At 69.0% G+C, this 53,966-nt stretch carries 58 protein-coding genes, 1 other RNA gene and 1 riboswitch (1 of these 60 running past the window's edge); of the genes, 26 read left to right on the forward strand and 33 right to left on the reverse strand.

What is annotated here, in order from left to right:
* The 4 genes from B043_RS13500 to B043_RS0110965 form a co-directional block, all read left to right on the forward strand.
* Positions 1 to 245 (forward strand): transposase (locus B043_RS13500; protein ID WP_018462020.1); only part of this gene is annotated, 245 nt, incomplete at its 5' end.
* Positions 246 to 270: 25 nt separating this feature from the next.
* A complete protein-coding gene (locus tag B043_RS0110955) occupies positions 271 to 987 on the forward strand; it encodes an ABC transporter substrate-binding protein (protein WP_245538913.1) in 717 nt (238 codons plus the stop codon).
* 110 nt (positions 988 to 1,097) lie between these two features.
* Positions 1,098 to 1,883: an amino acid ABC transporter permease gene (locus B043_RS0110960; RefSeq protein ID WP_026234248.1), complete on the forward strand. Its 786-nt coding sequence runs from the start codon at positions 1,098 to 1,100 to the stop codon at positions 1,881 to 1,883.
* A 27-nt stretch (positions 1,884 to 1,910) separates the two neighbouring features.
* Complete coding sequence (locus B043_RS0110965; protein WP_018462023.1) at positions 1,911 to 4,499, forward strand: valine--tRNA ligase; 2,589 nt, start codon at positions 1,911 to 1,913, stop codon at positions 4,497 to 4,499.
* On the opposite strand, the gene B043_RS0110970 is transcribed toward B043_RS0110965, so the two are convergent.
* From B043_RS0110970 to trpC, 5 genes are read right to left on the reverse strand one after another with little or no spacing between them, the layout of a single operon-like run.
* A complete protein-coding gene (locus tag B043_RS0110970; protein WP_018462024.1) occupies positions 4,483 to 5,046 on the reverse strand; it encodes a DUF6812 domain-containing protein in 564 nt (187 codons plus the stop codon). The two genes, B043_RS0110965 and B043_RS0110970, sit on opposite strands and share 17 nt — an antisense overlap.
* A complete protein-coding gene (locus tag B043_RS0110975) occupies positions 5,030 to 6,997 on the reverse strand; it encodes a single-stranded-DNA-specific exonuclease RecJ (protein WP_018462025.1) in 1,968 nt (655 codons plus the stop codon). Before B043_RS0110975 ends, B043_RS0110970 begins: the two co-directional genes overlap by 17 nt.
* Positions 6,994 to 7,308 carry a LapA family protein gene (locus tag B043_RS0110980; protein ID WP_018462026.1) on the reverse strand — a complete coding sequence of 105 codons (315 nt, stop codon included), beginning with the start codon at positions 7,306 to 7,308 and terminating at the stop codon, positions 6,994 to 6,996. The genes B043_RS0110975 and B043_RS0110980 overlap by 4 nt, the downstream gene beginning before the upstream one ends.
* On the reverse strand, positions 7,305 to 8,003 hold the full coding sequence (hisA, locus tag B043_RS0110985; RefSeq protein ID WP_018462027.1) for a 1-(5-phosphoribosyl)-5-[(5-phosphoribosylamino)methylideneamino]imidazole-4-carboxamide isomerase: 699 nt from the start codon (positions 8,001 to 8,003) through the stop codon (positions 7,305 to 7,307). The genes B043_RS0110980 and hisA overlap by 4 nt, the downstream gene beginning before the upstream one ends.
* A 9-nt stretch (positions 8,004 to 8,012) precedes the next feature.
* Positions 8,013 to 8,780: an indole-3-glycerol phosphate synthase TrpC gene (gene trpC, locus B043_RS0110990; RefSeq protein WP_018462028.1), complete on the reverse strand. Its 768-nt coding sequence runs from the start codon at positions 8,778 to 8,780 to the stop codon at positions 8,013 to 8,015.
* A 17-nt stretch (positions 8,781 to 8,797) separates the two neighbouring features.
* Here trpC and B043_RS0110995 point away from each other — a divergent pair, with 17 nt between their 5' ends.
* Genes B043_RS0110995 through B043_RS0111005 form a run of 3 tightly spaced genes read left to right on the forward strand, consistent with a single transcriptional unit; the run spans position 8,798 to position 10,744 of the window.
* Complete coding sequence (locus B043_RS0110995; RefSeq protein ID WP_018462029.1) at positions 8,798 to 9,403, forward strand: PIN domain-containing protein; 606 nt, start codon at positions 8,798 to 8,800, stop codon at positions 9,401 to 9,403.
* 45 nt (positions 9,404 to 9,448) lie between these two features.
* Entirely contained in the window at positions 9,449 to 9,859 is a 411-nt protein-coding gene (locus tag B043_RS0111000) for a helix-turn-helix domain-containing protein (RefSeq protein WP_016329411.1), read from the forward strand.
* Positions 9,860 to 9,895: 36 nt separating this feature from the next.
* Positions 9,896 to 10,744, forward strand: a complete 849-nt coding sequence (locus B043_RS0111005; RefSeq protein WP_016329410.1) for a patatin-like phospholipase family protein — start codon at positions 9,896 to 9,898, stop codon at positions 10,742 to 10,744.
* Here B043_RS0111005 and B043_RS0111010 read toward each other — a convergent pair.
* Positions 10,665 to 11,108, reverse strand: coding sequence for a hypothetical protein (locus tag B043_RS0111010; protein WP_018462032.1), 444 nt, complete (start codon positions 11,106 to 11,108; stop codon positions 10,665 to 10,667). The genes B043_RS0111005 and B043_RS0111010 overlap by 80 nt on opposite strands.
* Before the next feature lie 52 nt (positions 11,109 to 11,160).
* Between B043_RS0111010 and B043_RS0111015 the strand changes: the two genes are divergently transcribed.
* From B043_RS0111015 to B043_RS0111030, 4 genes are read left to right on the forward strand one after another with little or no spacing between them, the layout of a single operon-like run.
* Positions 11,161 to 12,261 carry an acyl-CoA dehydrogenase family protein gene (locus tag B043_RS0111015; protein ID WP_018462033.1) on the forward strand — a complete coding sequence of 367 codons (1,101 nt, stop codon included), beginning with the start codon at positions 11,161 to 11,163 and terminating at the stop codon, positions 12,259 to 12,261.
* Complete coding sequence (locus B043_RS0111020; protein WP_018462034.1) at positions 12,246 to 13,400, forward strand: thiolase family protein; 1,155 nt, start codon at positions 12,246 to 12,248, stop codon at positions 13,398 to 13,400. Before B043_RS0111015 ends, B043_RS0111020 begins: the two co-directional genes overlap by 16 nt.
* 11 nt (positions 13,401 to 13,411) lie before the next feature.
* Entirely contained in the window at positions 13,412 to 14,140 is a 729-nt protein-coding gene (locus tag B043_RS0111025; protein WP_018462035.1) for an SDR family NAD(P)-dependent oxidoreductase, read from the forward strand.
* Positions 14,112 to 14,957 carry a CoA transferase gene (locus B043_RS0111030; RefSeq protein ID WP_018462036.1) on the forward strand — a complete coding sequence of 282 codons (846 nt, stop codon included), beginning with the start codon at positions 14,112 to 14,114 and terminating at the stop codon, positions 14,955 to 14,957. The genes B043_RS0111025 and B043_RS0111030 overlap by 29 nt, the downstream gene beginning before the upstream one ends.
* 26 nt (positions 14,958 to 14,983) lie before the next feature.
* Here B043_RS0111030 and secD read toward each other — a convergent pair whose 3' ends face one another.
* From secD to rimP, 6 genes are all read right to left on the reverse strand, one after another.
* Positions 14,984 to 17,191, reverse strand: coding sequence for a protein translocase subunit SecD (gene secD / locus B043_RS0111035; protein WP_018462037.1), 2,208 nt, complete (start codon positions 17,189 to 17,191; stop codon positions 14,984 to 14,986).
* A 65-nt stretch (positions 17,192 to 17,256) separates the two neighbouring features.
* Entirely contained in the window at positions 17,257 to 17,523 is a 267-nt protein-coding gene (locus B043_RS0111040; RefSeq protein WP_016329403.1) for a hypothetical protein, read from the reverse strand.
* A 20-nt stretch (positions 17,524 to 17,543) separates the two neighbouring features.
* Positions 17,544 to 19,259 carry a translation initiation factor IF-2 gene (infB, locus tag B043_RS0111045; RefSeq protein ID WP_018462038.1) on the reverse strand — a complete coding sequence of 572 codons (1,716 nt, stop codon included), beginning with the start codon at positions 19,257 to 19,259 and terminating at the stop codon, positions 17,544 to 17,546.
* Positions 19,165 to 19,503, reverse strand: a complete 339-nt coding sequence (locus B043_RS12720; protein ID WP_081593783.1) for a YlxR family protein — start codon at positions 19,501 to 19,503, stop codon at positions 19,165 to 19,167. Before B043_RS12720 ends, infB begins: the two co-directional genes overlap by 95 nt.
* Positions 19,500 to 20,663 carry a transcription termination factor NusA gene (gene nusA, locus B043_RS0111050; RefSeq protein WP_016329401.1) on the reverse strand — a complete coding sequence of 388 codons (1,164 nt, stop codon included), beginning with the start codon at positions 20,661 to 20,663 and terminating at the stop codon, positions 19,500 to 19,502. The genes B043_RS12720 and nusA overlap by 4 nt, the downstream gene beginning before the upstream one ends.
* A 10-nt stretch (positions 20,664 to 20,673) precedes the next feature.
* On the reverse strand, positions 20,674 to 21,099 hold the full coding sequence (gene rimP / locus B043_RS0111055; RefSeq protein ID WP_026234249.1) for a ribosome maturation factor RimP: 426 nt from the start codon (positions 21,097 to 21,099) through the stop codon (positions 20,674 to 20,676).
* Positions 21,100 to 21,256: 157 nt separating this feature from the next.
* On the opposite strand from rimP, the gene ssrA reads away from it, so the two are divergent.
* The 9 genes from ssrA (at position 21,257) to B043_RS0111095 (ending at position 28,964) form a co-directional block, all read left to right on the forward strand.
* Positions 21,257 to 21,605: a transfer-messenger RNA gene (gene ssrA, locus B043_RS12725) on the forward strand.
* Positions 21,606 to 21,666: 61 nt separating this feature from the next.
* Positions 21,667 to 21,903, forward strand: coding sequence for a ribbon-helix-helix domain-containing protein (locus B043_RS0111060; RefSeq protein WP_038037140.1), 237 nt, complete (start codon positions 21,667 to 21,669; stop codon positions 21,901 to 21,903).
* Positions 21,890 to 22,321 (forward strand): type II toxin-antitoxin system VapC family toxin, encoded by a 432-nt coding sequence (locus B043_RS0111065; RefSeq protein ID WP_018462041.1) that lies wholly within the window; start codon positions 21,890 to 21,892, stop codon positions 22,319 to 22,321. Before B043_RS0111060 ends, B043_RS0111065 begins: the two co-directional genes overlap by 14 nt.
* Before the next feature lie 30 nt (positions 22,322 to 22,351).
* Positions 22,352 to 22,473, forward strand: a riboswitch (FMN riboswitch).
* A 3-nt stretch (positions 22,474 to 22,476) separates the two neighbouring features.
* Entirely contained in the window at positions 22,477 to 23,607 is a 1,131-nt protein-coding gene (ribD, locus tag B043_RS0111070; RefSeq protein WP_018462042.1) for a bifunctional diaminohydroxyphosphoribosylaminopyrimidine deaminase/5-amino-6-(5-phosphoribosylamino)uracil reductase RibD, read from the forward strand.
* Complete coding sequence (locus tag B043_RS0111075; protein WP_018462043.1) at positions 23,608 to 24,195, forward strand: riboflavin synthase; 588 nt, start codon at positions 23,608 to 23,610, stop codon at positions 24,193 to 24,195. It abuts the gene before it with no gap.
* Positions 24,192 to 25,391, forward strand: coding sequence for a bifunctional 3,4-dihydroxy-2-butanone-4-phosphate synthase/GTP cyclohydrolase II (locus B043_RS0111080; protein ID WP_018462044.1), 1,200 nt, complete (start codon positions 24,192 to 24,194; stop codon positions 25,389 to 25,391). Before B043_RS0111075 ends, B043_RS0111080 begins: the two co-directional genes overlap by 4 nt.
* Before the next feature lie 72 nt (positions 25,392 to 25,463).
* Entirely contained in the window at positions 25,464 to 27,593 is a 2,130-nt protein-coding gene (locus tag B043_RS0111085) for a vWA domain-containing protein (protein WP_018462045.1), read from the forward strand.
* A 24-nt stretch (positions 27,594 to 27,617) separates the two neighbouring features.
* Positions 27,618 to 28,529, forward strand: a complete 912-nt coding sequence (locus tag B043_RS0111090; RefSeq protein WP_018462046.1) for an MBL fold metallo-hydrolase — start codon at positions 27,618 to 27,620, stop codon at positions 28,527 to 28,529.
* A 57-nt stretch (positions 28,530 to 28,586) separates the two neighbouring features.
* Complete coding sequence (locus B043_RS0111095) at positions 28,587 to 28,964, forward strand: hypothetical protein (protein ID WP_018462047.1); 378 nt, start codon at positions 28,587 to 28,589, stop codon at positions 28,962 to 28,964.
* On the opposite strand, the gene B043_RS0111100 is transcribed toward B043_RS0111095, so the two are convergent.
* From B043_RS0111100 to B043_RS0111170, 15 genes are all read right to left on the reverse strand, one after another.
* Entirely contained in the window at positions 28,885 to 29,373 is a 489-nt protein-coding gene (locus tag B043_RS0111100; protein WP_018462048.1) for a PaaI family thioesterase, read from the reverse strand. The genes B043_RS0111095 and B043_RS0111100 overlap by 80 nt on opposite strands.
* Complete coding sequence (locus tag B043_RS0111105; RefSeq protein ID WP_016329392.1) at positions 29,370 to 29,789, reverse strand: cobalamin B12-binding domain-containing protein; 420 nt, start codon at positions 29,787 to 29,789, stop codon at positions 29,370 to 29,372. The genes B043_RS0111100 and B043_RS0111105 overlap by 4 nt, the downstream gene beginning before the upstream one ends.
* A gap of 95 nt (positions 29,790 to 29,884) precedes the next feature.
* Positions 29,885 to 31,540 carry an acyl-CoA mutase large subunit family protein gene (locus B043_RS0111110; protein ID WP_016329391.1) on the reverse strand — a complete coding sequence of 552 codons (1,656 nt, stop codon included), beginning with the start codon at positions 31,538 to 31,540 and terminating at the stop codon, positions 29,885 to 29,887.
* Between the two features lie 54 nt (positions 31,541 to 31,594).
* Positions 31,595 to 32,461, reverse strand: coding sequence for a cation diffusion facilitator family transporter (locus tag B043_RS0111115; RefSeq protein ID WP_018462049.1), 867 nt, complete (start codon positions 32,459 to 32,461; stop codon positions 31,595 to 31,597).
* 7 nt (positions 32,462 to 32,468) lie between these two features.
* A complete protein-coding gene (gene lysS / locus B043_RS0111120; RefSeq protein WP_018462050.1) occupies positions 32,469 to 33,944 on the reverse strand; it encodes a lysine--tRNA ligase in 1,476 nt (491 codons plus the stop codon).
* Positions 33,941 to 34,411, reverse strand: coding sequence for a GreA/GreB family elongation factor (locus B043_RS0111125; protein ID WP_016329388.1), 471 nt, complete (start codon positions 34,409 to 34,411; stop codon positions 33,941 to 33,943). The genes lysS and B043_RS0111125 overlap by 4 nt, the downstream gene beginning before the upstream one ends.
* Positions 34,412 to 34,474: 63 nt before the next feature.
* Positions 34,475 to 34,834 (reverse strand): hypothetical protein, encoded by a 360-nt coding sequence (locus B043_RS0111130; protein WP_016329387.1) that lies wholly within the window; start codon positions 34,832 to 34,834, stop codon positions 34,475 to 34,477.
* 4 nt (positions 34,835 to 34,838) lie between these two features.
* A complete protein-coding gene (locus tag B043_RS0111135) occupies positions 34,839 to 35,237 on the reverse strand; it encodes a diacylglycerol kinase (RefSeq protein WP_026234250.1) in 399 nt (132 codons plus the stop codon).
* Positions 35,192 to 35,611: an rRNA maturation RNase YbeY gene (gene ybeY, locus B043_RS0111140; protein ID WP_016329385.1), complete on the reverse strand. Its 420-nt coding sequence runs from the start codon at positions 35,609 to 35,611 to the stop codon at positions 35,192 to 35,194. The genes B043_RS0111135 and ybeY overlap by 46 nt, the downstream gene beginning before the upstream one ends.
* A gap of 12 nt (positions 35,612 to 35,623) precedes the next feature.
* The gene (locus tag B043_RS0111145; RefSeq protein ID WP_018462052.1) at positions 35,624 to 36,652 is read right to left on the reverse strand and encodes a glycosyltransferase family 2 protein; all 1,029 of its coding nucleotides are present in this window, start codon (positions 36,650 to 36,652) and stop codon (positions 35,624 to 35,626) included.
* Positions 36,649 to 37,296 carry a lysophospholipid acyltransferase family protein gene (locus tag B043_RS0111150; protein WP_018462053.1) on the reverse strand — a complete coding sequence of 216 codons (648 nt, stop codon included), beginning with the start codon at positions 37,294 to 37,296 and terminating at the stop codon, positions 36,649 to 36,651. Before B043_RS0111150 ends, B043_RS0111145 begins: the two co-directional genes overlap by 4 nt.
* Entirely contained in the window at positions 37,293 to 37,994 is a 702-nt protein-coding gene (locus B043_RS0111155) for a lycopene cyclase domain-containing protein (protein ID WP_018462054.1), read from the reverse strand. The genes B043_RS0111150 and B043_RS0111155 overlap by 4 nt, the downstream gene beginning before the upstream one ends.
* Positions 37,991 to 39,154: a cytochrome P450 gene (locus B043_RS0111160; RefSeq protein WP_018462055.1), complete on the reverse strand. Its 1,164-nt coding sequence runs from the start codon at positions 39,152 to 39,154 to the stop codon at positions 37,991 to 37,993. Before B043_RS0111160 ends, B043_RS0111155 begins: the two co-directional genes overlap by 4 nt.
* Before the next feature lie 15 nt (positions 39,155 to 39,169).
* Positions 39,170 to 40,420 (reverse strand): deoxyribodipyrimidine photo-lyase, encoded by a 1,251-nt coding sequence (gene phr, locus B043_RS0111165; protein ID WP_018462056.1) that lies wholly within the window; start codon positions 40,418 to 40,420, stop codon positions 39,170 to 39,172.
* Positions 40,421 to 40,460: 40 nt separating this feature from the next.
* Positions 40,461 to 41,294: a phytoene/squalene synthase family protein gene (locus B043_RS0111170; protein WP_018462057.1), complete on the reverse strand. Its 834-nt coding sequence runs from the start codon at positions 41,292 to 41,294 to the stop codon at positions 40,461 to 40,463.
* A gap of 107 nt (positions 41,295 to 41,401) precedes the next feature.
* Between B043_RS0111170 and carH the strand changes: the two genes are divergently transcribed.
* Genes carH through B043_RS0111190 form a run of 4 tightly spaced genes read left to right on the forward strand, consistent with a single transcriptional unit; the run spans position 41,402 to position 44,607 of the window.
* Positions 41,402 to 42,238 (forward strand): HTH-type transcriptional repressor CarH, encoded by an 837-nt coding sequence (carH, locus tag B043_RS0111175; protein WP_018462058.1) that lies wholly within the window; start codon positions 41,402 to 41,404, stop codon positions 42,236 to 42,238.
* The gene (ldrP, locus tag B043_RS0111180) at positions 42,235 to 42,822 is read left to right on the forward strand and encodes a transcriptional regulator LdrP (RefSeq protein ID WP_018462059.1); all 588 of its coding nucleotides are present in this window, start codon (positions 42,235 to 42,237) and stop codon (positions 42,820 to 42,822) included. The genes carH and ldrP overlap by 4 nt, the downstream gene beginning before the upstream one ends.
* Positions 42,819 to 43,739, forward strand: coding sequence for a YbgA family protein (locus tag B043_RS0111185; RefSeq protein ID WP_018462060.1), 921 nt, complete (start codon positions 42,819 to 42,821; stop codon positions 43,737 to 43,739). Before ldrP ends, B043_RS0111185 begins: the two co-directional genes overlap by 4 nt.
* 4 nt (positions 43,740 to 43,743) lie before the next feature.
* The gene (locus B043_RS0111190; RefSeq protein WP_018462061.1) at positions 43,744 to 44,607 is read left to right on the forward strand and encodes an NAD-dependent epimerase/dehydratase family protein; all 864 of its coding nucleotides are present in this window, start codon (positions 43,744 to 43,746) and stop codon (positions 44,605 to 44,607) included.
* Here the strand turns inward: B043_RS0111190 and B043_RS0111195 are convergent.
* The 6 genes from B043_RS0111195 to B043_RS0111220 all read right to left on the reverse strand — a co-directional run bounded on the left by B043_RS0111195 (position 44,542) and on the right by B043_RS0111220 (position 51,425).
* A complete protein-coding gene (locus B043_RS0111195) occupies positions 44,542 to 45,753 on the reverse strand; it encodes a YeeE/YedE family protein (RefSeq protein ID WP_038037134.1) in 1,212 nt (403 codons plus the stop codon). The genes B043_RS0111190 and B043_RS0111195 overlap by 66 nt on opposite strands.
* Positions 45,754 to 45,850: 97 nt before the next feature.
* A complete protein-coding gene (locus B043_RS0111200; RefSeq protein ID WP_018462063.1) occupies positions 45,851 to 46,411 on the reverse strand; it encodes a DOMON domain-containing protein in 561 nt (186 codons plus the stop codon).
* Positions 46,412 to 46,413: 2 nt separating this feature from the next.
* Positions 46,414 to 46,863: a hypothetical protein gene (locus tag B043_RS0111205; RefSeq protein WP_018462064.1), complete on the reverse strand. Its 450-nt coding sequence runs from the start codon at positions 46,861 to 46,863 to the stop codon at positions 46,414 to 46,416.
* 12 nt (positions 46,864 to 46,875) lie between these two features.
* Positions 46,876 to 47,313, reverse strand: coding sequence for a hypothetical protein (locus B043_RS0111210; RefSeq protein WP_016329370.1), 438 nt, complete (start codon positions 47,311 to 47,313; stop codon positions 46,876 to 46,878).
* 86 nt (positions 47,314 to 47,399) lie between these two features.
* Positions 47,400 to 50,585: a molybdopterin-dependent oxidoreductase gene (locus B043_RS0111215; protein WP_018462066.1), complete on the reverse strand. Its 3,186-nt coding sequence runs from the start codon at positions 50,583 to 50,585 to the stop codon at positions 47,400 to 47,402.
* A 9-nt stretch (positions 50,586 to 50,594) separates the two neighbouring features.
* Positions 50,595 to 51,425, reverse strand: coding sequence for a 4Fe-4S dicluster domain-containing protein (locus B043_RS0111220; protein ID WP_018462067.1), 831 nt, complete (start codon positions 51,423 to 51,425; stop codon positions 50,595 to 50,597).
* 138 nt (positions 51,426 to 51,563) lie between these two features.
* On the opposite strand from B043_RS0111220, the gene B043_RS0111225 reads away from it, so the two are divergent.
* Positions 51,564 to 52,400: a PhnD/SsuA/transferrin family substrate-binding protein gene (locus tag B043_RS0111225; protein WP_018462068.1), complete on the forward strand. Its 837-nt coding sequence runs from the start codon at positions 51,564 to 51,566 to the stop codon at positions 52,398 to 52,400.
* Positions 52,397 to 53,966, forward strand: partial view of a HAMP domain-containing sensor histidine kinase gene (locus tag B043_RS13405; RefSeq protein WP_018462069.1) — the 5' portion only. It continues 119 nt past the right edge of the window; 1,570 of the gene's 1,689 nt are visible here — the first part of the coding sequence; the start codon lies at positions 52,397 to 52,399; the stop codon falls past the right edge of the window. Before B043_RS0111225 ends, B043_RS13405 begins: the two co-directional genes overlap by 4 nt.

Below are 53,966 nucleotides of genomic sequence, written 5' to 3' on the forward strand. Positions count from 1 at the left end.
CTGGGCGGTTGGAGGTACCGGAGGGGATCCGCTTGGTCTTTCTGCCACCTTACAGTCCTGAGCTGCAACCGGCGGAGCGGGTGTGGCCGTTGGTGAACGAGGCGGTGGCCAACCGGTACTTTGCGACCCTGGAGGAGATGATGGGGGTGGTGGCCGAGCGGTGCCGGACCCTTGAGGAGGACCCAGCCACGGTGCGCAGGCATACCCTCTTTCACTGGTGGCCTAGGGTGAAGGAATCTACGTAAAGGGGTATTAGCCCTCGGCCTGGCCCTGGGCCAGGTGCGCACCCTGGACCAGATCAAGCGTTCCGGGGAGATCCGCATCGGCACGGAAGGGGCTTTCCCCCCCTTCAACTACTTTGACGAGAAGAACCAGCTCACGGGCTTTGAAATAGACCTGGGGAACGCCATCGCCCAAAAGCTCGGCCTCAAGCCCCGCTGGATCGCCCAGTCCTTTGACACCCTCCTCATCCAGCTCAACCAGGGGCGGTTTGACTTCGTCATCGCCTCCCACGGCATCACCGAGGAGCGGGCCAAGGCCGTGGACTTCACCAACCCCCACTACTGCACGGGCGGGATCATCGTGAGCAAGAAGGGCGGCCCCAAGACGGCCAAGGACCTCCAGGGCAAGGTGGTGGGGGTCCAGGTGGGCACCACCTACATGGAGGCCGCCCAGAAGATCCCCGGGGTGAAGGAGGTCCGCACCTACCAGAAGGACCCCGACGCCCTCCAGGACCTCCTGGCGGGCCGTCTGGACGCCTGGATCACCGACCGCTTCGTGGCCAAGGAGGCCATCAAGGAGAGGAAGCTGGAGGGCACCTTGCAGCTTGGGGAGCTGGTCTTCCAGGAGAAGGTGGCCATGGCGGTGGCCAAGGGGAACAAGACCGTCCTGGAGGCCCTCAACAAGGCCCTTTCCGACCTCATGAAAGACGGCACCTACGCCAGGATCAGCGGGAAGTGGTTCGGGGAGGACGTGCGGTGCCGGTAAAGGCCCCTTAGGCCGTTGGGGGTGCCCACCGAGGGCACCCCTCCTTTGAGCACCCCGAAGGCGCCTTCGGCCTCGTTTGGTAGATCTCAATGGGAAAGCACCTCGCTGGCATGCGCCCCTTGCGCTGGCTTCTCTTCCTTGGGCTCCTGGTTCTGGGGTACCTGGGGCTTTTCGCCCTGTTGGGCCTTCTCCTGGAACGCTACTTCCTCCTCACGGGTTTCGGCCCCGAGCGGGCGGCCTCCGCCGCGGGGGCCATGGCTTTAGGGGCGGAGATCACCCTGAAGCTCACCCTCATCTCGGGGCTCGCCGGGCTCATCATCGGGGTCTTCGCGGGGATGTTCCGCCTGTCCTCGAGGCCCTGGGTGCGCCTCCCCGCCACCTTCTACATCTGGGTGACCCGGGGCACCCCCCTGCTCGTCCAGATCCTCTTCGCCTACAACGCCCTCCCCCTCCTCCTGAGGCCCCTCTGGCCCGAGGCCCAGGCCGTCCTCACCCCCTACTGGGCGGCCTTCATCGCCCTTTCCTTCAACGTGGGGGCCTACAACGCGGAGGTGGTGCGGGCCGGCATCCAGGCCATCCCCCGGGGGCAGTGGGAGGCCGCCTGGTCCTTGGGGCTCTCCCCGGTGGACACCCTGCGCTTCGTCATCCTCCCCCAGGCCCTGAGGATCGTGGTCCCCCCCCTGGTGAACAACGTGGTGGCCCTCCTCAAGGACTCCTCCCTGGCCAGCGTCATCACCCTGGCGGAGCTTTCCCTTTCGGGGCAACGGGTCATCTCCGCCACCTTCCGCCCGGTGGAGGTCTACCTGGCCGTGGCCGCCATCTACCTCCTCCTCACCACCGTCCTCACCTTCTTCACCAACGCCTTGGAAAGGCGGCTCAAGGTGGCGGGCCGCTAGGGCCTTTGGGTAAAGTAGGAGACCAGGATGGACCTACCCAAGGCCTACGATCCCCAAACCGTGGAGCCCAAATGGGCCCGGCGCTGGGCGGAGCGCCCCTTCGTGGCGGACCCCAAAAGCGGCAAGACCCCCTTCGTCATCTTCATGCCCCCGCCCAACGTCACCGGCTCCCTGCACATGGGCCACGCCCTGGACAACACCCTCCAGGATGCCCTCATCCGCTACAAGCGCATGCGGGGCTATGAGGCGGTCTGGCTCCCCGGCACGGACCACGCCGGGATCGCCACCCAGGTGGTGGTGGAAAGGCTCCTCCTCAAGGAGGGCAAGACCCGCCACGACCTGGGCCGGGAGGAGTTTTTAAAACGGGTCTGGCGGTGGAAGGAGGAGTCCGGGGGGCGGATCCTGGAGCAGCTCAAGCGGCTTGGGGCCAGCGCCGACTGGAGCCGGGAGGCCTTCACCATGGACGAAAAGCGCTCCCGGGCGGTGCGCTACGCCTTCAGCCGCTACTACCACGAGGGCCTGGCCTACCGGGCCCCCCGCCTGGTGAACTGGTGCCCCCGGTGCGAGACCACCCTCTCGGACCTGGAGGTGGAGACCGAGCCCACCCCGGGCCGGCTCTACACCCTCCGCTACGAGGTGGAGGGGGGCGAGGCCATCGCCATCGCCACCGTGCGCCCGGAGACGGTCTTCGCCGACCAGGCCATCGCCGTCCACCCGGAGGACGAGCGCTACCGTCACCTCATCGGGAAGAAGGCGCGCATCCCCCTCACGGGGATCTGGATCCCCATCCTGGCCGACGCTGCGGTGGAAAAGGAGTTCGGCACCGGGGCCCTCAAGGTCACCCCCGCCCACGACCCCCTGGACTACGAGATCGGCGAGCGGCACGGCCTGGAGCCGGTTTCGGTCATCGACCTTTCGGGGCGCATGGTGGGGGAGAGGGTGCCTGAGCCCTTGAGGGGCCTGGACCGCTTTGAGGCCCGGAAGAAGGCGGTGGAGCTCTTCCGGGAGGCGGGCCACCTCCTCAAGGAGGAGGAGTACACCATCGGCATGGCCGCCTGCTCCCGCTGCGGCACCCCCATTGAGTACGCCATCTTCCCCCAGTGGTGGCTTTCCATGCGCCCCCTGGCGGAGAAGGTGATCGGGGGCCTCGAGCGGGGGGAGATCGCCTTCGTGCCCGAGCGCTGGAAGAAGGTCAACCTGGACTGGCTCAAAAACGTCCGGGACTGGAACATCTCCCGCCAGCTCTGGTGGGGGCACCAGATCCCCGCCTGGTACTGCGGGGACTGCGGGGGGGTGACCGTGCCCCTCCCCGAGCGCTACCTGGAAGACCCCACCCACTGCGCCCACTGCGGAAGCGCAAACCTCAAGCGGGATGAGGACGTCTTTGACACCTGGTTCTCCTCTGCCCTCTGGCCCCTTTCCACCCTGGGCTGGCCCGAGGAGACGGAGGACCTGAAGGCCTTCTACCCCGGGGATGTCTTGGTCTCGGGGTACGACATCCTCTTCCTCTGGGTTTCCCGCATGGAGGTCTCGGGCTACCACTTCCGGGGGGAGAGGCCCTTCAAGACCGTCCTCCTCCACGGCCTGGTCCTGGACGAGAAGGGGCAGAAGATGTCCAAGTCCAAGGGGAACGTCATTGACCCCTTGGAGATGGTGGAGCGCTACGGGGCCGACGCCCTCCGCTTCGCCCTGGCCTACCTGGCCACGGGGGGGCAGGACATCCGGCTGGACCCCCGCTGGCTGGAGATGGCCCGGAACTTCGCCAACAAGCTCTACAACGCCGCCCGCTTCGTCCTCCTGGCCCGGGAGGGCTTCCGGGCTGAAGGGGACGAGCCCACCCTGGCCGACCGCTGGATGACGAGCCGCCTGGCCCGGGGGGTGCGGGAGGTCACCGCCCTCTACGAGGCCTTGGACCTGGCCCAGGCGGCCCGGGCGGTGTACGAGCTGGTTTGGAGCGAGTTCTGTGACTGGTACCTGGAGGCCAGCAAACCGGCCCTTAGGGCAGGGAACGCCCACACCCTAAGGACCCTGGAAGGGGCCCTGGAGACCCTCCTCAAGCTCCTCCACCCCTTCATGCCCTTCCTCACCAGCGAGCTCCACCAGGCCCTCACCGGGCGGGAGGAGCTCGCCCTGGAGCCCTGGCCCGAGGCGGGGGGGGAGGACCTTGAGGCCGAGGCCCGCTTCGAGGCCTTGAGGCAGGCCGTCACGGGGGTGCGGGCCCTCCGCGCGGAGGCCGGGCTTGCGCCGGGCCAGGAGGTGCGGGTCCACCTGGAGGGGGAGGTGGGGCCGGTGCTGGAGAACCTGGAGGTCTTCCGCTTCCTGGCCCGGGCGGAGCTTATTTCGGAAAAGCCCGAAAGGGCCCTGGTGCGGGCCGAGCCCAAGATCACGGTGCGCATGCCCCTGGAGGGGCTTTTGGACGTGGCGGTCTGGAAGGCCCGCCAGGAGAAGCGCCTGAAGGAGCTCCTCGCCTTGGCGGAGCGGAGCGAAAAGAAGCTTTCCGCCCCCGGCTTCCGGGAAAAGGCCCCGAAAGAGGTGGTGGAGGCGGAGGAGGCGAGGCTTAGGGAGAACCTGGACCAGATCCGCCGCATCCGGGAGGCCCTCAGCCAAATAGGGTGAGCCGGGGGTCGTGCCCCTCCCCGGGGGCCTCGGCGATGGCCTCGGCCTCCCGCAGGTTCACGGTCACGAAGGGGAAGCGCTCCAGGGGGGCGAGGTCCACGATGGGCCGGTCCGGCAGTAGGAGGTAAAGCCCCGCCTCCAAGAGGGTCTGGAAGGGCTTGGTCTGGGAAAGGTAGTCCGAAAGCCTCACCCCCTTGGGCACCTGGAGCCGCCCGGAGAGGAGGTAGTCCCCGAAGAGAAAGGCGAGGCGTCGCTCTTCCAAGAGGGCGGGGCTGGTGCGGGGTTGGGCGGGTTTGCCCCCCGCCACCCACTGGATCCTTTCCTTGCGTAGGGCGAGGAAGCCCGTGCTCCCCTTGAGCTCCCCCGCCTCCGGGGGGTGGCGGAAGCCCGGGGTGTAGATGAGGGCCCCGGTTACGGGCAGGTAGAGCTTTTCCCCGTTCAGGAGGTCCGCGGTGCCGGTGCCTGGCACCAGGTGGATCAGGCCGTAGATCCGGTAGGCCTGGGTGTAGATGCGGGCCTCGAGGGCCTCCCTAGGTTGCCTGTACACGCTTCACCTCCCAGTACCGCGCCAAGGCCTCGCTGAAAAGCCCTGCGTGGGGCAGGTCGTAGGCCAAAAGGAGCCTTCGGATGAGGGCCTGGGCCAAGGGGTCTTTTTCCCCTAAGAGCCGGGCCCGGCTCTCCCGCCCCAGGGCCACCCGCACCCCCTCCCGCCTTGCGGGGTAGGGGGGAAGGCCGAGCCAGAGCCCTGCGCGCTCGGGAGGCTCCAGGCGGAAGCCCTGGGCCCGGGCGTAGGCCAGGCCCTCGGGGTTCTCCTCGGGGACGTAGACCCCTTCCCCCAGCCGGGCCCGCCCTAGGGCCTCGGGGAGGGGGATGGGGTGGGCCCAGGCCTCCCCCTCCGCCCAAAGGGCCTCTTCCTCGAGGAAGGCCGCCACCTGGGCCTCATAGCTCACGGTGCCGTTCCAGCGGTTTTCCGTGAGGAGGACCGCGGCCCCCACCCTGCCCTTAAGGGCCCGTTCCCCCTGCCGCCAGGCCACCGCCCGCACCCCCTCTACCCGGAAGGCCAGGTGCCGGCCCTCCCCCAGGGTGCGCACCTCCTCCGCCTCTCCCGAGAGGAGGAAGAGGGGCTCGGGGTTCCCCGGCCCGAAGGGCTCCAGGGCCTCCAGGGCCCGGTGGAGGGCGGGGAGTTCGGAAAGGGGAGGGAGGGGCCCCAGGACCTCCACCTCCTTAAGGGGCGCGGGGTGGCGGGCGGCGTAGGCCTGGATCCTCCGCTTGAACTCGGGGAAGAGGGCCTCGTCCAGGGCAAAGCCTGCGGCCTCCCGGTGCCCGCCGAAGCGCTTTAAGAGGTCCGCCGCCTCCCTCAGGGCCCCCACCGCGCTCACCGGGGGCAGGCTCCGCACGCTCCCCTTCCCCCCCGCCACCAGGAAGACCGGGCGGAGGGTGGCCTCGAGGATCCGGCTCGCCACGATGCCCATGACCCCGGGGTGGCCTTCCTCGTCCAGGAGGACGATGGCTGGCTCCTCGGGGTCCGCCTGGGGGAGGAGGCGGGCCAGCATCTCCTCCTCTATGCGCTGGCGCTGGCTGTTGAGGCGGTGGAGTTCGGCCACCAGGGCCTCCGCCTCCCTCTCGTCCTCGGTAAGGAGGAGCCTTAAGGCTACCTCCGCCTGGCCCAGGCGGCTTGCCGCGTTGATGCGGGGGGCGATGCGGAAGGCCACCTCCACCGCCTTCCCCGTGAACCCCACCGCCTCCGCCAGGGCCCTTAGGCCCACGTGGGCCGAGGCCTTAAGGCGAAGGAGGCCTTCCCTCACCAGGGCCCGGTTCCAGCCCGTAAGGGGGGCCACGTCGGCCACCGTGCCCACCGCGGCCAGGTCGGCCATGGGGAGGGGCGGGGGAAGGCCCAGGCGCTCGTGGAGGGCCCAGAGGAGGAGGAAGGCCACCCCGGCCCCCGTGGGGTGCTCCCCGAGCCCAGGGGAGAGGGCGGGGTGGACCAGGACGCCTGGGGGGAGGGTGGGGCCTGGGGTGTGGTGGTCCGTGACCAGGACCTCCACCCCGTTTTCCACAAGCTCGGCGAGTTCCGCCACGTTGGCGATGCCGCAATCCACGGTGACGAAGACCTCCGCGGCCTCCAGGTGCTCGGGCACCCGTTCGGGCAGGACCCCATACCCCTCCTCCAGCCGGTGGGGGATGAAGGGGTGGACCTCGGCCCCTAAGGCCCTTAGGCCCTTGAGGAGGATGGCCGTGCCCGTGAGCCCGTCCGCGTCGTAGTCCCCGTGGATGCGGATGCGCTTTCCTTCCCGGATGGCCCGCTCCAGGAGGGCCGCTCCTTCCTCCAGGCCCTTCAGGGGGAGGCGGTATAGGGGAGGGGTAAGGTCCTCAGGGGCCCTAAAGCCCCGGAGGAGGTAGGCGAGGGCGGCCTCCGGCCCCACCCCGAAGCGGACCATGGCCTCCCGCCAGGCCTCCACGGGGGGGAGGGGGGTAAAGCGCCAGCGAAGGCGGCTCATGCCTCGTCCCGGTCGGGGATGCGGGGGATCTCCTCAATCCGCGCCCGCTTCAGGGCGTTCACCTCCTCCTGCAGGCGGCGGATCTCCCGGAGGAGCCCCCGCTTTTCCCCGTAGGCCTTGAGGGAAAAGGCCAGGGCGTAAAGCCCCGAGAGGAGAAGGCCCAGGGCGTAGGCCGCAGGGAGGGCCAGGCTCAGGGGCCAGGGGCCGAAGGGGGTGGGGAGGTCCAGAAAGGGCAGGGCCAGGTGGAGGTAGAGGGCAAACCCCCCCACCAGGAGGCTTGTGAGGAGAAGGAGCCAGTGGAGGAGGTTCACCCCGCCCTCCTTAAGCTGACCCGTCCCTCGTAGAGGGCTTTGCCCAAAAGGGCCCCCTCCACCCCCAAGGCCTTTAGGCCCTCCAGGTCCTCGGGGCTTCCAATCCCGCCCCCTACGATGAGCTCGTGGGGCCAGGCCGCCCGCACCTGGGCCACCACCTCCAGGTCCAGCCCTTTCAGGGTTCCGTCCCGGCGCACGTCGGTGTAGATCACCGTCCTCACCCCCATCCCTGCCCAGCGCCCCAGGAGGTCCAAGGCGGAAAGGGGGACCTCCTCCTGCCAGCCCGAGACCACCACCCTAAGCCCCCGGGCGTCCAGGGCCAGGGCCAGCCGCTTGGGGCCAGCCAGGGCCAGCATCCTTTCCAGGAGGCCAGGGTCCTTCACCGCCACCGTGCCCACCACGGCCCGGTGGGCCCCAAGGTCCAGAACTTCTTGTAGAGTTTCCAGAGAGCGGATCCCGCCCCCCACCTGGAAGGGGATCCGGAGGTGCCGGGCGATGGTGCGGAGGGCTTCCCGGTTGTCCCCCCGGCCCAGGGCCCGGTCCAGGTCCACCAGGTGGAGGAGGTCCGCCCCTTCCTCCTGCCAGCGCAAGGCGGCCTCCAGGGGGTCCCCGTAGACCGTGGCCGCCTCGGGGCGCCCCTCGTAGAGGCGCACGGCCTTTCCCCCCAGGAGGTCCACCGCGGGGATCAGCTTCATGGGCCTATCCTAAACCCCGCTGAGAAGCCCCTTCAAGGCGCCTTCTAGGTCCTTTGCTTCCATGAGGCTTGTACCGATGAGGACCGCGTCAAAAAGCCCCTCCAGCGCCCTTAGCTCCTCCCCCGTGCGGTAGCCCGACTCGGCCACCAGGATGCCGGAAAACCCCCGCTTCCGGGCCAGGCGACCCAGGCGGGGGGCGGTGGTGAGGTCTATGGCGAGGGTGTGGAGGTCGCGGTTGTTCACCCCTAGGATCTCCGCCCCGGCCTCGAGGGCCACCTCCAGCTCCCGTTCCGTGTGCACCTCCACCAGGGCGTCCAGGCCCACCCTCCGCGCCTCTTCCAGGTAGGCCCCCGTCTCTTCCCCCAGGAGGGCCACGATGAGGAGGGCGGCGCTGGCCCCGAAGGCCCGGGCCTCCTCCAGCATGAAGGGGTCCACCGCGAAGTCCTTGCGCAGGAGGGGAAGGCCCGCCCCCCGGGCCCGCACCAGGTCTTCCAGGCTCCCTCCGAACCAGTGGGGCTCGGTGAGGACGCTTAGGGCCCTGGCCCCGCCCCGGGCGTAGGCCAAGGCGGCCTCCAGGGGGTCCACCTCGCGGATGGGCCCTTGGGAGGGGCTTTTCTTCTTGATCTCCGCGATGACGGAAAGGCCGGGGCCCAAAAGGGCTTCCCGGAAGGAGGGTACGGGGGGCGGAGGGGGCAGAGGGTAGGGGCGCACCTCGGCGAGCCTTTTCCGGGCGATCTCCCCTAGGACCCCGGGCACCTTCTTAAGGTCGGGCCGCATGGGGCTATTGTAAGTCCATGGGGCTTCCCAGAGTCCTGTTCCTGGATGCCTGTGTCCTTTACCCCGCCCAGATCCGGGACATCTTTGTGGAACTGGCCTTGGAGGGGGTGGTGCGCCTCAAGTGGAGCGTTGAGGTGCAGGAGGAGTGGCTCAGGCGCCTTTTGGAGGATAGGCCACATCTTTCCGAGGAACAGAGGGCACGCTTGCGGCAAACGCCAGGGAAGATGGCGGAGGCGTTGGCGGCCCAGGAACCCCTAGTGGAGGGGTACGAGTTCCTCATAGGGCAGGTTTCCTTGCCCGATCCCCACGACGCTCATGTGGTGGCTGCCGCTTTTCACGGTGGGGCGGAGGCCATACTCACTTTCAACCTGGCCGATTTCCCTGAGGAAACCCTAGGGCGTTTTGATCTTTCCGCATGGCACCCCGATGAGTATCTGGTGGAGCTAGCCGAAGGCCTAATCCGGCATAACGCCTTACCGGAACCCTTGCTTTCCGCCCTTAAGCGGATCCGGGAACGCCTTAAGAATCCGCCTCTGGATCCCGAAGGCTATATTCGCGCCTTGGAGCGAGCCGGCCTGGGAAGGTTTGCCGCCCTACTCCGTTCCTTCAGGCCCCACCTCTAACCGGTCTTGCGTTTATTTCGTTTGTCTGCTACCCTACAGGCAGGTATGCGGCCTGTTCAGCTGACCCCCGAACTTCAGGAAGAAGCCCGGGCGCTTCTTGGAGGGTTGCGCCCAGGGGCCTTTCTGCGGGTGGATCAAACCATCATCCCCTTAACCCCCGGGTTGGCGGGGCTATTGCGGGAGCTCCTGGAGCCTCTCTTGGCGGGCCAGCCGGTGGTCCTGGTGCCCCTCGAGGCCGAGCTCACCACCCAAGAGGCCGCGGACCTTCTCGGGGTGTCCCGTCCCTACCTCATCCAGCTCTTGGAAAGGGGAGAGATCCCCTACCGCAAGGTGGGGACCCACCGTCGGATCAAGGCCGCCGACCTTCTGGCCTACCAGGAGCGGAGCAAGGCGCGGGGGCGCCGCATCCTGGACGAGCTGGTGGAGGAGGCCCAGGAGCTCGGCCTCGGGTACTGAGGGCTTGGAGCCTGCCCTTCGGGGTAGGCTTTCGCTATGCGGGGTGTTGCTCTGGCCCTGGGCGGGGGCGGCGTGCGCGGCTACGCCCACCTGGGGGTTCTTAAGGTCCTGGAGGAGGCCGGGATTCCCATCCGCGCCCTTTCGGGAAGCTCCGCGGGGGCCCTGGCCGCCGCGGCCTGGGCCTTCGGCCACAAGGACCCCTTCCGCATCCAGGAGGCCATCTTTGACCAGGAGGTGGCCGCCCTGAAGAAGGCGGGAAGCCTCAGGGCCCTGGCCCGCCTTTTCACCGCCCTGCGAAGGCCCCACCTGGTGGGCTGGGAGCGGGTGGAGGCGGGGCTTAGGGCGCTTTTCGGAGAGGCCCGTCTGGAGGAAAGCCCCATCCCCTTGGCCCTCCAGGCCGCGGACCTCCTCACGGGGGAGGGGGTGGTCTTGAGGGAAGGCCCGGTGTGGCGGGCGGTGCTGGCCAGCATGGCCATCCCCGGCCTCTTCCCCCCGGTGGAGTGGGAAGGCCGCCTCCTGGTGGACGGGGACGTGGCGGAGAAGGTGCCCGTGCGGGCTGCCAAGGCCCTCTTCCCCAGGGTGGTGGCGGTGGACGTGTCCAACCCGCCCCCCAAGGAGGGGCCAAGGACGGCCCTCGAGGCCGCCCTCCTGGCGGGGGAGGCAAGCCGGAGAAGGCTTAAGGAGGAGGCCCTAAAGGAGGCGGACCTGGTCCTCCGCCTGGACCCCCCTGCCCCCATAGACACCTTTGACCACGAGAAGCTCCCTTTGGTCTACCGGCTGGGCCAGGAGCGGGCCCGGGCCCGGCTTAAGGAGATCCAGGCCCTGGCCCGCCCCCGCTTCCGGGACTTCCTTGGGGCCTGGCGAGGGCGGCCTCCGCGGACCTGAGCACCCGGAGGAAAAAGCCGCCCCCGAGGAGGAGGAGAAAAAGCCCCTCGGGCCTCAGGAGAAGGCCCATCACCCCCAGGAAGAAGAACCCCGCCCCCCCAAGCCCCACGGCCACCAAGGGGGCGGAGGGGCCCTCCTCCCTCAGGCCCCCCTGGACCCAAAGCGCCACCCCCCCTAGGCCCAGGAGGGCGAGGCCCCAAAGGAAGGGGTGGCCCCGGGCCGGGAGGAGGGGCAGGAGGAGCAGGAGGACCAGGCCGTGGAGGGAAAGGAGCCCTAAGGCGTAGGCCCGAAGCCCCCTTCGCCTCTCCTCTAGGGGGGCTTTGGGGTCCGGCAGGGCCTTTAGGGCAGGGAAGAGGCGCCTCACCAGGGCCCAGTTTAGCCCAGGATGGGGGTATACTCCCTTCGTGGAAGCCCAAGTGCGGGCGCTCGCCCGGCGGTTCGCCCGGGAGCGGATCCTGCCCCAAGCGGCCCACTGGGACCGGGAGGCCCGCTTCCCCTGGCCCCTGTTCCGGGAGGCGGCGGGGCTGGGGTTTCCCGTCCTGGTGGTCCCCGAGGCCCTGGGGGGGGTGGGGCTCGGCCCGGTGGCCCTGGTGGGGGTGGCGGAGGAGCTGGGCTACGCCTGCACGGGCATCGCCGCGGCGCTCCTCCTCAACAACCTGGTGGCCGATGCCCTCATCCTTTCGGGAAGCCCCTACGCGACAGGGTTCCTCCCCCGCCTTAGGGCGGAGGTGGCCAGCTACGCCCTCACCGAGCCCCAGGCGGGCTCGGATGTGGCCGCCTTAAGAACCCGGGCCGAGCCCGTGCCGGGGGGGTACCGGCTTTGGGGGCGGAAGACCTGGATCAGCCACGCCCCTGAGGCCGCGTTCTTCCTGGTCTTTGCCCGGCTGGGGGAGGGGCGGGAGGGCATCGCCCTCTTCCTGGTGGAGCGGGAACGGGGGGTGGAGGTGGGCGCCCCCCTGCCTAAGCTGGGCCAGAAGGCCTCTTCCGCGGCGGAGGTCCACCTGGAAGGGGTTTTCGTACCCGAGGAGGCCCTCCTCACCCGGGAGGGCTTCCGGCTGGCCATGCGGGTCTTTAACCGCTCCCGGCCCATGGTGGCGGGGCTGGCCCTGGGCCTTTTGGGTCGCGCCCTGGACGAGGCCTTGGCCTACGCCAACCTGCGGGAGGCCTTCGGCAAGCCCCTTTGGGAGCACCAGGGGGTGGGGTTCAAGCTGGCGGAGATGGCCATGGACCTCGAGGCCCTCCGCCTTTTGGCCCTGAGGGCCGCGGAGCTGGCGGAAAAAGGGGAGCCCAACGCCCTGGAGGCCGCGGCGGCCAAGGCCCTGGCCGCGGACGCCGCCCTAAGGGGCGCGGTGGAGGCGGTCCAGATCTTCGGGGCCAACGGCTACAGCGAGGAGTACCCCGTGGCCAAGCTCTACCGGGACGCCAAGGTGCTCCAGATCTACGAGGGCACGGGGGAGATCCAGAGGCTCATCGTGCTGAGGGAGCTTTTGAGGAGGCGGGGATGGGAGAAGCGGTGATCCTCGAGGCGGTGCGCACCCCCATCGGCAAGCGGAACGGGGCCCTTAGGGCCTGGCGGCCCGACGCCCTCTACGCCCAGGTGCTGGACGCCCTCTTGGAGCGGACGGGGATAGACCCGGGCCTGGTGGAGGACGTGGTCACGGGCTGCGTGACCCAGGTGGGGGAGCAGGGGGCCAACGTGGGGCGGCTTGGGGTCCTCCTCTCCCGCCTTCCCAAGGAGGTCCCCGCGGTCTCCTTAAACCGCATGTGCGGCTCCAGCCAGCAGGCGGTGCACTTCGCCGCCCAGGCCATCGCCGCCGGGGATATGGCCTTCGCCGTCGCGGGGGGCGTGGAGAGCATGACCCGGGTGCCCATGTTCTCGGACATCGGGGGCGGCTTCGGGACCCTAAACCCCGAGCTCTTCCGCCGGTATGAGCTCGTCCACCAGGGGGAGAGCGCGGAGAGGATCGCCAGGAAGTACGGCTTTTCCCGGGAAGAGCTGGACCGGTGGGGCCTCCTCTCCCACCGGCGGGCCGCCTTAGCCACGGAGCGGGGCTACTTCCGCCCCCAGATGGTGCCCCTAGAGGGCCTGGACGGGGAGGGCCGGCCCTTCCTCCTCACCTGGGACGAGGGGATCCGCCCGGACGCGAGCCTGGACCGGATGCTCGCCCTCAAGCCCGCCTTCCGGGAGGACGGGGTGGTGACCGCAGGGAATAGCAGCCAGATCTCCGACGGGGCCGCGGCCCTCCTCCTGGGGGAGCGGGAAAAGGCCGAGGCCTTGGGGCTTAAGCCCAGGGCCCGCTTCCTGGCCCGGGTGGTGGTGGCGGGGGACCCCACCCTCCAGCTCCTCGAGGTCATCCCCGCGGCCCGGAAGGCCCTGGAAAGGGCCGGGCTTTCCTTCAAAGACCTAGACGTCATCGAGGTCAACGAGGCCTTCGCCAGCGTGGTCCTGGCCTTTTTGGCGGAGACGGGGGCTGACCCCGAGCGGGTGAACCCCTTGGGAGGCGCCATTGCCCACGGCCACCCCTTAGGGGCCACGGGGGCGGTGCTCATGACCAAGCTCCTCTACGAGCTGGAAAGGCGGGGCGGGGAGTTCGGCCTCCAGGTGATGTGCATCGGCCACGGCCAGGCCACGGCCACGGTGATCCAAAGGATCTAGGGGGGACGGGTATGGAGCGGAGCGCCTTGGTCACGGGTGGGGCCTCGGGGCTTGGGCGGGCGGCCGCCTTGGCCCTGAAGGCCAGGGGCTTCCGGGTGGTGGTGCTGGACCTCAAGCGGGGCCCGGACGACCTCCTCTACGTGGAGGGGAGCGTTGCCGAGGAGGAGGACGTGAGGCGGGCGGTGGAAAGGGCGGTGGGGGAGGCCCCCCTCTTCGCCTTGGTGAACGCCGCGGGGGTGGCCCACGCGGAGAGGGTCCTCACCCGGGAGGGCCCCCATGGCCTCGCCGCCTTCCGGAGGGTCCTCGAGGTCAACCTCCTCGGCACCTTCAACGCCCTGCGCCTGGCCGCCTGGGCCATGCGGGAAAACCCGCCGGACGCCGAGGGCCAGCGGGGGGTCATCGTCAACACCGCCAGCGTGGCCGCCTACGAGGGCCAGGTCGGCCAGGCGGCCTACGCCGCCAGCAAGGCGGGGGTGGTGGGCCTCACCCTGCCCGTGGCCCGGGAGCTCGCCGAGTGGGGCATCCGGGTGGTGACCGTGGCCCCCGGGGTCTTCGCCACCCCCATGCTCCAGGGGCTTCCCGAGAAGGTCCAGGAGGCCCTGGCCGCCCAGGTGCCCTTTCCCAAGCGCCTGGGCCGACCGGAGGAGTACGCCGCTCTGGTCCTCCACATTCTGGAAAACCCCATGCTGAACGGGGAGGTGATCCGGCTGGATGGGGCCCTCCGCCTTCCCCCCCGGTAGGGTCCTGGACCTCACCCGCCTTCTCCCGGGGCCCTTGGCGGGGCGGTTCCTCCTCAGGCTTGGCTTTCCCGTGCTCAAGCTGGAGCCCCCAGGGGGCGACCCCCTCGCCTCCCTCGCCCCCGAGGCCTACCGCTTCCTGAACGAGGGCAAGCGGGTGGAGGTCCTGGACCTCAAGGGGGAGGCGGGCCGGCGCCGCCTCCTCGCCCTGGTGCGGGAAAGCGCCCTCCTCTTGGAGGCCAACCGCCCCGGGGTTATGGAGCGGCTGGGGGTGGGGCCGGAGGTCCTCCTCCGGGAGAACCCCCGGCTGGTCTACGTGCGCCTTAGGGGGTACCCGGATGGCCCCGACCCCGGCCACGACCTCACCTACCTGGCGGAGGCGGGCCTCCTCGAGCGCTTCCCCTGGCGGGCCTTCCAGTTCGCCGACCTGGCGGGGGCCTTGGCCCTGGCCCTCACCGCCTTGAAGGGCCTCCTCTTGGGCGGGGGGTTCTACGAGGTGGCCCTTTCCGAGGCGGTGAAGGCGCTCGCCTACCCGCCCATCCCCTTCCTGGACGGCTCCGTCCTCTGCTACGGGGTCTACCCCGCCCAGGAGGGCAGGGTGGCCCTGGCGGCCCTCGAGCCCCACCTCTGGGCCCGCTTCTGCGAAAGGGCGGGCCTGCCTGAGCTCCTGGACGCGGCCTTTTCCCCCGCCCAGGAGGGAAACCCTGCTTACCGGAGGCTATGCGCCTTCTTCGGGGAGAGGGAGGCGGAGGCCCTGGAGGCCTGGGCCAGGCGGGAGGGGCTCCCCTTAAGGCGGGTCAAAACCCCCAAGGACCCCTAAAGGGTCCTGGGGGGCGGAAAAGGCCTTTAGGCGGGTTTTTTCACCCGGGCCTCCCGGAAGCTCCGCCAGAAGACCACCAGGGCCGAGACCACGTAGATGGAGCTGTAGGTCCCCACGAAGATGCCCACCAGGATGGCCAGAGAGAAGTCCCTCAGGACGCTTCCCCCGAGGAAGAGGAGGGCGATGATGGGGAGCAGGGTGGTGAGGCTCGTCATCACCGTGCGGGAGAGGGTCTGGTTGATGGAGCGGTTCACCACCTCCCTAAAGGGCACCCCCCTCAGGAGCTTCTGGTTCTCCCGGATCCGGTCCGAAACCACGATGGTGTCGTTGATGGAGTAGCCCACGATGGTGAGGAGGGCGGCGATGGTGGGGATGGAGAACTCCAGGCCGAGGAGGCTGTACATCCCCGCCACGATGGCCACGTCGTGGGCCACCGCTAGGACGCTCGCCACCCCGAAGGTCCAGTCAAAGCGGAAGGCCACGTAGATGAGGATGAGGCCAAGCCCCACCAGCACCGCCTTGACCGCGTTTTGCCGAAGCTCGGCCCCGATGGCCGGCCCCACGGTCTCCGAGGTGAGGACCTGGGCCTTAAGCCCCTCGGCCAGGAGGCGCTCAAGCTCCAGCCGCTTTTCGTCGGAGAGGGGCGGGAGCTTTAGGGCGTACTCCCGGTAGTCCGCCGCCGGGGCCTGGACCTGGGTGATCACCGCCTCTTTGGCGGGGAAGCCCCTCTCCTCCAGGAAGCGCCTTAGGGTGTCCACCCCCACCTCGGGGCCCGTCCTCAGGGTGAAGGCGGTGCCCCCGGTGAAGTCAATGCTGTAGTTGAAGCCCTTGGTGAAGACCACCCCTGCGGCCAGGAGGGCCAGGAGGAGGGAGGCCAGGGTGATGAAGCGGGCCGGGCCCATGAAGTTGAAGCGGGGGTTCACCAGCCACATGGGCGGGCGGATCTCCCCCCGCTCGGCCATCCTCTCCAGGAGGTAGCGGCTGAAGACCAGGTTGGAGAAGACGCTGGCCACCACCCCGATGGCCAGGATCACCGCAAAGCCCCGCACCGGGCCGGTGGCGTACTGGTAGAGGGCGGCCGCGGCCAGTAGGTGGGCCGCGTTCACGTCCAGGATGGTGAGGGTGGAGTGCTTGAACCCCTCGGGGATGGCCTGGCGGAACTTTTTCCCCGCCCGGAGCTCCTCCTTGATGCGCTCAAAGGAGAGCACGTTCCCGTCCACCGCCGCGCCCAGGGTGAGGACCAGGCCCGCGATGCCGGGGAGGGTCAGGGTGGCCCCAAGCCCCGAGAGGAGGCCCAGGATGAGCACCGAGGTGTAGATGAGGCCCAAGGAGGCCACCAGGCCGAGGCTTGGGCCGTAGTAGGCGAGGATGAGGAGGAAGATGGCCAGGGTGCCGATGAGGGCGGAGCGGATGCCCGCCTGGATGGCGTCCTGGCCCAGGGTGGGGCCGATAGCCCGGATCTCGGCCACCTTCAGGGGCACCGGCAGGGAGCCGGAGCGGAGGACCAAGGCGATCTCGCTGGCCTCCTCCAGGCCGGAAAGCCCCTCGATCACCGCCTGGCCCCCGGTGATGGCCTGGCGGATCACGGGGGCGGTGTAGACCTTACCGTCCAGGACGATGGCCAGCTGCTTGCCCACGTTGGCCCGGGTGACCTCCTCAAACTTCTTGGCCCCTTCCGGGGTGAAGGTGAGGGAGACCTGGGGGCGGCCGAACTGGTCAAAGACCGCCCGGGCGTCCGCCAGGTCGGCCCCCGTGAGGAGGGGCGGCCCTAGGTCTTCGGGCTTGATGAGGTCCTTTTCCAGCTCCTCCCGCTTGAGCCTGGGGTTTTCCCGAAGGGCCTGGTTGATCTGGGCCACGGTGGTGCCCGTGGCCCCCTCCTTGAGGATGCGGAACTCCAAGACGGCCCGCTGCCCGATGAGCTTCAGGGCGCGGTCCTGGTCTGCCTGAGAGAGGCCCGGGAGCTCCACCACGATGCGCTTCTGCCCCTGGATCTGGATGAGGGGCTCGGCCACCCCCAGGGCGTTGATGCGGTTTTCCAGGACGGTCCGGGCCTTTTCCAGGTCGTCCAGGGTGGGGTTTTCCACGTCGGCCTCGAGGAGGATCCTTAAGCCCCCCTTGAGGTCCAGCCCCAGGCGGATTTTGGGCTCCTGAGGAGCCCAAGGTTTCCAGAAAAACAGCAGGGAAAGGAGGAAAAGTCCTAGGAGAAAGAGTCCACTCCAAACCTTTGGTTTCATGCACCACCTCGCTCTTCTTTGCCAAAACCCTTAACGCCGATGGCCTGTTGGGGTGGGGGAGGGCCCTACCCCCCGTCCATCTGCAGCCGGGCGTAGAGGAGGTGGAGCCGTCTTCCCGGGGGCGGGCTTGGGGGTGGGCGTAGGGGCGAGGGGAGGGGTGTGGAGAAGAGGAGGGCCAGGGGGCGCTGGGGGGGAAGGGAAGGGGAAAGGAGGGGATGGCCCCGGTCCTCCTTGAGGACCAGGTAGGGCCCCCCCAGGAGGAGCCCCACCTCCCCCTGGGCCTGGGGCTGGGGCCAGTCCACCCCCTGGCCCAATAGGGCCAGAAGGGCCAAGAGCTTTAAGGCACCTAGCCTCAGGCGGGCACCTCCACCATCTGGAAGGCCTCGATGATGTCCCCTTCCTGGAAGTCGTCAAAGCCCTCGAGGCCGATCCCGCACTCGTACCCCTGGGCCACCTCGCGCACGTCCTCCTTGAAGCGCTTGAGGCTGGCCATCTTCCCCTTCCAGATCTCCTGGCCCTTGCGCAGGACCCGGACCTCCGCGTTCCTTAGGATGCGGCCTTGGGTCACCATGCACCCCGCCACCTGCTTCCCTCCGGGCAGGCGGAAGATGGCCCGCACCTCGGCCCGGCCCAGGACCTCCTCCTTGTACTGGGGCTCCTTCTGCCCCTTCACCATGGCCCGCACCTCGTCGATGAGGTCGTAGATGATGCGGAAGGTCTTGAGGAGGACCCCCTTTTGCTCGGCGATCTTCTTCACCGAGCCCGGGGGGGTGACCCCAAAGGCCAGGATGGCCGCGTGGGCGGTCTGGGCCAGGAGGATGTCGGACTCCGTGGGGGCCCCCACCTGGGCCAGGAGGACGTTGATCTTCACCTCCTCCGTGCTCTCCTTGGCCAGGATGTGCTGGATGGCCTCCAAAGAGCCCTGGGTGTCCGCCCGCAGGATGAGGTTCACCTCCTTCTTCCCCTCCTCCTGCATGGCCTTCAGGAGGTCGGCCATGGTCCTGGGGCGGCGGGCCTGGGCCTCCTCCTCCTGGGCGCGGCGGGCTTCTTTTCGCTCCTCGGCGATCTCCTTGGCCGCCTCCAGGTCCGGCACCCACTCCACCACCTCCCCCGCCTGGGGGAGCTCCTGGAAGCCCAGGACCTGGACCGCGCTCCCAGGCCCCGCCTCCTTCCTCTGGTTGCTGTCCGCGTCGGTCATGGCCCGGATGCGCCCGTACGCCTCCCCGGCCACCACGTAGTCCCCCACGCGGAAGGTGCCCTCCTGGACCAGCATGTTCACCAGGATGCCCGCCTGCTTGTCCAGCCGGGACTCCAGGATGACCCCCCTGGGCTCGGCCTCGGGGTCGGCCCGGAGGTCCTCCAGCTCCGCCAGGAGGAGGATCATCTCCAGGAGGTCGTCCACGCCCTTGCCGGTCTTGGCGCTGATGGGCACCACGATGGCCTCCCCCCCGTACTCCTCGGGGACGAACCCCCGCTCCATGAGCTGCCGCTTCACCCGCTCGGGGTCGGCCTGGGGCAGGTCCATCTTGTTGATGGCGAAGATCATCTTGGCCCCGGCGGCCTTGGCGTGGGCGATGGCCTCGTCCGTCTGGGGCATGATGCCGTCGTCCGCGGCGATGACGATCACCGCGATGTCCGCCACCCTGGCCCCCCGCTGGCGGATGCTGGTGAAGGCCTCGTGGCCGGGGGTGTCGATGAAGACCACCGTGCCCCCGGGGGTTTTCACCTCAAAGGCGCCCACGTGCTGGGTGATGCCCCCCGCCTCCTTCTCGGCGATGCGGCTTTTGCGCAGGTAGTCCAGGAGGGTGGTCTTCCCGTGGTCCACGTGGCCCATGATGACCACCACGGGGGGGCGCTTGGGGAGGTTTTTCCTCCGTTCCTCCTCCGCCAGCTTTTCCTGTAGGCCCCGCTGTTCCCTAACGAGCTCCCGCACCGCCTCCGCGTCCTTCTCCTCGAGGGTGGAGGCGTGGGACTTATAGCTCACCCCCATCTGGGAAAGGAGCTCCAGGAGCTCCTGGTTTTCCATGCCCAGCTCCTTGGCCAGCTGGTAAATCCGTACTTTCGCCATCCTTACCTCCTAACAGGGCGTTTAGGGCCTCGCTTAAGGCCTTGGCCCTGGCCCCAGCGAAGCGCCTGAGCTTTTTTTCCGACCAGCACTCCGGGGTGTCGGGGCAGACGTAGGCCCCCCGGCCCGGTGCTTTTCCGCTTGGGTCCAGGAAGAACCCTTCGGGCGTGAGAAGGATGCGCAGAAGCTCCCCCTTGGGCCGCCTTCGCCGGCAGGCTACGCACATCCTTACGGGGACGTGCTTCATGTGAGGTCACGGAAGAGCTTCTCAAAGGCCTCCCGGCCCTTCTTCTCCCGGGCTTCCTCCTCCTCCTCGGCCGCGCGGCGCAGGGCCTCGTCCAGGTCGGAGATCTCCGCTTCCTCAAACTGGATCTCGTAGCCGGTGAGCTTGGAGGCCAGGCGTACGTTCTGCCCCTGGGCCCCGATGGCCAGGGAGTGCTGGTCCTTGCTCACCTTGACCCGGGCCACTTTCTTCTCGGGATCCAGCTCAATGGAGCCCACCTGGGCGGGGGAGAGGGCGTTCCTTATGAACTCCTTGGGGTCTTTGGACCAGAGGATGATGTCCACCTTTTCCCGGCCAAGCTCCGCGGACACCGCCTGGATCCTTTGCCCCTTGTGGCCGATGCAGGCCCCGATGGGGTCCACGTTGGGGTTGTGGCTGGTCACCGCCACCTTGCTCCGGCGGCCGGGCTCGCGGGCGATGGCCTTGACCTCCACGATGCCCTCGGCGATCTCCGGCACTTCCTGCTTGAGGAGGTGCTCCAAAAGCTTCTCGTGGGCCCGGCTCACCAGAAGGGAAGGCCCCTTGGCGGAGCGGTCCACCTTCTTGAGGTAGACCTTGATGCGCTGCCCCGGATGGTACTTCTCCGTGGGGATCTGCTCTGCCTTGGGCAGGTAGGCCTCCCCCCGGCCCAGCTCCACGAAGACGTTGCCCCGGTTGTCCACCCGGGTGACCACCCCGGTGAGGACCTGGCCCTCCTTGTCCTTGTACTCGTTGTAGATGCGGTTGCGCTCGGACTCCTTGAGGCGCTGGGTGAGCATCTGCCTCAGTTCCTGGATGGCCATCCGGGAAAGGCCCTCGGGGTCTATGGGGAACTCCATCTCGTCCCCCACCTGGACCTCGGGGTCGTACTGCAGGGCGTCCGCGAGGGCGATCTCCTTGTCGGGGTCCTCCACCTTCTCCACCACGGTGCGGACCTCCACCATCTCAATGCGGCCCGTCTGGGGGTCAATGTAGACGTCCACCACGGGCCCCTTGCCCTCGTCTATGTCCTCTTTTCTAAGCCCCTTTTGCCGCTTGAGGTAGGCCTTGCGCAGGGCCTCCTTAAACGCTTCCAGGACCTCTTCCGTGCTGACCCCCCGTTCCAGGGCCAGCTGCTGCATGGCTTCCATGAACTCCCGGTTCATCCTTCCCCCTTTATCTTGGCTCCTCAGGCCATTCGGCGAGGTGGGCGCGGAAGGTGCCGATCTTGAGCGCCTTTTCCTCCCCACCGACCCCAAAGACCACCACGTCCTCTTCCACCCTCAGGATGCGCCCCGTGAAGGTTTCCTCTCCCTGGACCTTGGCCTTAAGGCCCTGGAAGCGCTCAAAGTGGCGGCGGGTAAGGAGGGGGCGCTTGGGCCCGGGGGATTCCACCAAGAGCCGGTAGCTTCCGGGGATGGGGTCCTCCCGGTCCAGGAGGACCTCTATGGCCCGGCTGGCCTGCTCCAGGTCGGCCACGGTGATGGGCCGCTCGTCCTTGCGCTCCAGCCGCACCAGAAACTCCCCCCGGCCCAGATGGACCTCGAGGACCTCCAGGCCCAAGGGCTCCACCGCTTCCTTCACCAGCTGCCAAAGGTCCACCGGCACCTCCCCACCTCCCTTCACAAAGGAAGGGTGGGCTGAGCCCACCCCCCTCCCTTGGGAGCACTGCCCCTAGTTTACACCGCCCTGCCCCTTGACTACAACCCCTTTAGTCCCCTATACTCAAGCTTGGTCGGTCCAAGCCCGGCCCACACATGGGGGTGAACGGTCTCGACGGGGGTCGCCGAGGGCGAGCCTGCGCGCCGAGGTGCGGGTGGCCTCGTTAAAACCCGCAAACCCACAAAGGCCAACAAGCCTGCTTACGCGCTCGCGGCCTAATCGCCGCGCCCTCGCCTGGAAGCCCCGCCGGTGGCTCGCCAGCGCGGGGACACAAAACCGGCTAGCCTGGGGCCACGCCCTCTAACCCTGGGCGAAACCTAAGGGGGCTTGCCCCTGGCCGCCCGTCCGCGGGCCAAGCCAGGGGGACACCTGAAACGCGGACTACGCGCGTAGACGGCCGCTGTAGGGACCTTCGGACGGGGGTTCAACTCCCCCCACCTCCACCAAAAAGGCGCCCAAGGCCCTGGGCGCCTCGCCTTTTTCCACCACGGCATGTACCATGACCTTATGGAGAGGGCCACGTTTTACCTTCCTAAGGAGCTGAAGCGCCTTCTCGCCCTTCGCGCCAGAAGGGAAGGCCGCTCCCAGGGGGAAATCATCAGGGAGGCTCTGGCCCGCTATCTGGCCCGCCCGGAGTCCAAGTCTCTGGGGGCGGGTGAGGACGTTGAGGTTTCGGGGAGAACCGCGGAGGCCTGGTTGGAAGCCGCATGGCAGGGGGAGCAGGACGGCCGTGCCCGTAAATAGCTGGGTTCTGGTCTTGGATACCTCTGCCCTTTTTGCCTGGATCAACAAAAAGGATCCCGATCATCCTTGGGTTAGGCACCATCTGGAAAACTTCCCTGGAGACCTACTTTTTCCCATTCCCTTGCTTTCGGAGGTTGGGTATCTTGTGGAAAGGCGCATGGGGGTAGGCGTCCTGGCCCGCTTTTTGGAAGACCTCGAGGCGGGTTTTTTCGTGGGCTATTGGGACCCGGCGATCCTCCCCCAGGTTCGTCGTCTGGTTTTGCGGTACCAGGACCTTCCCCTGGGGTTTGCTGATGCCTACGTGGCCGTTACGGCTCTCGTTCAGGAAGCGCCCGTGGTGACCCTAGACCACCACTTTCTCGTTTTGGCCCGGGGAGAGGGGCTAACCGTGCTCCACCCGGACATTCCTCCCCCTTAAACCTGCTAAAGTGGGCTTGGTGCCTTTAGGCACCTCCTTCGGGGCGGGGTGGAAGTCCCCACCGGCGGTGAAAGCCCGCGAAGCCCCCCTAGGGGCCCGACCCGGTGGAACTCCGGGGCCGACGGTGAAAGTCCGGATGGGAGAAGGAGGGCCGCTTGGATCTGGACGAGCGTTTCCTTAGGCGCGCGCTGCAGCTTGCGGAACGTGGCCGGGGCCACACCCACCCCAACCCCCTGGTGGGGGCGGTGGTGGTGAAGGGGGGCCGGGTGGTGGGGGAGGGGTTCCACCCCAGGGCGGGCCTCCCCCACGCGGAGGTCTACGCCCTGGAGGAGGCGGGGCCGGAGGCCAGGGGGGCCACGGTCTACGTCACCCTCGAGCCCTGCAACCACTTGGGCCGCACCCCCCCTTGCAGCCTGGCCCTCCTCCAGGCGGGGGTGGCCCGGGTGGTGGTGGCCGCCCGGGACCCGAACCCTGTGGCGGCGGGGGGCCTGGAGCGCCTCAAGGGGGCGGGGGTACAGGTGGAGGCCGGGCTTCTAGAGGAGGAGGCCAGGCTCCAGAACGAGGTCTTCTTCACCGTGCAGAGGAAAGGCCTCCCCTTCGTCCTCCTCAAGATGGCCCTCACCCTGGACGGGCGGGCGGCCGCCCCTGGGGGGGATGCCCGCTGGATCTCCTCCCCGGAAAGCCGCCGGGTGGCCCACGCCTACCGCCAGTGGCTCCCCGCCCTTCTCGTGGGGGTGGGGACGGTCCTCCAGGACGACCCCCACCTCACCGTGCGCGACCCCGACTTCCGCCCCTTCCCCCACATGCTGGAGCCTCCGCCCCTCAGGGACCCCTGGAAGGTGGTCCTGGACACCGAGGCCCGCACCCCCCCTACCGCGCGCCTCTTCCGCCCCGGGCCCAGGGGGGAGGCCCCTAAGGTCCTCATCCTGGCGGGGGCGGGGGCCCCGAAGGACCGGCTTAAGGCCTTGGAGGCCGCGGGGGCGGAGGTGGCCGAGCTTCCCCGGGAAGGGGGAAGGGTCTCCCTGGAGGGGGCGTTGGCCTTCCTCCTGGAGCGGGGGTTGGACGGGGTCTTGGTGGAAGGGGGCCCCAAGGTGGCGGGGGCCTTGGTGGAACGGGGCCTGGTGGACAAGTACGCGCTTTTCCTCGCCCCCAAGCTCCTTGGGGAGGGGCGGGGGGCGCTGGAGGGCTTGGCGGTGGAAAAGGTGGCCGAGGCCAAGGGGCTCCGCCTGGCCCGGGTGGAGCGGCTGGGGGGGGACCTTTGGCTCGAGGCCTACCCGGAGGGGTGAATGTTCACGGGACTGGTGGAGGAAACGGGCGAGATCCTAAAGGTGGAGGAGGGCCCCTTCCTGAAGGTGAGGATCGGGGCCAAGGAGGTGCTTTCCGACCTCAAGGTGGGGGACTCGGTGGCCGTGGACGGGGTCTGCCTCACCGCGGTGGCGGTGGACGGGGAGGGGTTTTGGGTGGAGCTCGCCCAGGAAACCCTCCGCCGCACCGCCCCCACCTGGCGGGTGGGCCACCGGCCCAACCTGGAGCGGGCCCTAAAGGTGGGGGACCGGCTTGGGGGGCACTTCGTCACCGGGCACGTGGACGGGGTGGCGGAGCTGGTGGAGGTCCGCGAGGCCCCCGGGGCCAAGGACTACTTCTTCCGCGCGCCCCAGGGCCTTCGCCGCTACATCGCGGAGAAGGGGAGCGTGGCCCTAAACGGGGTTTCCCTCACCGTGGCCGGGCTTTTCCCGGAAGGGTTTTGGGTTACCCTCATCCCCCACACCCTGGCGGTCACCAACCTGGGGGCCCTAAGGGTGGGGGAGGGGGCGAACCTGGAGGTGGACCTCATCGCCCGGTATCTGGAACGGCTCATGAAGGGAGCGGAATGAACAGGCTAGCCACCACCCAAGAACTTTTGGAGGAGCTCCGCCAGGGCCGCCCGGTGATCCTGGTGGACGACGAGGACCGGGAGAACGAGGGCGACCTCATCATGGCCGCGGAGCACGTCAGCCCGGAGTGGGTGAACTTCATGCTGAAGGAGTGCCGGGGCCTCCTCTGCGTGGCCCTCACGGAGGAGAGGGCGAGGGCCTTGGACCTAAAGCCCATGGTGGAGAAGAACCAAGACCCCCAGGGCACCCTCTTCACCGTGAGCGTGGACGCCAAGGGGGTGACCACGGGGATCTCGGCCTACGAGCGGGCGGCCACCATCCGCCTCCTCGCCGACCCTGAGGCCACCTCCCAGGACTTCCGCCGCCCCGGGCACATCTTCCCCCTCATCGCCCGGCCTGGAGGGGTGTTGCGCCGCGCCGGGCACACGGAGGCCACGGTGGACCTGTTGCGCCTTGCGGGCCTTACCCCCGTGGGGAGCCTCATTGAGATCCTGAAGGAGGACGGGACCATGGCCCGCCTCCCCGACCTCCTGGAGTTTGCCGGGCGCCACGGACTCAAGGTGGGGACCATCGCCGACCTCATCCGCCACCGGCTGGAGCGGGGGGACCTCTACGTGCGGCGCGAGGCCGAGGCCCTTCTCCCCACCCGCTTCGGGGAGTTCCGCATCCTGGCCTACCGGGACACCCTCACGGGGGAGGAGCACGCCGCCTTGGTCATGGGCGCCTGGGAGGCGGAGGAGCCCGTTTTGGTGCGCATGCACTCCGAGTGCCTCACGGGGGATGCCCTCCACTCCCTACGCTGCGACTGCGGCTTCCAGCGGGACCTGGCCCTGGAGAAGATCGCCCAGGAGGGGAAGGGGGTTCTCGTGTACCTCCGGCAGGAGGGCCGAGGGATTGGCCTGGTGAACAAGATCCGGGCCTACCACCTCCAGGACCAGGGGCTGGACACGGTGGAGGCCAACCTGGCCCTGGGCTTCCCCCCGGACCTCCGGGACTACGGGGTGGGGGCCCAGATCCTCTACGACCTGGGGGTGCGCAAGATGCGCCTCCTCACCAACAACCCCCGCAAGGTGAAGGCCCTTTCCGGCTTCGGGATTGAGATCGTGGAGCGCGTCCCCTTGAGGGCCGGGGACAACCCCCACAACGAGCGCTACCTCCAGGCCAAGAAGGAGAAGCTGGGGCACTGGATGGATTAGGCACCCCCCCAAAGGTGGGGGGGCCAAGAGGGGCTACAGACCGCTACCCGAGCGGCCCTATAGCATAGGGGCATGCGCCTCCTCCGGCTGGGGGTCCTCTTCCTCCTCCTCCTTGTTGTCTTGGACCCCAGGCTTCCCCGCCCGGGGCGGACGGTCTACTTTCTGGACTTCTCCCCCTCGGCCCGGGAGGGGGTTTTCGCCCTGGCGGAAAGGCTTCCCCGGGAAGGGCTGTACCTGGCCTTTGCGGAGGAGGTGGCCCGGCTTCCCGCCCCCACCGCCCGGCGGCTGGACCTGGGGGAGGGGACGGACCTGAGGAGGGCCTTCCAGGAGGCCCTAAAGCTCAGGCCCGACCGGGTGGTCCTGGTTTCGGACGGGCTCTTTGCCCCCCTTCCTCCCCCCTTTCCCCTGGACGCGGTCTATGTCCCCCCTAGGCCCTGGGTGGCCCTGCGCCTCCTCCCGCCCCCCTACCCCCTCTACGGGGAGACCGTGGGGGTGCGGGTGGTCCTGGAGGCCCCTAGGCCCGCCGAGGCCCGGGTGCGGGTGGAGGGCCCGGGCGGGGTTTTAGAGCGGCGCCTTTTGGTGGAGGGCACGCGGGTCCTCACCTACGCCTTCCCCCTCACGGAAGGGGCCGAGGTGCGGGCGGTGGCCGAGGGCCCTTGGGGGAGGAGCGAGGCCCGGGCCCAGGTGGCCCCCCTGGACCGGGGGCGGGCCCTGGTCCTGGGGGACGAGGCCCTGGCCCGTGTCCTCGAGGCCCAGGGCTTCCAGGTGGACCGGGGACCCTTCCGCCTCCCCCTGGAGGCGGACCTGGTGGCCCTTGGGGTGGGGGTTTTGGACCTGCCGGAAGGGGCCCCCGAGGCCCTAAAGGACTTCCTCCGCCAGGGGGGCGGCCTCCTCTTCACCGCCACCCCCAGGGGGCTTTTCCTGGGGGGGTGGGACCGGGCCCTCCCGGAGGACTTTCCCTTAAGGCCCTTGGGCCGGAAGGGGGCGGCCTTGGTCCTGGTCCTGGACGTCTCGGGGAGCATGGAGGGGGAAAAGCTGGCCCTGGCCCTTGCGGGGGCGGTGGAGCTGGTGCGGAGCGCGGCCCCCGAGGACTGGGTGGGGGTGGTCCTCTTCAGCTCTTCTCCCAGGATCCTCTTCCCCCCAAGGCCCATGACGGCGCAGGGGAAGAAGGAAGCGGAAAGCCTCCTTCTTTCGGTGCGCCCCGGTGGGGGAACGGTCTTGGGCCCCGCCTTCCGGGAGGCGGTGCGCCTTTTGGAGGGGGTACCCGTGGAGCGGAAGGGGATCCTGGTCCTCACCGACGGCCTCCTTTCCGACCCCAAGGAGCCCATCCTGGAGCTGGCCCAGGCCTCGAGGCTGGAGGTGAGCGCCCTGGCCCTGGGGCAGGACGCGGACCGGGCCTTTTTGGAAGCCCTTGCCCGAAGGGGGGGTGGGCGGTTCTACTTCGCCGCCCGCCCGGAGGAGCTTCCCAGGCTTTTCCTCCGGGAAGGCCAGGAGATCTTCCAGGAAGAGGGGCTGAGGGGGCGTTTCCCCATAGAGGCCAGGCCCCACCCCCTCACAGAGGGCTTCCGCTTTCCCCCCCTTTCCTTCCTCCTCCCCGCCCGGGCGGAGCCCTGGGCGGAGGTCCTCCTCGCCAGCGGCGAGCGGGCGGTTTTGGCCCTGGGGGAGCGGGGGGCGGGGCGGGTGGCCGCCCTGGCCACGGACCTTTCCCTTGCCTGGGAGGGCTGGGAGGGCCTGGCCCCCTTCCTTGGGGGCCTGGCCCGCCACCTCATGGGGGGGAGGAAGGCCCTTGCCCTCTACGCCTACCCGGAAGGGGAGGGGGTGCGGGCGGTGGCCCTGGGGGCCCTGGAGGCCCCGCGCCTCCTCGTGGGGGGCGAGGAGGTCCCCATGGTGCCCACGGGCCCCGGGCGGTTTGAGGGGGTGGTGCGGGGGGAAGGGGTCCTCCTGGATGGGGAAAAGCGCATTCCCCTGGTCCTCCCCCTCCCCGGGGAGTGGACCCCCAGGGACGGGCGGGCGGTCCTAAGGGCCCTGGCCGAGGGGAGCGGGGGGCGGTTCTTTGAGGGGGAGGTCCCCGCCCCCTCCCCTCAGGCCGCCCTCCCCCTAAGGCCCTACCTCCTGGCCCTGGCCCTCCTCCTCTTCCTCCTGGAACGCCTTTGGGCCTACAAGGTGGCGGGGGTTACGGAAGCCCCCCGCCCTTCCCTTTAACCTCTCCCTGAAAGGAGGCCAGGTATGGAGCGAAGGGCTTTTCTCAAGGGCGTGAACCTTTTGGCCGCCGCGGCGGGGATGGGGGGGGCGTGGGCCCAGGCCCCAAGCCCCAAGGGGGTTCAGGGGGGCGGGTTTTACCGCTTCCCTTTGGGCCGCTACACCGTGACCGTCCTCTCCGACGGCCAGTCGGCCCCGGGGCCCCTCCTTCCGAGCTGGGGGGCGAACCCCGAACTCCAGGAGGAGTTCCGCCGGGTCCTTCTGGAACACTTCCTGGACCCCAACGCCACCCCCAACAACTTCAACCCCGTCCTGGTGGACACGGGTAGCGCCCGGCTCCTGGTGGACACCGGGCGGGGCCAGGGGGGGAGGCTTCTTGAGCACCTGGCCCTGGCGGGCTACGCCCCTGGCGACCTTACCCACGTCTTCCTCACCCACGGCCACCCCGACCACATCGGGGGCTTGGTGGACGGAGGGGGGAGGCCCGCTTTCCCGAACGCCCTCCACCTCATGGGCCGGGTGGACCTGGACTACTGGCTGAAAAACCCCACCCCTGCGGTGGAGCGGGCCCTTTTCCCCTTACGGGAGCGCATCCGGCCGGTGGAGGACGGGGAGGAGATCCTCCCCGGGGTGCGGGCCGTGGCCTCCTTCGGCCACACCCCCGGGCACATGAGCCTCGAGGTCCTCTCGGAGGGGCAGAAGCTCTTCATCTTCGGGGATGCCGCCGGGCACTACCTCCTCTCCCTGCGCTTCCCCCAGGCCTACCTGGGCTTTGACATGGACCGGGCCCAGGTGGTGGCCACCCGGGCCCGGCTCTTCCGCAAGGTGGCCGAGGAGAAGGCCCTCCTCACCGCCTACCACTTCCCCTGGCCCGCCCTGGGCTACCTCCGCCCCTTGGGGGAGGGGTACGAGTTCGTCCCCGCCTTCTTCAGGTTCTAAGGGTTCTCATGTGCAAAGCTCACGCCCGCTCCCTTGGGTTTCCTCCAGCCTAGGGGTATGCTGCACTGGGACGATGAGCTAGACCGCCGGATCCGGCTGGAGAAGGAGGGGCGGCGCCTCCAGGAAGCACCTTTTCGCAAGCGCATCATGGAGCTGGAGGCGGAGATCGTGAAATTCCGCTTCCGCCTGCAGCAGCTGGAGGAGGAGAAGAGGATCCTCTACTGGGAGAAGCGGGAGATCGCCCTGGGCCGGGCCTTCCCCGGCCCCCTCCTGGAGGAGGCCAAGCGCACCCTGGAGGAGGCCTGGCTGGACCTCACCCTCATGGGCTCGCCCCAGGCCCCCAGGGTGGAGGAGCTTATCCGCCACCTGGAGCGGATCCTGAACGACCGAAACCCTCGCCGATCTGAACGAGAACCGCCTCGCCGCGAACCGTAAGGACCCCCTCGGCGAAGAGCTCGGTTTCCACCACCACCTTCTTCCCCTTCACCTCCCGGGCCCGGCCCACCAGGAGGAGCTCCGGGCCCAGGGGGGTGGGCTTCAGGTAGTCCACCTTGAGGCTGGCGGTGACGAAGCGCAGGGGGTGGGCCTCGAGGCTAAGCCCCTCCGCCTGGGCCTTGGCCGCGGCGGCGGTGGCCGTGGAATGGCAGTCCACCAAGGAGGCGAGAAGCCCCCCGTAGACGAAGCCAGGGACGGCGGTGTGGTAGGGCTTCGGGGTGAAGCGGGTTTCGCTTTCCCCCCGCTCGGGGTGCCAGTGGGTTTCTATACGGAGCCCCTGGGCGTTTAGGTAGCCGCACCCGTAGCAGTGGGCCCACTCCGGGGGGTAGTAGAGCTGGACCGCCTTCATGAAAGCCCCTGGGCCCTCCAGCGCTCGGGCACCTTGGCCTTGAGGAAGTCCACGATCTCCTGGGTGCTGGTCCCCGGCCCGAAGACCGCGGCCACCCCCAGGGCCTTCAGCTTGGGCACGTCCTCGTCGGGGATGATGCCCCCCCCGAAGAGGAGGATGTCCGAGGCCCCCTGCTCTTCCAGAAGCCTTTTCACCTCCCGGAAGTAGTGCATGTGGGCTCCGGAGAGGATGGAAAGCCCGATGGCGTCCACGTCCTCCTGGATGGCCGCGGAGACGATCATCTCCGGGGTCTGGCGGAGCCCGGTGTAGATGACCTCCATCCCCGCGTCCCTTAGGGCCCGGGCCACCACCTTGGCCCCCCGGTCGTGGCCGTCCAGGCCTGGTTTGGCGATGAGCACCCGTATGCGCCGGTCCATGGGTCAACCTCCCTCAGCGTTGGGATGGGGTGGCCTGGGGGCAAAGCCCCTTTGGCCGCCCGTGCGCTCCCATCGTACACCTCGGCCCGCGCCGGTCAGACGTAGGCGGGCTCCTGGTAGGTGCCGTAGACCTCCCGGAGAACGTCCATCATCTCCCCCAAGGTGCAGTAGGCCAGGGCGCAGTCCACGAAGTAGGGCATGGTGTTCTGCCCTTCCACCGCCGCCTGCCTTAGGGCCTTTAGGGCCTCCTCCGCCCGCTTGGGGTCGCGCTCCCGCCGCACGCGGGCCAGCCTTTCCGCCTGCACCCTTTCCACCTCGGGGTCCACAAGCTGGATGGGGACCTTTAGGGGGATCTCGTCGGTGAAGGCGTTCACCCCCACGATGATGCGCTCTTTCCGCTCCACCTCCTGCTGGTAGCGGTAGCTGGCCTCGGCGAGCTCCCTTAGGAAGTAGCCCTCCTCGATGGCCCGCACCACCCCGCCCATGCGCCGGATCTCCTCAATGATGGCCATGGCCTGGCGCTCCATCTCGTCCGTGAGCCACTCCACGTAGTAGCTCCCCGCCAGGGGGTCTATGGTGTGGGTGACCCCGGTCTCGTAGGCGATGATCTGCTGGGTCCTTAGGGCGATGGTGGCGGACTCCTCCGTGGGGAGGGCCAGGGCCTCGTCGTAGGCGTCGGTGTGGAGGCTGTTGGTCCCCCCCAGGACCGCGGCCAGGGCCTGGATGGCCACCCGGGCGATGTTGTTCAGGGGTTGCTGGGCGGTGAGGGAGACCCCGGCGGTCTGGGCGTGGGTGCGGAGCATCCAGCTCTCCGGGCGCTTGGCCCCGTAGCGGTGGCGCATCTCCTTGGCCCAGATGCGCCGGGCCGCGCGGAACTTGGCGATCTCCTCAAAGAAGTCGTTGTGCACGTCAAAGAAGAAGCTGATCCGGGGGGCGAACTCGTCGATGTCCAGGCCCCGCTTAAGCGCGGCCTCCACGTACTCAAACCCGTCCGCCAGGGTCCAGGCCAGCTCCTGCACCGCGGTGGAGCCCGCCTCGCGGATGTGGTAGCCGGAAACGGAGATGAAGTTCCACTTGGGGACGTTCTTGGGCCCCCACTCAAAGGTGTCTATGACCAGCTTTACGCTGGGCTCCGGGGGGAAGATGAACTCCTTTTGGGCGATGAACTCCTTGAGGATGTCGTTCTGGATGGTCCCCCCAAGCTTCTTCCAGTCGTAGCCCTTCTTCTTGGCCACCGCCAGGTACATGGCCCAGATGGCGTTGGCCGGGGAGTTGATGGTCATGGAGGTGGTGACCTCCTCGAGGTTGATCCCCTCAAAGAGGATCTCCATGTCCGCCAGGCTGGACACCGCCACCCCGCACTTCCCCACCTCCCCCTTGGAAAGGGGGTGGTCGGAGTCGTAGCCCATGAGGGTGGGGAGGTCAAAGGCCACGGAAAGCCCCGTCTGCCCCGCTTTGAGGAGCTTTTTAAAGCGCTCGTTGGTCTGCTCCGCGGTGCCGAAGCCCGCGAACATGCGCATGGTCCAGAGCTTGGACCGGTACATGGAGCCGTAGACCCCCCGGGTGTAGGGGTACTCCCCGGGGAAGCCCCGCTTCTCCTCGTACTCGGGGTCCAGGACCCCGATGTCCTCCGGGGTGTAGAGGGGCTCGGGGGCGATCTCCGAGAGGGTGCGGTGGGCCACGGGCCTCTCGGGCATCTTTTCCAGGCTCTTCCGGTAGGTTTCCCTGAGCCAGTCGTGCTTTTTGCGCATGGGCCCTCCCTTTGCCCCCGATTATACGCTTTTTTGCGGGGAGGGGAAAGGGCGTTATCCCTGGCGCTCGCTTTCCGGCTCCACGTGGATCGTGACGGAAAGCCCCGGCACCGCCTTCTTCAACTCCTCCTCCAGGCGGTCGCAAAGCCGGTGGGCCTCCTCCACGGACATCCTCCCCGGCACCACCAGGTGGAACTCCAGAAAGGCCTTGGGCCCCGCCCGGCGGGTCTTGAGGTCGTGGACCTCTAAGGCGCCCTGGGCCAGGTGGGCCTTAAGCACCTCCTGGATGCGGCTAAGCTCCTCCGGCCCCAGCCCCTCGTCCATAAGCCCACCCACAGACTGCCGCACCAGGCGGAGGCCGATGAGGAGGATGTGCCCCGCCACTAGGAGGGCCAGAAGGGGGTCCAGCCACCAGCGCCCGGTGGCCCAGGCCAGGCCCACCCCGAGGAGGACCCCCAGGGAGGTGAGGACATCCGAGAGGACGTGGTACCCGTCCGCGGTGAGGGCGGGGGAGCGGAGGGCCTTCCCCTTCCCGATGAGGAGGAGGGCCAAGAGGGCGTTCAGGCCCGTGGCCAGGAGGTTCAGGCCCATTCCGGGGCCAAGGCCCTCGAGGGGCAGGGGCTGGAGGAGGCGGGGCAGGGCCTCCTTGGCGATGAGAAGGGCGGCCAGGACCACCAGGACCCCTTCCGCCACCGCGGAGAAGTACTCGGCCTTGGTGTGGCCGAAGGGGTGGTTGTGGTCCGGGGGTTTTTCCGCGATGCGGAGGGCGGTGAGGGCGAGGAGGGCCGCGGCCACGTTCACCGTGGACTCCAGGGCATCGGAGAGGAGGGCCACCGAGCCCGTGAGGCGGTAGGCGAGAAGCTTGAGCCCCAGGACCAGGAGGGCCACCAGGAGGCTTAGGGTGGCCAGGCGTCTGCCCATGGGGGGGTTACGCCTCCTCGGCTTCCCCCTCTTTCCTGGGCTTCATGAGGGGGAAGAGGAGGACATCCCTTAAGGAGGGCTGGTCGGTGAAGATCATGGCCAGGCGGTCAATGCCGAGGCCTAGCCCCGCCGCGGGGGGCATGCCGTACTCCAGGGCCAGGAGGAAGTCCTCGTCGGGCTCGGGGGCCTCCTCGTCCCCCTCCTTGCGCCTTCTTGCCTGCTCCAGGAAGCGCTCCCGCTGGTCCAGGGCGTCGTTCAGCTCGGAGTAGCAGGGGGCGATCTCCATGCCCCCGATGTAGAGGTCCCAGCGCTCGGTAAGCCCGGGCTTTTCCCGGTGGCGCTTGGCCAGGGGGCTTAGGACGAGGGGGAAGTCCATGACGAAGGTGGGGTCCTGGAGGCTGGGCTCCACGTAGATCCCGAAGAGCTTGTCCAGGAGCTTGTAGGCGGGCACCTGGGCGAGCTCGGGGTGGTGGGCGTCCGCCCAGAGGCGGAGCCTGTCCAGGTCCAGGGGGTCAAAGGGGAGGCCCGCGGCCTCCTTCAGGCTTTCCACGAAGGAGATGCGCCGGAAGGGGGGCTGGAAGTTGAGGGTCCTTCCCCCGTAGGGCACCTGGTGGCTTCCCATAAGGGCCAGGGCCAGCCCCGAGAGGAGCTCCTCCACCAGGGCCAGCATGTCCAGGTAGTCCGCGTAGGCCCAGTAGGCCTCCAGCATGGTGAACTCGGGGTTGTGGTTGTGGTCGATCCCCTCGTTGCGGAAGTTGCGCCCGATCTCAAAGACCTTCTCAAACCCCCCCACGAGGAGGCGCTTGAGGTAAAGCTCTAAGGAGATGCGCAGGAAGAACTCGTGGTCCAGGGCGTTGTGGTAGGTCTTGAAGGGCCTAGCCTCCGCCCCCCCGGTGGTGGGCTGGAGGATGGGGGTTTCCACCTCCAAGAACCCCTTTTCCTCAAAGAAGCGCCGGATGTACCGGACCATCTCGGAGCGCTTCCGGAAGACCTCCTTGGCCTCGGGGTTCATGATGAGGTCCAGGTAGCGCCTCCGGTAGCGGGCCTCCTTGTCCTTGAGGCCGTGCCACTTGTCCGGCAGGGGGTGGAGGCTTTTCACCAGGGGGGTCCAGGAGAGGACCTTCACCGTGACCTCCCCGGTCTTGGTGGTGAAGACCGTGCCCTTCACCCCCAGGAGGTCCCCCACGTCCAGCTTTTTCAGGAGCTCGTACTGGGGGGTGGTGTCCTTGGCGAAGTAGAGCTGGATGCGGCCGGACTCGTCCTGGAGGTGGGCGAAGGTGACCTTGCCCATCCGCCTCAGGGCCAGGATGCGCCCGGCCAGGGCCACCTCCTCCGGCCACTCCGTTCCCGGGGGGGCGCCCTTTTTGTCCTCTAGGATCTCCAGGGCCGCGTGGGTCTTGGGGAAGCGGTAGGGGTAGGGCTCAAAGCCCGCCTCCACCAGGGCCTCGAGGTTGAGAAGGCGCTGGCGCGTCTGCTCGTTCATGCGCGGATGTCCACCACCCTGAACTCCCGCTTGCCCTTGGGGGTTTCCAGGGTGAGCACGTCCCCCACCCGGTGGCCCAGGAGGGCCCGGCCCATGGGGGAGGCGTCGGAGATCTTCATGGGGGTTTCCAGGACGTTGGCCTCCGCGGGGGAGACCACCTGCACCTCCAGCCTTTCCCCGCTCAAGGGGTCTTCCAGGACCACCACCGAGCCCAGGCCGATGGTCTCCCCGCCCACCCCCTCCAGGATGACCGCCCGGGAGAGGATGTCCTCGAGGCTGTCAATGCGGGCCTCAATGCGGGCCTTTTCCTGCTTGGCCGCCTCCAGCCCCGAGTCGTCGTAGTCGTCGGAGGATTCCATGAGCTCCTGCAGGATGCGGGTGGCCTCCTGGAGCCGTTCCCTTTCCTGCAGAAGCTGCTGCATGAGCCGCTCGTAACCGGCCTTGGTGAGCTTCACCTCGCGCGCCATAGTGCACCTCGTAAGTCATGGAGGCCGGCTTCAGCCGACCCCCGCGGCCCAAAGGCCCAGTTCTCAGGTGAGTATACCCCGAAGGAGGATTTCCCTCAAACGTTCAGGCCGGGCGTGCTCCGCGCAGGACGGGGTGTCCTGGCAGAGGATGAGGTAGCGCACGTGCTCCCATCGCCCCCCCACCGGGTGGCGGAAGAAGGCCAGGGCGCTTCCCGAGAGGTGGCGGCGGCAGGCCTCGCACACCTGGGGGGCGGAAGGGGTGCCCAAGGGCTCCAGGGTGAGGTGGAGCTCGGGAGGGCCTTTCTCCAGGATGTGCACCCGCCCCTCCCCGTCCCGGTAATAAAGAATCTCCCCTAAGGGGAGAAGCTCGGGGGATGTGCCCGGGAAGAGCTCAAGGATGAGCTCCCGTTCCTCGTAGTCCATGCCCCTAGCTTAGCCCAAGCCGCCGGAGGAGGGGGGGGAGGAAGAGGTAGAGCCCCCCAAGGAGGGCGAAGAGGCTCGCCAGGAGCACCGCGGCCGCGGCCGCGTCCTTGGCCGCCTTGGCCAGGGGGTGGTAGACGGGGCTCGTGAGGTCCACAAGGGCCTCCAGGGCGGTGTTCATGAGCTCCAGGGAGAGCACCAGGGCGCTGAAGAGGAGGATGGGGAGGGGGTCCACCCCGAGCCAGAGGGCGAGGAGGAGGGCGAGAAGGCCCAGGTAGGCCTCGAGGCGGAAGTTCCGCTGCACCCGCCAGGCGTAGCGGAGCCCCTCCAGGGCGTAGCCGAAGGAGCGCAGGACCCCCTTTAGAGGTCTAGGATCCTCTCTTGGACGCGGTGGAACCCGGCCCAATCCTCCTCCTTCTGGTGGTCGTGGCCGAGGAGGTGCCACAGGCCGTGGGCCGCGAGCACCAGGACCTCCTCCTCGAGGCTCGCCCCCCGGGCCTCGGCCTGCCTTTTGGCGGTGTCCAGGCTGATCCAGATGTCCCCGAGGTGGGGGGGGATGAAGGGGTCCCCGGGCTCGTAGTGGGGGAAGGAGAGGACGTCCGTGGCCTCGTCCTCCCCCCACCACGCCCGCTTCAGGGCCCTTAAGCGCCGGTCCCCGGAGAGGACCACCGTCACCCCCTTGTCCCCCACCCCGAGCTCCTCCATGAGCCTTCCCAGGGCCCGCCTAAGCCTCGGGCGCAGGCCCCTAGGGGGCTTCTTGTTGGCCACCACCGTCACCATAAGGCCCCGGGGTCAGTATACCGGCCGCCCCTTCCAGCGCCGGCCCGGAAGGAGGGCCTTCAGGTAGATGGGAAGGAGAAGAAGGGGCAGAAGGGGGGTGAGGAGGGCGGGCCAGAGGGGCCCCTTTAGGGCCCTTTGCACCAGGAGCCGCTCCAGCACCCCCAAGGCCCCGAGCTCGGGCCGGCCGAGGAGCCAGGGGAGGGTGTAGAGGGCCAGGTGGTAGAAGGCCGAGCCCAGGAGGACCAGGGGGTTTTTCAGGTGGATGGGGAGGAAGTTCTTGGCGAAGCCCTCCACCGCCTCCCGGTAGTTCCGGTACATGCGGGTGGAGAAGAGCCCCACCCCCAGGAAAAGCCCGTACGCCCCTACCCGCCGGGCCAGGGCCACGTCCTCCAGGACCTCGCCCCGCACCGCCTTGTGCCCCCCGAAGCGGAAGTAGGCCTCCCGCCGGAAGGCCAGGACCTGGCCGTTGGCCACCCTCAGGGCCTCCAGAAAGGGGTGGGGGAGGGTGGAGAGGAGGCTTCCCATGACGAAGGCCACCACCCCGCCCCCCAAGGGGTCCATGGGCTCCTGCCGGGGGAGGGCGGAAAGGGCCTCCCGCCCCTCCAAGGCCTCCAAAAGCCCCCCCAAGGCCCCCTCCTCCCAGAAGACGTCCGCGTCGGTGAAGACCAGGACCTCCCCCCGGGCCGCCTGGGCCAGCTGGAAGCAGGCCCAGTTCTTCCCCGTCCAGCCCGGAGGGGGCGGGGCGCCCCGGAGGAGGCGGAAGCCGGGGTGCCCCCTTCCTAGGGCCTCGGCCACCGCCCCGGTGCCGTCCTCCGAGAGGTCGTCCAGTACCAGCACCTCCAGGGCGTTTTGGCGGAGGAGGCGGGGGAGGGTGCGCCTTAGGTTTTCCGCCTCGTTCCGCGCCGGGACGAGGAGGGAGGCGGTGGGGGAGGGGGGCGTGGGGCGGGGCCTTAGGGCGGGGAAGCGGAGGAGGTTGTAGAAAAGGCTCAGGAACCGTAGGAGGAGGAAGAGGAAGACCCCGAAGAAGAAGTCCCCGGTCACCTTAGGGCCTCCACCAGGGGCCTGATCCGCTCCTCCAGGCTCCGCCTGCCCCTAAGGATCTCCCGGAAGCCCTCGGGGAGGGCGCGGGGGTGGGTCTTGGCGAGAAGGGCGTCCAGCTCCCGGAGGAGGCCCCCCAGGGCGCGCTCCAGGTCCCCTTCCGGGGGCAGGGGGTCCCCCACCCAGAGGAAGGCCTCGGGGTGCTCAAAGCCCCGGAGGACCACCCTCGAGGCCACCGGCAGGAGGGGCACCCCCGCTTTCCTCGCCAGGTAGGCCGCCCCCCCCTTCAGGGGGCCCAGGGGGCCGGGAAACCGCATCTCCCCTTCCGGGAAGAGGGCCACCCACCCGCCCCCTTTGAGCCGCCTCAGGGCCTCCCGCACCCTCCCCGCCTCCAGGGCCCCCCCGAGGCGGAGCACGGGGAAGGCCTTCAGGTTCTCCTCCGCCACCAGGAGGGTGAAGGGGGCCCCCTTCCGCCTCGCCAGGTGCCAGAGGAGGTGGCCGTCAAAGAAGCTGTGGTGGTTCATGGCCACCACCAAGGGCCCCTCCGGCACCTCCCCCCGCAGGTAGACCCCCCGGAGGCTTCCCTTTAGGCTCAGGAGGAGGAACCCCTCCACGAAGAGGCGCAAAAGCCTTTCCCAGGGCCTCACCGAAGCCTCCTTAAGGCCTCGGGGTGCCAGGCCAGGAGAAGCCCCCCCACCACCGCCAGGTTGGTAAAGAGGAAGAAGACCATCTCCTCCAGGGGAAGCCCCGCCACCTCGAGGCCCAGGGTGTATTCCTCGGCGATCCACCAGATCCCCTCCCGACGGATGGCCCAGAAGTCCGCGGCCCAGAGGTACAGGGTGGGGACGGAAACCCCCAGGAAAAAGGCCCGCCGCCAGGCCCAAAGGAGATCCCCCCCATAGGCCCACTGCAGGAGGAAGACCGGGGCGAAGTAGGCGAGGATAAGCCCGAGGTAGAGGTACCGCCCCTCGAGGGCCACGAGGAGCACCCCCAGGGCGGCCACCAAAAGCCACGCCCCGCCCCCCACCACCCGCGCGAGGCCCTTACCCCCCTCCGGGGGCCTCCCCGCCACCTTGAGGAGGAAGGCCCCGGTGAGGAGGGGCTGGAGGAGGAAGAAGAGGTACTCCTCCAGGGGGACGTACCCGATGCGGAAGAGGACCCGCCCCTCCGGGTAGCCCCAGACCCCCTTCCAGACCAGGTAGTTGTCCCAGGGGGTGGTGTAGAGGAGGGCGATGAGGGGCATGAGGAGGTAGGCCCAGAGCCTGGGGGGCCTAGGCCGGGCCAGAAGGAGGAGGAGGAGAAGGGGGGGCAGGATGAAGACGAGGTGGAACCCCAGGTAGGTCATGCCTCCTCCAGCTTGGCCCAAAGCCCCCCCTCGGGCCTTAAGGTGACCCCCGCGTGGACCTTGGGCTTGGGGAGAGGGCCCAGCCGGAAGCGGCGGAAGAAGGCCTGGAGGGCGATGGGGCCTTCCAGGAGGGCGAAGTCCCGCCCCAGGCAGAGCCGCTTGCCGAAGCCGAAGGGGAAGTAGCGCCCGCTTGGGGTATTCCTTTCCTCCAGGAAGCGCTCCGGCAGGAAGGCTTCCCCTTGGGGGAAGTAGAGCCGGTGGGTCACGTAGGGGGAGAGGACGGCGGTGGTCCCCCTGGGCAGGACCTCCCCGGGAAGCTCCAGGGGGTCTTCCACCTTCCGGGTGAGGACCCAGGCGGGGGGGAAGAGCCTCAGGGCCTCCTGGAAGGCGGAAAGGGCGAAGGCGAAGTCCTCCGCGGCCCTTTCCTGCCAGGCCCGGTTCCCCGAGAGGAGGTAGAGGCTCCAGGTGAGGGCGCTGGCCGTGGTCTCGTGCCCCGCCACCAGAAGGGTCTTGGCCTCGGAAAGGGCCCGTTCCCGGGGGAGGCCCGTGAGGGGCGGGTGGGCGATGAGGGCCTCGGCCTCCCGCTCCAGGGCCCGTTTTTTCTCCCGGAAGGCGCTCTCCCGCAGGAGGTTCAGGCGGCTTAGGGGGTGTTGCATCCGTTCTATGATGCGCTCCAGGGCCTGTAGGGCGAGCTCCGCGATCCCTTCGGGCAAGGGTTTTCCCCAAAGGGCCCGCCCCAGGAAGCGCAAGGAAAGGTGGAGCATCTCCCGGTCCAGGTCCCGCCTTTCTCCCGGCCTCCAGGGGGCGAAGAAGGCCTCCGCCTCCTCCTCCCAAAGGGCCCGGTAAAGGGCCACGCTCCTCGGGAGAAAGGGGTCTTTCAGGGCCTTCCTGGCCTCCTTCCAGCCCTCCCCCTGGTCCGTAAGCAGGCCCCGGCCCGTGAGGCGGGAGAGCTCCCGGTACTGGAAGGTGGCCTTGCTCTCCGCGCCGAGGAGCACCGCCTCCACCCCCTCGGGGTCAAAGACCAGGTGCAGGGGAAAGCCGGGGAGGGAAATGCGCAGGCGGGGGTGGGCCTTCCCCCAGGCCAGGAGGGCCTCCAGGGGCTCGTCCCGGAGGCGCTTTAGGTCGGGGAGTGCCCCTTTCAGGTCCAGGGTAGCGGTCATGGTTCCAGCCTACCTTTAGAGGGCCCCTGCCAGGGCCAAGTAGCGCCTTCGGGCCTCCTTAAGGTCCACCACGGGGTCTTTTGGCTCATAGGAGGGGTACTCGGGGGCGAAGCGCCGGAGCCAGGCCCCTTCGGGGTCGTGCCGGCGGCCCTGCTCCACCAGGTTGAAGACCCGGAAGTAGGGGGCAGCGTCCACCCCCAGGCCCCCCGCCCACTGCCAGCCCTGGAGGTTCACCGCGGTGTCCCCGTCCAGGAGGAGGTTCTTGAAGACGCTCTCCGCCTTTTTCCAGGGCAGGAGGAGGTACTTCACCGCGAACTGGGCGGCGCACATCCGGGCCCGGTTGGAGAGGAAGCCCGTGGCCTGGAGTTCCCGCATGGCCGCGTCCACCAGGGGCACCCCGGTGCGCCCCTCGAGCCAGGCCTGGAAGAGCCCCTCGTCCTCCCGCCAGGGAAGGGCCTCAAAGCGGGGGTCCAGGGCCCTTTGGGCCATTTCGGGGAAGTGGTAGAGGAGGTGGTAGGAGAAGTCCCGCCAGAGGAGTTCGGACACCCACTTCCTAGCCCCCTCGCCCCCGCGCCGCAGGGCCTCCCAGGCGGCCAGGCGGGGGGAGAGGACCCCGAGGGCGAAGTAGGGGGAGAGCCTCGAGCCCCCCCTCCCGTCCAGCCGGTCCCGCTCCAGGGGGTAGCGGGCCAGGCCCTCTTCCAGGAAGGCCCTGAGCCGCGCCAGGGCCGCCTCCTCCCCGGGCGGGGGCAGGGGGACGTCGCTTTTCTCCTCAGGGATCTCCCCCTCCTCGGGGAAGGGGGGGAGGGCCTCGGGGGCGGGGAGGGGAGGGTCTACCCCTTGGAAGCGGCGGCTAAAGGGGGTGTAGACCCGGTAGGGCCTTTCCAGGTCGGGGGGGATGAGGTGGGGGGCGGGGAGGAGGTGGAGGGGCACGGGCAAAGCCTCCCGCACCCGCGTGTCCCGGTGGCGCCCGTAAGGGGTGTAGCTCTTCAGGGCGTAGACCGCCTGGGCCCTCACCGCCTTGGCCGCCTCCGGCACCCGAAGCCAGGGGGGGCCCTCCAAGACCCAGAGGGCCCCGCCCCGGGCCCGGTAGGCCGCCCTAAGGGCCCGGACGTTTTCCAAAAACCAGGCCCGCCTTCTCCTGGAGGCCCCTTCCAGGTTGTTGAGGTCCAGGACCACCAGGCCCACTATGGGGCCTTCCTTCAGGGCCTCCAGGAGGGCCGGGTGGTCGTGGAGGCGGAGGTCGCCCCGGTGCCAGACCAGGCGCATGGGGGCAGGCTACCCCAAGAGGCCCTCCGACCCGTGTGGCCTAGGCCTCAGAGGTGCGGGCCAGGGCGAAGGCCTTGGGGAAGAGGCGGAGCCGCTCCCAGGGCTTCAGGTGGGCTCTTTGGGAGAGGTTGTCGTACCCCTGGAGGCGGAGCTTGTCCAGGATGCCCTGGTACTGGAGGGCGGCGAGGGCGACGGCCGCCCGCCCCACCCTTAACCCCTTAAGCCCGGAAAGCCCCTCCCGGTAAAGGGCCCGGGCCTTGGCCTCCAGGTGCTGGAGGAGGGCCCGGTACTGGGGGGTGACCCGCCCCCGGCGGAGGTCCGCAAGGTCCACCCCGAAGCGCTCGAGGAGCTCCCGGGGGAGGTAGACCCGGTCCATCCCCAGGTCCTCCCCCACGTCCCGGAGGATGTTGGTGAGCTGCATGGCCTGGCCCAGGCGGACCGCCTTCTCCTCCACCTCCTTCCCCCCGCCCGCGATGGGGGCCATCATCCGCCCCACCGTGCCCGCCACCCGGTAGCAGTAGAGGAGGAGCTCCTCTTCCGTTTCCAGCCGCACCGGGCCGAGGTCCGTGAGGAACCCCTCCCGCATGTGGGCGAAGGCCTCCAAGGGGATGGCCCAGCGCTCCAGGGCCCAGGCGAGGCCCCGCTCCCACGCCGCCCTTGGCCTTCCCCCATAGGCCCGCTCCACCCCCTTCCACCAGGCCTCGAGGGCCCTTTCCCCCCCGCCCCGGTCCACCGCGTCGTCCCCCAGGCGGCAGGCGGCGTAGACCGCCCAGGCCCCCTTGCGCTCCTCTTTGGGAAAGAGGAGGCTTCCCCAGTAAAAGGTGGCGGAGTGGACACGCACCACCCTGGCCAGGGCTTTCCAATCCGGTTCCATAATGAACTTAGGTTCATCTTAGCGTGCCTCCGGGACATTTGCCCCGGCTACACTTGGTAGATGGACATATATTTGACAAAGCTTGTACACCCTGTTACCCTAAGGCCATGGTCCGCTCCGGGGTGTACACCATCGCCGAGGTGGAGGCCATGACCGGCCTCTCCGCTGAGGTCCTGAGGCAGTGGGAGCGCCGCTACGGCTTCCCCCGCCCCGAGCGCACCCCTGGGGGGCACCGCCTGTACCGCGAGGAGGACGTGGAGGCCCTCAAGGCCATCCGCCGCTACCTGGAGGAGGGGGCCACCCCCCAGGCCGCCATCCGCCGCTACCTGGCCCAGGGGGTCCGGCCCCAGGGCTTAGAGGAAGACCTCCTCCAGGCCCTCCTCCAGGCCGACCTCCCCCGGGCGGAGGCCCTTTTCCGCAAGGGCCTGAGGCTTCTGGGCCCCGAAGGGGCGCTCACGGGGCTTCTCGTCCCCGTGCTCCGGGCGGTGGGGGAGGCCTGGCACCGGGGGGAGGCCAGCGTGGCCCAGGAGCACCTGGCGAGCCACTTCCTCCGGGCCCGCATGCACGAGCTATTGGACCTGGTGGGCCAGCCCAAGGGGCCCCCCATCCTGGCCACCACCCCTCCGGGGGAGCGGCACGAGATGGGGGCCATGCTGGCCGCCTACTTCCTGCGCCGGGGGGGGTTGCCCGCCCTCTACCTGGGCCCCGACACCCCCCTTTCCGACCTCAAGCACCTGGCGGAGCGGCTTTCCGCCCGGGGGGTGGTCCTCTCCGCCCTCCTGCCGGACCCCCTTAGGGCCCTTCCCGACGGGGCCCTGAAGGGCCTGGCCCCCAAGGTGGTCCTGGGGGGGCAGGGGGCGAGCCCCGAGGAGGCGGCGCGGCTGGGGGCGGTGTACGTGGAGGATCTGGAGAGGCTGCCCGAGGTTTGGGAGGAGAGAGCATGAAACGCTATAGCCGCAAGGAGGCCATCTATCTCGCCGGAGACCGGGCGGACACCCTCTACCGGCTTCAGGAAGGCTTGGTGCGCATCGTGGAACTCCTGCCCGACGGCCGCACCCTCACCCTGCGCCACATCCTCCCCGGGGACTTCTTCGGGGAGGAGGCCCTGGAGGGGAAGCGCCACCGCTACGCCGCGGAGGCCATGACCGAGGCGGTGGTGGTGGGCCTGGACCCCAAGCGCATGGGCCACGAGGAGCTCCAGCTGGTGGCCCGCAACCTGGCCCGGCAGATGCGCCGCGTCCAGGCCTACGAGGCCCACCTGCAGACCGGGGAGCTTCGGGCCCGCATCGCCCGCTACCTCCTCTTCCTGGCGGACACCCCGGCCTCCTTCCGGGACGAAAGGGGCCTTTACGTCACCGCCTCCCACGAGGAGATCGCCGACGCCACCGCTTCCACCCGGGAGTCCGTGTCCAAGCTCCTTTCCGAGCTCCGCCGGGAAGGGTTTTTGGAGACCTCCTACCGCCGGGTCTACCTCCTGGACCTAAAGGCCCTCGAGGCCCTGGCGGAGGGCCAGCTGGAGGCGGCATGAGCTGGCCGAGGCCCAGGCTGGTGGTGAGCGCCTGCTTCCTGGGGGCCTTCCGCTACGACGGGGGCCGGGTGCGGGAGCCGGTCCTCGAGGCCCTCCGCCCCCACGTGGACCTCATCCCCGTCTGCCCCGAGGTGGGGGTGGGCCTGGGGGTGCCCCGGCCCACGGTGCGCCTGGTGCGCCGGGGGGAAGGGGTGGCCCTGGTCCAGCCGGAAACGGGGGAGGACCTCACCGGAAAGATGGAGGCCTTTTCAGAGCGCTTCCTGGAGGCCCTTCCCGAGGTGGACGGCTTCCTCCTCAAAAACCGCTCCCCCTCCTGCGCCCTCAAGGACGCCAAGGTCTACGCCCACCCCACCGGCGGGGGCACGGTGGCCCGGGGCCCCGGGCTTTTTGCCAGGAAGGTTCTGGAGGCCTTTCCCTTCTTCCCCGTGGAGGAGGAGGGGCGGCTAAGGGACCCCGCCATCCTGGCCTCCTTCCTCACCCGCCTCTTCGCCCTGGCCCGGCTGCGGGAAACCGCCTCCTTAGGGGAGCTCATGGCCTTCCACGCCCGCTACAAGCTCCTCCTCCTGGCCTACGACCCCCAGGCGGCCCGGGACCTGGGCCGCCTCCTGGCCCGGAGCGCTTCCTTCCTCGAGGCCAAGCGGGCCTACCGGGAGGGGTTTCTCAGGGCCACGGCCAAGCTTCCCCGCCCTGGGCGGATGGCGGATGCCCTCCTCCACGCCTTCGGGCACCTGGACGGGCTTTCCCGGGAGGAGAAGGCCTACTTCCTGGAAAGGCTTAGGGACTTCCGGGAGGGGCGGCTTTCCCTGGAGGCCCTCCTCACCCTCCTCCGGGCCTGGGCCCTGCGCTTCAGGGCCCCCTACCTCGAGGCCCAGGCCCTCCTGGAACCCTTCCCACCGGCCCTGAAGGGGGTAGCCTAAAGGGATGCGGGTCCTGGTCATCGGCGGCACGGGGTTCCTCGGGGGGTATGTCCTTAAGGCCCTCCTGGAAAGGGGCCACACCCCCCTGGTCCTGGCCCGCCGCCCCCGCCCCCTGCCCGAAGGGGTCCGGTACCTTCCTGGGGACATCACCCGGGAGGTGCCCGACCTTAGAGGGGTGGAGGCCGTCTTCTACCTGGCGGGGATCATCCGGGAGCGGGGCCAGACCTTCCGGGAGGTGCACGTGGAGGGGGTGCGGAACACCCTGAGGGCCATGGAGCGCTCCGGGGTGGACCGCCTGGTCCACCTCTCGGCCCTGGGGGCGAGGAGGGGCACGGGAAGCCGCTACTTTGAGACCAAGGCCGAGGCGGAAGCGCTCATCGCCCAAAGCGGCCTAAAGGCCACCCTCCTCCGCCCGAGCCTCATCTTTGGCCCGGGGGACGAGTTTTTTGGAAAGATCCTGAGGGGCCTGGTCTGCCAGCCCCTCCCCTTCGTGCCCCTCCTGGGGGATGGGGGCTTTCCCTTCCGGCCCGTCTACGCGGGGGACGTGGCGGAGGTGGCCGTGGGGGCCTTGGAAAAGGGGGTCTTTGGCCCCTTGGACCTGGTGGGGCCCAAGGAGTACACCCTTAGGGGCCTTCTGGAGCTCGTGATGGAGGCGGTGGGCCGGAAGAAGCCCTTCTTTCCCATCCCCCTTCCCCTCCTGGACCTCCTGGTTCCCCTCCTCTCCCCCCTGCCCTTCGCCCCCATCACCCTGGACCAGTACCGGATGCTCAAGCTGGGGAACACCGCCCCCTTCCCCGAGGCCCTAAAGGGCCTCCTCCCGCGCCCCACGCCCCTGGAGGAGGTCCTGCCCCGCTACCTCCGGTGCTAGGCGGCAAAGGGGCCTGAGCCGCATCCCTAAGGCGGTGCCCAAGAGGGCGGCAAGCCCCCAGACGTAGCCGTGGAGGCTGAAGGAGGCCACCCCGCCTAGGTAGGCCCCGATGTTGCACCCGGAGGCCAGCCGGGCCCCATAGCCCATGAGCACCCCGCCCAGGAAGACCCCGAGGAGGGTGGATAGGGGAATCCGGCGGGGGTCCTGGAAGCGGAGGTTGCCCCCCAAGGCCGCCCCCAGGAAGGCCCCCAGGAAAAGCCCGAAGTCCATGACGCTGGTGGGGTCCTGGAGGACGCTTCCCATGAGCCTCTCCGCGAACTCCGGGGCCTGGAAGAGGGCCCAGTCCAAGACGGGGACCCCCAAGGCCTCCGCCAGCTTCCCGCCCCAGAGGGCGAAGGCCGAGGTGATGCCCCACGGCCGCCCCAAAAGGAGCAGGGTGAGGAGGCTTCCCAGGGCCAGGGCCAAGGCCCCCACCCCCAAGGACCAGGGCCCAAAGAGGGGGTGGCCCTGCCCCTGCCAGAGGGGCTCCACCCGCCCCCTGCGCGCCCGCTCCACCCGGGCCACCAGGAGGTAAAGCCCGAGGAGAAGGGCCATCCAAAGGGCGTAGCCCAGAACCGCCCCCCAAGGCCCCCCGAACCACTCCAGGGCGCTGCCCGGGGCCAACTGGGGCAGGCCCTGCCAGTAGGGGAGGTGGAAGACCCCGAGCAGGGAGCCCACCATGAACCCGAGGAGGGTGAAAAGCCCCCGGGTGTCCCCGCTCCCCGTGTGGTAGAGGGTGCCCGAGGCGCACCCGTCCCCAAGCTGCATCCCGATTCCGAAGAGGAAGGCCCCCAGGAGGAGCCCCACCCCCAGGGGCACCACGAACCCCGAGGCCATCCCCGTGGCCAGGAAGGGGGCGAAGAGGGTGGCGGTGAGGGCGAAGAGGAGGAAGTGGGCCCGGATCAGGCGGCTTTCCCCCGTGAGGAGGAAGCGCCGGAAGCCCGAGGCGAAGCCGAAGCGGGCGTGGAAGAGGGCCAGGCCCAGCCACACCCCAAGCCAGAAGGCCAGGACCAACCTTAGGCCCCCCGCCTGGAGGACGGCCCAGGAGAGGGCCAGGGCCGAGAGGCCGAAGACCAGGAGGGGTAAGGGTTGGGGACGCCGCGCCATGGCTTCAATATACATATGAGCACATTAAAGTCAAGGGTATGTTTCGCCCCGCAAAACGCGCCCCGGGGGACCCTAAGCCCCCGGGGCCTAAAGGGCTTTAGAAGGCGAAGTCCTCCACGTACCAGCGCTCGGTCTTCTTGTGCTCCTCCTTGGGGTCCATCTTTTCCGCGTGGGCCAGGAGGAGGATGAGCTTCCGGCCGGCGGCGAGGTCCACGTCGGTGGGCTCCCCGGTCTTCAGCTTCCGGCTCCACTCCACACTCCAGCGGCCCCCCTCGTGGGTGGCGGCGCTGGCCAGGATGGAGTTCTTGCCCCCCTCCTTGTCGTCGGGTACGGGCGCGCCGGTGCGCTTGGTCTGGTACATGTCCAGGGCCACCAGCTTGCCCCCTTCCAGGTAGAAGAGGTACTGGTCCGCCCCCTGCTTCTTGTTGGTCTTCTCCGAGAGGAACCCAACCCCGATCCAGCCCTTGCTCTCGCCCTCGAGGGCCAGGTAGAGGGTATCCCCCACGATGCTCCAGTAGAGGGTGATCCCCGACTTATCGTGCTTGTAACTCTTGGCGTACTCGCCCGCGGCGATCTTGCCGTCCACCTTGGGGGCCTGCGCCAGGGCCAGGCCCAACGCCACCATCCCGAACCAGAGTAGGCCTTTGATCTTCTCCATGCTTACCTCCCGTCCCGTATGGTTATCCCCACCACAAAGGCCACGGCCCCCACGTGGGTGTGGGCCAAAGCCGCCAGCACCGGCCGGCTTCCTTTAAAAGCCTCCAGGAACCCCGAGAGGCTCCAAAGGCTCACCTCCGCGTCCTGGGCGTTCCAGAGGAGGTGGTAGTAGGCCCCCAGGACCCCGGTGAGGACGCTCGCCAGCATCCAGAGGAGGAAGGGGTAGCGCACCCAGGGCCCCCGGTGGAAGAACATGAGGAAGGTCAAGGGGGCCCCCACCAGGGAGACGTAGAAGGGGATGCGGCTCTGCCAGCTCTCCGTCCAGTGGTCCAGGACCCAGTGCTCCATGCCGTAGAAGAGGAACCCCACTAGGGCGATGAGGAGGAAGGTGCTCTGCAGGAACTCCAGGAGGCGCTCCTCCTCGGTTTGGGCTTTGATGAGGGCTTCGATCATCCTGCACCTCCTTCAGCGGGCCCGGTAGATGGAGAGGAGGCCCGTGACCCCCATGTGGGTGAAGGCTAGGGCCGCCAAAACCGGCCGGCTTCCCGCCATGGCCTCCATGGCGGCTGCAAAGTCCCAGTCCACCTCCCCCTCAAAGTTCCAGAGAAGGTGGAAGTAGGCCCCCAAGGCCCCGGTGAGCACCGAGGCCCACATGGTGAGGAGGAAGGCCCAGCGCACCCAGGAGGTCTTCCGGTCAAAGAGCACCCACAGGGTGAAGATAAACCCCGGCACCGCCACGAAGAAGGGGATGCGGCTTTGCCAGGCCTCCGTCCAGTGTTCCAAAAGGAGGAGCTCCAAAGGGTACATGACCCAGCCCACCAGGCAGAGGAGGAGCATCACCGTGCGGATGAACTCCAGCGCCCACCGGGCTTGGCCTTTTGCTTCGCGCAGAGCGGGAATCACGCCTTCACCTCCTTACCCCCAAGCAAAACCTTACCATGGGTATCCTAGTAGCTTTGTCCCCCCGGGTGGCCCCGGGGGGACTTGGGCTAGACAGGGATGAGGTTGACCTTGGTCTCGTAGAAGACCACGCTACCCCCCACGGTGTCCGTGAGGGCCATGTCCTTCAGGTAGGGGTCCAGGCGCATGGCGGCGTTGGCGTGGACCCCCTGGGCCCGGCGGGGGTCCCCCTTGAGGACCTGCCCGTTCACCACGATGTCTGTGGCCCCGTAGGCCCAGTGGCCCCAGCCCAGGGCGAAGGACACGCACCCCGGGCGCATCCCCTGGACCACCTTCACCTTCCCCACCATGGGCTTCTTGCCGAAAGGCCCCAGGTCCCACTCCCCTTTGGGGTTGGTGGCGGAGACCACCCTGACCTTCTGCCCGTCCTTAAGGCCCAGGCGCTGGGCGTCTTCCGCGCTCACCAGGAGGGCGTTTTCCGGCTTGATGCTGAGGAGCCAGTAGTTGCTTACGGTGCGGCTCTTGGTCTGGAGGATGTCCCGGTGGGTGAGGAGGGTGAGGCCGTAACCGGGGTCGGCGAGGGGGTTCCCCAGGACGTCCCGGTAGGGGGGGAGGTAGGTGGGCAGGGGCCCGTAGGGCTTCCCGGTCATGGCGTTCTTGGAGAGGAGCTGCTTCTCCAGGAAGAGATTCACCTGCTTCCCGTAGCGGTTGGCCACCAGGTCGTTCTGGGCGTAGGCCTTGGCGAACTCCTGGAAGCGCCCGCCCCGGTTCAGGAGGTAGACCACCCGCCTAAAGAGCCCCTCGTCCCCCACCGCTTCCCGCCAGCGGTTCTCGTCAAAGACCGAAGGGGGGAGGTGGCGGCGGGCCTTCCGGAAGACCTGAAGCTCCCTCTCGTCCGCCTCGGGCAGGGCCTCCGAGCCGTCCGCCTTCTCCCCGAAGGCCAGGTTGGCCGCCAGCTTCAGGTAGAAGTGGTCCATGTGGGTGAAGGGCATGCCGTTGGCGAAGCCCTTTTCCCCGAAGCCCGGAACCCCAAGCCGCTCCGCCAGGGCCAGGAGGAAGCTTTCCAGAGAGATGGGCATCCGCTGGCCGAAGACCTCCACCTCCTCGGGGATGGGGGGGATGGCGGGCTGGCGCACGGGCTGGACCTTCCAGATGATGGAGGGGTGGGAGCCGTGGAACTCCCAGCGCTCGAGGTAGGAGAGGTCGGGGATGATGTAGTCCGCGAAGAGGTAGGAGTCCCCCACCACGATGTCAAAGGCCACGATGAGGGGGATCTGGTCCGGGTCCAGCATGGCCCGGATCTGCTCGTGCCCGCCCGGAAGGGCGTAGGCCGGGGAGCCCATGTAGTGGAAGAGAATCTTCACCGGGTAGGGGTAGCCCTGGGCCGCGGAGGGCAGGATCTCCTGGTAGACGTCCGAGGCGTGGGGGTACCAGGGGCGCTTGGCGGGGTAGCCCTGGAAGAGGGTGGTGTCCTCGTACTTCACCTCGTGGCGGATGAGGCTGATGCCGAAGGGGCTTAGGGGCTTGGGGTGGAGCTTGCTTAAGGCGAAGGGCCCGCCCGCCTTGCCCCCGGTGATGTCGTAGGTGCTGGCCTGGACGAACCCCCCCTGGTGGTCCAGGTTGCCCACGAGGACGTTCACCGCAAACCAGGCGAAGACGTTGTAGAAGCCGTTGGTGTGCTGGCTGGCCCCCCGGTGGACGTCCACCACCGCTTTCTTGCCGTACTGGGCAAACTTCTCCGCCAGGAAGCGGATGTCCTCCTCCCTCACCCCGGCGAGGGCGGCCCAGGTCTTCACCTGGTGCTTGAAGGCCTCTTCCTTTAGGAGCTGGAGGGCGCTTTTCACCGGGATCCCCTCCAGGCGGGTGTCCACGAAAAGCTCCCCGAAGGCCGCCTGGGTTTCATCGTTGGGGTTGAAGGCCAGGGGCCGCCCTTGTGCCAGGACCACGGGGGCGTCCAGCTCCACCTCCTTGTCCCCCACCTTGGCCTTGGGCTTGGGAAGGCCCAGGTCGCTGGCCCTGAGGAGCCGTTCTGGCTGGCCGTCTTTCATCTTCACCAGCCAGGCGGCGTTGCTCCAGGTGCTTTCCCCGATGGCCTTGGCCGCGGCCTTGTTGGCGGCGGAGAGGAAGCGGCGGTCAATCTTGTCCCACTCCAGGAGGAGGCGGATGACCCCGAGGGCGATGGCCGCGTCGTGGCCCGGCTTGGGGGCGATCCAGCGGCTGGCCCCCTTGATGCCCTTCTGCCCCCTGGGGTCCACGATGGCGTACTCCAGTTCTCCCTTGGCCGCCCGTTCCGTGATCCAGCCCACCCGCAAGGGGGGCCCGTAGTTCCCCTCGAAGACGTTGGCCCCCACGAAGACCACGAAGCGGGCCTTGGAGAGGTCCGCCTGCCAGTAGAACTTGGCCCCCCCAGACCAGGAGAGCTTGCCCGAAGCGTCAAAGGTGGGCTGCTCGCTCATGGCCTTGCCGGTGAAGTACATGGAGCCCTGGCAGACGGTGGTGTGGCCGTGGAGGTTCACGGTGCCTAGGCCCTGGCCGAAGAACCAGCGGATGAACTCGCTCCGCCCCGCCTTGAGCCGGCCCCAGGCGAAGACCACCTGGTTGTTCTTGGGCCCCAGGTCGGGGTGGTCGGGGTGGATGAGGGTGTGGAGGTGTTCCCTGAAGTCTTCCTTGAACTTCTCCACCAGCGCCTTTTTCTTGGCGGGGTCCTTCTCCGCCCAGATGGCCTTCACCGCGTCCCCCATGGCCTTCATCACCTGGGGGTCCCGGAGGGCCCAGACCTCCTTAAGGCCGGGGTAGTGGCGTTCGTCGCCGATCTCCTTGAAAAGCTGCCCCCCCTCCACGATCTCCCGCACCGCCTGCTCAAAGGGGATCTCCACCCACTTGCCGCTGCCCCGGGGGCCGGCCCGCTTCAGGACCCGGCGGACGCGGTAGGGGTCGTAGGCGGTCTGGATGCCCGCCTGGCCCTTGGGGCAGAGGGCCCCGTCCACCTTGGCCAGGGTCTCTAGGTCCGTATTCAGGGGCAGGTGGGGCCGGAAGGTCCAGGGGGAGAGGGGGTTGCCGTCCATCTTGGCCGCCACGCCCTCGTAGAGCTTCACCTTGATGGGGCAGCCGGTGTTGCACTGGAGGCAGGAGGAGTAGATGGTGTTTTCGGGGAGCTGGACCTCGTAGGCCAGGCCCCCTTGGGCCGAAGCCTCCTGCAGGGCGAGCCCCAAGGGGCCAAGAAGGGCGCCCGCCCCCGAAAGCTTGAGGAGTTCACGCCGGGAAACCTTTTCCATGGCTACCTCCTACACCAGGTAGTACACCCGGGGCTTGGTGCCCGCTTCCTCCTTAAGCCGGATGGCGTTGGGGGACTTGGCCAGGTGGTGGACCAAGGAGGCGGGGTCCTCCAGGTCCCCGAAGAAGGTGGCGCGCCCGATGCAGGTGGTGACGCACTGGGGAAGGAGGCCCTGGGAGATCCGGTGCAGGCAGAAGTGGCATTTGCGCACCTTGTCCATGGGGCCGGCCTCGTCCTCCCGGGCCACCTTCTTGCCCCACTCGTAGACGGGAAGGGTTTCGTAGGGCATCTCCCCCTGGCCCGGGGTCCTTTCCGTCCAGTAGGCGCCATCGTCCTTGTGGCGGGCGCCATAGGGGCAAGGGGGGATGCACTTTTCGCACCCCACGCAGAGCTCGTAGTCGATCTCCACGATGCCGTCTTCCCGCTTCCAGGTGGCGTCGTAGGGGCAGGCGGGCACGCAGGGGGGGTCGTCGCACTGCATGCAGGGACGGGGGACGAAGCGGTAGGTGACGTTGGGGTAGGTTCCCACCTCCTCCTCCGTCACCGGCCGGTAGACCACGCCCGGGGGAAGGCGGTTTTCCGCCATGCAGCTCACGGTGCAGGCGTGGCAGCCCACGCACTTCCTGAGGTCGATCACCATGCCCCAGCGGCGCTTGGGGTTTTTAAGCGCCCGCTCCAGGTCCTCCTGCATGCGCAGGAGGACGTCCTTGTCCTCCCCCGTGGGGGGCGGGGTTTGGGGCAGGGCCTGGGCCAGGCCCGGGGCCACCATGGAGGCGAAGACGGCGCTGGCGAACTTGGAGAGGAAGCGCCGCCGTTCCTCCGGATTCAGGGGTTGTTCCATCGCCCACCTCCTTTCGCCTTCAGGCTAGGCTTGGGCCTAAGGGGGCGGTAGCGGGCGGTCTTTGGACGGGCTTGTCCGGGAGAAGGCGGACAGGGGCGAGGACATTTATACCCCTTAGCCTCTTCTAGGCTGGGGTTGATGCGGGGGCTTGGGGTCTTGGCGCTTCTTCTTGCGGCCTGCGCCCGCCCGCCGGAGGTGGCGCTGGCCCCGCCCTACGCCCCCGAGGCCCCCACGGGGACGGTCCGGGTGGTGGTGGCGGGGATGCGCTCCCCCAAGGAGGCCAAACCCTACCGGGCCCTCTTCCAGGGCCTGGGGGAGTGGCTCGGGGTGCGGGTGGAGGTCTTCGGCCGCCGCACTTATGGGGAGGTCCTCGAGGCCCTGCGCCAAGGCCGGGCCCATCTGGGCTTCCTCTGCACCCTGGCCGCGGGGCTCGGGGCGGAGGAGGGGGTTTTGGAGGTGCTCCTGGCCGGGGAGACGTTCGTGCCCTACCAGAGCCTGGTGGTGGTGCGGGCCTCCTCCCCTTACCGCACCCTGGCGGATCTGAAGGGCCTCCCCTTTGCCTTCACCGACCCCCTTTCCAACACCGGCCACGCCTGGCCTAAGCTGGCCGCCCGGGGTCTCGGGGAGGGGTTCTTCGCCCAGGCCTTCTTCGCTTACCACCACGACCGGGCCCTCTTGGCCGTGCTCCAAGGCCTGGCGGAGGGGGCGGCGGTGGACCGGGTGGTGTATGAAACCCTGGGCCTCTCTGGGCTGCGGGTGGTTTGGCGGGGGCCCACCGACCCCCCGCCCCCCATCGTGGCCCGCAAGGGGCTGGACCCTGGCCTTAAAGACCGCCTCTTAAAGGGTCTTCTCGCCTACGCCGGCACCCCGGAGGGGCAGCGGGTTTTGCGGACGCTGGGCCTTAAGGGGTTCCGGCCCGCAGAGGCTTGGGACTACGTGCGGGTGTACCGCCGGGCGGAGGAGGTGTTGCCGTGAGGTGGGGGCTCGTCCACCAGCTCTTCGCCACCCTGCTCCTCTCGGCCCTGGTCACAGGGGGGGTGCTCATCCTGGGCGGGGCCACCTTCCTTTGGGCGGAGGGGGAGAAGGCCCTTTGGCAGCGGGCTCGAGGCGCGGCCCAAGACCTGGCCGCCCTCCTTGCGGACGACCTCCTCCTGGGGGACCGCTTTTCCGCCTGGGAGCGGCTCCGCGCCGCCCAGGCCCGCGATCCAGACCTGGCCTACGCCTACGTGCTGGACCCGGAGGGCTGGGTCCTGGTGCACACCCTGGAGGGGGGGGTGCCCGAGGCCCTTCGGGCCCTGGGGGGGGAGAGGACGCTGAGCCTAGAGGGCCAGACCGTCTACCAGACCGAGGCGGAGATCTTTGGGGGGCAGATCGGTCGGCTCCGCCTGGGGTTCTACCAGGCCCCTCTCTGGGCGGAGGTGGGCCAGGTGGCGCGCACAGGGCTTTTCGGTCTTCTCTGGGCCGTGGGCCTGGGGGGCGGGCTCGGGTACTTCCTCCTTCTCAGGCACCTGGAGCCTCTGAGGGCCATGACCGAACGGGTGGCCCGGGTGGGCCAGGGGGAGGCCCCGGTCTTCCCCGAGCCCAAGAACGAGCTTGGGCTTTTGGGCCGGGCCCTGAACGAGATGGGCCAGGCGGTGGCCCAGCAAAGGCGCCAGCTCCTCCTCCTAAACCGCCTCCTGGCCGAGGCCCACGCCCTAAGGCTGGAGGAGCTGGCCGAGCGGGTCCTTTCCCTCCTCACGCGGGAGCTGGGCTTTTTGTGCGGGGACCTCTGGGTGGAGGGCCGGGTGGTCCACTGCCGGGCCTGCCAGCGCCTCTGCCCCCTGGGGGCGGTGGGCCCCCTGGCCGAGGAGGCCCTCCGCCGGGGCCAGGTGGTGGTGGCCCCCGGGGGGGTGGCGGTGCCGGTGCCGCCCAGGGGGGCCCTGGTCCTCCACGGCGCCCCCCAGGTGGAGGAGGCCTGGCTGAGGGAGTTTCTGGGGGCCCTTTCCCTGCCCCTGGCCTCGGCTCTGGAAAACGCCCGGCTCTACGGCCTCCTGGAGGAAAAGGAGCGCCAGCGGGCCCGGCTCATGAGCGCCTGGCTGGCCGCCCAGGAGGAGGAGCGGGGGCGGCTGGCCCGGGAGCTCCACGACGAGATCGGCCAGGCCCTCACCGGCCTCCTTCTGGGGTTGGAAAGCCTTCCCGGGTCCGAGCCCCTAAAGGAGCTGGTCCGGCGCACCCTGGCCGAGGTGCGCCGCCTGGCCTGGGACCTAAGGCCAAGCGTCCTGGACCACCTGGGCCTCAAGGCGGCCCTGGAGCGCTACGTGCGGGAGTTTTCCGAGCGCACGGGGATCCGGGTGGACCTTTCCTTCCACCTCCTCCACCCCCTGCCCCGGGAGTGGGAGACCGTCATCTACCGGGTGGTCCAGGAGGCCCTGACCAACGTGGCCCGGCACGCGGAGAGCCCCTGGGCGGCGGTGGGGGTTTTGGAGGCGGAGGGGGAGGTGCGGGTCTTCGTGGAGGATGGGGGCCGGGGCTTCGTGCCCGAGGCGGTGGAGGCGGGCCGGC

The organism is Thermus oshimai DSM 12092 (assembly GCF_000373145.1).
In the GTDB taxonomy this organism is placed as follows: domain Bacteria; phylum Deinococcota; class Deinococci; order Deinococcales; family Thermaceae; genus Thermus; species Thermus oshimai.

Coding starts and splice junctions, on each gene's coding strand:
- B043_RS0110960 (WP_026234248.1), top strand. CDS start 1,098: ATGCGCCCCTTGCGCTGGCTTCTCTTCCTTGGGCTCCTGGTTCTGGGG.
- B043_RS0110965 (WP_018462023.1), top strand. CDS start 1,911: ATGGACCTACCCAAGGCCTACGATCCCCAAACCGTGGAGCCCAAATGG.
- B043_RS0110975 (WP_018462025.1), bottom strand. CDS start 6,997: ATGAGCCGCCTTCGCTGGCGCTTTACCCCCCTCCCCCCCGTGGAGGCC.
- hisA (WP_018462027.1), bottom strand. CDS start 8,003: ATGAAGCTGATCCCCGCGGTGGACCTCCTGGGGGGAAAGGCCGTGCGC.
- trpC (WP_018462028.1), bottom strand. CDS start 8,780: ATGCGGCCCGACCTTAAGAAGGTGCCCGGGGTCCTAGGGGAGATCGCC.
- B043_RS0110995 (WP_018462029.1), top strand. CDS start 8,798: ATGGGGCTTCCCAGAGTCCTGTTCCTGGATGCCTGTGTCCTTTACCCC.
- B043_RS0111000 (WP_016329411.1), top strand. CDS start 9,449: ATGCGGCCTGTTCAGCTGACCCCCGAACTTCAGGAAGAAGCCCGGGCG.
- B043_RS0111005 (WP_016329410.1), top strand. CDS start 9,896: ATGCGGGGTGTTGCTCTGGCCCTGGGCGGGGGCGGCGTGCGCGGCTAC.
- B043_RS0111020 (WP_018462034.1), top strand. CDS start 12,246: ATGGGAGAAGCGGTGATCCTCGAGGCGGTGCGCACCCCCATCGGCAAG.
- B043_RS0111025 (WP_018462035.1), top strand. CDS start 13,412: ATGGAGCGGAGCGCCTTGGTCACGGGTGGGGCCTCGGGGCTTGGGCGG.
- B043_RS0111030 (WP_018462036.1), top strand. CDS start 14,112: ATGGGGCCCTCCGCCTTCCCCCCCGGTAGGGTCCTGGACCTCACCCGC.
- secD (WP_018462037.1), bottom strand. CDS start 17,191: ATGAAACCAAAGGTTTGGAGTGGACTCTTTCTCCTAGGACTTTTCCTC.
- infB (WP_018462038.1), bottom strand. CDS start 19,259: ATGGCGAAAGTACGGATTTACCAGCTGGCCAAGGAGCTGGGCATGGAA.
- B043_RS12720 (WP_081593783.1), bottom strand. CDS start 19,503: ATGAAGCACGTCCCCGTAAGGATGTGCGTAGCCTGCCGGCGAAGGCGG.
- nusA (WP_016329401.1), bottom strand. CDS start 20,663: ATGAACCGGGAGTTCATGGAAGCCATGCAGCAGCTGGCCCTGGAACGG.
- B043_RS0111060 (WP_038037140.1), top strand. CDS start 21,667: ATGGAGAGGGCCACGTTTTACCTTCCTAAGGAGCTGAAGCGCCTTCTC.
- B043_RS0111075 (WP_018462043.1), top strand. CDS start 23,608: ATGTTCACGGGACTGGTGGAGGAAACGGGCGAGATCCTAAAGGTGGAG.
- B043_RS0111080 (WP_018462044.1), top strand. CDS start 24,192: ATGAACAGGCTAGCCACCACCCAAGAACTTTTGGAGGAGCTCCGCCAG.
- B043_RS0111085 (WP_018462045.1), top strand. CDS start 25,464: ATGCGCCTCCTCCGGCTGGGGGTCCTCTTCCTCCTCCTCCTTGTTGTC.
- B043_RS0111090 (WP_018462046.1), top strand. CDS start 27,618: ATGGAGCGAAGGGCTTTTCTCAAGGGCGTGAACCTTTTGGCCGCCGCG.
- B043_RS0111095 (WP_018462047.1), top strand. CDS start 28,587: ATGCTGCACTGGGACGATGAGCTAGACCGCCGGATCCGGCTGGAGAAG.
- B043_RS0111100 (WP_018462048.1), bottom strand. CDS start 29,373: ATGAAGGCGGTCCAGCTCTACTACCCCCCGGAGTGGGCCCACTGCTAC.
- B043_RS0111105 (WP_016329392.1), bottom strand. CDS start 29,789: ATGGACCGGCGCATACGGGTGCTCATCGCCAAACCAGGCCTGGACGGC.
- B043_RS0111110 (WP_016329391.1), bottom strand. CDS start 31,540: ATGCGCAAAAAGCACGACTGGCTCAGGGAAACCTACCGGAAGAGCCTG.
- B043_RS0111115 (WP_018462049.1), bottom strand. CDS start 32,461: ATGGGCAGACGCCTGGCCACCCTAAGCCTCCTGGTGGCCCTCCTGGTC.
- lysS (WP_018462050.1), bottom strand. CDS start 33,944: ATGAACGAGCAGACGCGCCAGCGCCTTCTCAACCTCGAGGCCCTGGTG.
- B043_RS0111125 (WP_016329388.1), bottom strand. CDS start 34,411: ATGGCGCGCGAGGTGAAGCTCACCAAGGCCGGTTACGAGCGGCTCATG.
- B043_RS0111130 (WP_016329387.1), bottom strand. CDS start 34,834: ATGGACTACGAGGAACGGGAGCTCATCCTTGAGCTCTTCCCGGGCACA.
- ybeY (WP_016329385.1), bottom strand. CDS start 35,611: ATGGTGACGGTGGTGGCCAACAAGAAGCCCCCTAGGGGCCTGCGCCCG.
- B043_RS0111155 (WP_018462054.1), bottom strand. CDS start 37,994: ATGACCTACCTGGGGTTCCACCTCGTCTTCATCCTGCCCCCCCTTCTC.
- B043_RS0111160 (WP_018462055.1), bottom strand. CDS start 39,154: ATGACCGCTACCCTGGACCTGAAAGGGGCACTCCCCGACCTAAAGCGC.
- phr (WP_018462056.1), bottom strand. CDS start 40,420: ATGCGCCTGGTCTGGCACCGGGGCGACCTCCGCCTCCACGACCACCCG.
- B043_RS0111170 (WP_018462057.1), bottom strand. CDS start 41,294: ATGGAACCGGATTGGAAAGCCCTGGCCAGGGTGGTGCGTGTCCACTCC.
- carH (WP_018462058.1), top strand. CDS start 41,402: ATGGTCCGCTCCGGGGTGTACACCATCGCCGAGGTGGAGGCCATGACC.
- ldrP (WP_018462059.1), top strand. CDS start 42,235: ATGAAACGCTATAGCCGCAAGGAGGCCATCTATCTCGCCGGAGACCGG.
- B043_RS0111185 (WP_018462060.1), top strand. CDS start 42,819: ATGAGCTGGCCGAGGCCCAGGCTGGTGGTGAGCGCCTGCTTCCTGGGG.
- B043_RS0111190 (WP_018462061.1), top strand. CDS start 43,744: ATGCGGGTCCTGGTCATCGGCGGCACGGGGTTCCTCGGGGGGTATGTC.
- B043_RS0111195 (WP_038037134.1), bottom strand. CDS start 45,753: ATGGCGCGGCGTCCCCAACCCTTACCCCTCCTGGTCTTCGGCCTCTCG.
- B043_RS0111200 (WP_018462063.1), bottom strand. CDS start 46,411: ATGGAGAAGATCAAAGGCCTACTCTGGTTCGGGATGGTGGCGTTGGGC.
- B043_RS0111205 (WP_018462064.1), bottom strand. CDS start 46,863: ATGATCGAAGCCCTCATCAAAGCCCAAACCGAGGAGGAGCGCCTCCTG.
- B043_RS0111215 (WP_018462066.1), bottom strand. CDS start 50,585: ATGGAAAAGGTTTCCCGGCGTGAACTCCTCAAGCTTTCGGGGGCGGGC.
- B043_RS0111220 (WP_018462067.1), bottom strand. CDS start 51,425: ATGGAACAACCCCTGAATCCGGAGGAACGGCGGCGCTTCCTCTCCAAG.
- B043_RS0111225 (WP_018462068.1), top strand. CDS start 51,564: ATGCGGGGGCTTGGGGTCTTGGCGCTTCTTCTTGCGGCCTGCGCCCGC.